This window comes from Streptomyces tamarix (genome assembly GCF_032423885.1).
Lineage (GTDB): Bacteria > Actinomycetota > Actinomycetes > Streptomycetales > Streptomycetaceae > Streptomyces > Streptomyces tamarix.
Genome location: NZ_JAWCTQ010000027.1, coordinates 1 through 57,671, shown reverse-complemented (window position 1 = coordinate 57,671; position 57,671 = coordinate 1). Strand labels below are relative to the sequence as shown.

Sequence of the window (57,671 nt, the reverse complement as noted above, 5' to 3'; positions counted from 1 at the left end):
GGTGTTCGCCTACCTGGTCGCGGCCTGGGGGGCCCTGCTGCACCGGCTGACGGGGCAGGACGACGTCGTCGTACCGGTCGCGTCGACCCGGCGCCCGCAGGAGCTGGACCAGGTGGTCGGGTACTGCTCGAACGTGCTGCCGCTGCGCCTGCGCCTGCCGGCGGACGTCCTGGCCGTGGACTATGTGGCCGAGGTCCTGACGCACCTGGTGACCGGGCTCGAAAGCCAGGACTACCCGTTCGCGGACCTGCTCACGGAATGCGCACCGCCCGGAGCGGGCCTGCGCGGCGACCTGTTCACCACGTCCATCTCGTTCTACCGCCAGGTGGCGGTACCTCCCATGGACGGGCTCGCGGTGTCGGAGGCCGGGCCGCTGCCGATCACGCACACCGGCCACCCCCTGGCGCTGTACGTCATGGACGGCACCGAGGGGTTCCGGTGTGACTTCGAGCTCGCGACCGACGTCCTCGCCCCCGACCTCATCGAGCGCATCCCGCGGTACTACCGGAATCTGCTCGGCGCCATGGTCGCCGATGGCGAGCGGCCGCTGGCCGAACTGGACCACGAGGTCCACGGAAACCGGATCGGGAGCTAGCGGCTCCGGCCGCTCACCCGGCACCGGGCTGGAATTCCCCCTTCACACGGCACGACCCCCTATGAGTCCTCGGACATACGGAGACATGAATCCATGATTACGGCCGGCCTCAAGCTCACCCAGAGCGGCGGTATCGCGCTGCTCAACGACGACCGCCTCGAGTTCAACATCGAGATGCAGAAGCTCGCCAACGGTTCCCGCTACAGCAACGTGGACGAACTCGACGACCTGGTCACGATCACCTCCACCTTCGGATACCAGCTCGGAGACATCGACACGTGGGCGGTGGACGGCTGGGACGGCGCCACGGAAGGACGTGTCTCGCTGCTCAGCGGCGGCAAGCCGACCGAACTCGTCGTGGCGTCGTACCGGGAGACGGAAAGGGTGCCCGACCCGGGGCTGCCCGGCCACCGGGGCGACCTGGTCATCGGCGGCCGGACCATGGACTACGTGAGTTACGTTCACGTGGCCGGCCACCTCGCGTCGGCCTACTGCACGAGCCCGTTCGCCCGGCGCGGCGAGCCGTCGATGGTTCTGGTGTGGGACGGCGGCTGCTTCCCCCGCCTCTACTGCGTCGACGCGGACGGCCGCATCGAGCCGGGTGGCGAGGCTTTTCCGCTCATCGGGCACACGTACTCGATGGCCTCCCAGTACTGGGGGCCGTTCAAGCGCCCGAACAAGTCGACCCACGTCGACGACCTCGCCGTCGCCGGAAAGATGATGGCGTACATCGCCCTCGGCACGCCGCGGGACGACATCAAGAAGGTCTTCCGGGAGAGTTTCCACGAGCACTTCGAAGCGGACTCGCCGCGTGTGCGGGCCTACCGCCAGAAGATCATCGGGTGCGGCAGCACCGGAGAGAACTCGCACGCCTACGTCCATGAATTCCTCACGGCGGTGCAGAAGGTCACCAGTGGACTCGGCGCAACCGACGTGGACGTGCTGGCGACGGTCCACGTCTTCCTCGAGGAACTGCTGATCGAAGGCGTCACCTCGAAGATCCGGGCGTGGAAGGGCAGCACCCCCTGGAACCTCTGTTTCGCCGGCGGGTGCGCGCTGAACATCAAGTGGAACAGCGCTCTGCGCGCCCACCCGATGATCAAGGCCATGTGGGTTCCCCCGTTCCCCGACGACTCGGGCGTCGCCATCGGCACGGCCTGCCTCGCCGCGGCCGACGGCCAGGGCCTGCGGCCGATCGAATGGGGCACGCGGCTCGGGCCCGGCCTCGAGCCGACGCGAGACGTGCCGCGGGGGTGGACCGTGTCGCAGTGCGGACCGGAGGAACTCGCCCGGATCCTCCACACCACGGGCCAGGCCGCGGTCGTGCTCAACGGCCGCGCGGAGCTGGGGCCGCGGGCGCTCGGCGGGCGGAGCATCATCGCCCCCGCCACGGAGGAGTCGATGAAGAAGCTCCTGAACGACGCGAAGGACAGGGAGCACTACCGGCCGGTCGCGCCGATCTGCCTGGAAGAGCACGCTCCCACCGTCTTCGATCCGGGTACCCCCGACCCCTACATGCTGTTCGAGCACTGGGTCCGCCCCGAATGGATCGACCGCGTTCCGGCGATCATGCACCTGGACGGCACCGCTCGGCTGCAGACGGTCAACGAAGGCGACGACCCGAACCTGCACGCCATTCTCCGCGAGTACCACCGGATCAGCGGAATTCCGGTCCTGTGCAACACGAGCGCGAACTACAACGGCCACAGCTTCTTCCCGGACGCCGCGTCGGCGATGGAGTGGGGCCGCCTCGACCTGGTGTGGAGCGAAGGCGTCCTCTACCGTAGGGAAGATTCCACTCGTTAGGCCCTGGCCGCATTGACGGGTGTGACCGCCGCCTGACGCCCGGCGTCAGGCGGCGGCAGCCACGACCTCCCCTGTGTCTCGCCGGCGAGACACATTCCTGTGCTCCGTCGAGTGCTGCCCGGCGTTTATTAAGGCTTGCGGATCTCGCGTGCTAATCTCGCAAAGTCAATTGATTATTGGAAATTCGCGAAGTGGGTCCGGAGAAATGCAGTCGGAGGAGAGCCCTTTCATGTCCAGACCCGATGTTCCGATGCTTCTCGCGAAAAACGCCGCAGAGCGGGCCAAGCGACTGCGGCCGGACGGCAACGACCAGTACGTGCAGCTCAGTGGCGAGCACGCGCACATGAACGAGGACCCGTTCACCGATCGCACGGAACGCGAACCGCACCGCGACCACGTCACGTTCGCGTTCATCGGCGGCGGTTTCGCCGGCCTGATGACCGGCGCGCACCTGAAGACGGCAGGGGTCACCGACATCAGGATCGTCGAGAGCGGAGGCGACTTCGGCGGAACGTGGTACTGGAACAGGTACCCGGGTGTTCAGTGCGACGTCGCTTCCCTGGTCTACCTGCCGTTGCTGGAGGAGACCGGGTACGTGCCCTCGGAGTGGTACGCGCACGGCCCGGAGATATTCGAGCACTGCCAGCGCATCGGCAAGCAGTACGGGCTGTACGAGAACGCGCTCTTCCACACCCGGGTGACCGGCCTGGAGTGGGACGAGACCACTCGGCTGTGGACGGTGCGGACCGACCGCGGCGACGAGTTCACCGCGCAGTTCGTGAGCTGGGGCCTCGGCCACCTGTCCGTACCGAAGCTGCCCGGCATACCCGGCATCGAGACCTTCGCGGGCCACGCCTTCCACGCCAGCAGGTGGGACTACGCCTACACCGGCGACCCGGACGGCGGACCGCTGGACAAGCTGCGCGACAAGCGCGTGGCGATCATCGGTACCGGCGCCACCGCGGTGCAGTCCGTTCCCCACCTGGCGACCGCCTGCCAGGAGCTGTTCGTCTTCCAGCGCACCCCCTCCGTGGTCGACGTGCGGGACAACCGGCCGATCGACCCGGAGTGGTTCGCCGGGATGGCCACGCCGGGCTGGCAGCAGCGCTGGCTGGACAACTACGCGGCCAACATGGCCTCGGCCGAGCAGCCGGCCGAGGATTTGATCAATGACGGCTGGACCGCCCTGGCCAGGATGTGGCGCGAGGCGGAAGGCGCGTCGAGCCCGGCACCGGACGCGTCCGAGGAGATCAGCGCCGAGGTGTACGCCGATCTCGAGAAGATGAGGACGATCCACGCCCGGGTGGACGACACGGTCAAGGACCCCCGGACCGCCGCGCTCCTCAAGCCCTGGTACCACCTTCCGTGCAAGCGCATCACCTTTCACGATGAGTACCTGGACGCCTTCAACGTGCCGACGGTTCACCTGGTCGACACGGACGGGAAGGGAGTCGAGCGGATCACGCCGCGAGGTGTCGTGGTCGACGGCACCGAGTACCCGGTGGACTGCATCGTCTACGCGTCGGGCTTCGAGGTCGGCACGGCGCCCACCCGGCGTGCCGGGTTCGACCCCGCCGGCCGGGGCGGCAAGCGGCTGTCGGAGCACTGGGCCGATGGCATGCGCACGATGCACGGCATCCATGTGCACGGGTTTCCGAACGCGTTCCTCGTTCAGCAATTCACGGGCGGGGTGCGGTTCTCCAACCTGTCGCACAACTTGTCCGAGGCGGCCAAGACCGTGGCAGCCGTCGTGGCGCACGCGGTCAGCGAAGGCGTCGACGTCGTCGAGGTCACCCGGGAGGCGGAGGACTCCTGGATGGAGCAGGTGGGCGTCGATCCGGAATGGCGTGACTTCCTGGCCACCGGATGCACCCCCGGCTATATCAACAACGAAGGAACGGACCTCGGCGCACATCACCTTTTCGATGAGTTCGCGGGCGCCGATGGGCCGGGGTTCTTCCGGCTCCTTCAGCAGTGGCGTGCGGCCCGGGATTTCGACGGCCTGAAATTCGACCGGGCCGAGTGAGGCTGTCCCGCCGGCCCCGTCCGTAGACGTGTCCGTGCGTTCGTCCGTGCATCCGTCCGTGTAATCGTCCGTGTATGAGTTCTGGGAGCCCGCATGATTCCGTTGTCGTTCGCGCAGCAGCGGCTGTGGATCGTCGGCCAGTTGGAAGGGCCGAGCGCGACGTACAACATGCCGTTGGCGTTGCGTTTGTCAGGGGCGTTGGACCGGGACGCGCTGACGGCGGCACTGGGCGATGTGGTGGGACGGCACGAGAGTTTGCGGACGGTTTTCCCGGTGGTGGGCGGCGAGCCGGCCCAGCGGGTAGTGCCTGCCGACGAGGTGGTGCTGCCGTTGGTGTGGGCCGACGCGGGCGGTCGCCGGATCGCGGATGTGGTGGCTGAGGCCGCGGGGTACGTGTTCGACCTCGCGGTTGAGGTGCCGGTGCGGGTGTGGGTCTTCTCGGCGGGACCCGATGAGCACGTGCTGGTGCTGGTGCTGCACCACATCGCCTGCGACGGCTGGTCGGTGGGGCCGTTGGGCCGGGACGTGGGACTCGCCTACGCGGCGCGTGTGAAGGGAGCGGCGCCGGAGTGGGACGAGTTGCCGGTTCAGTATGCGGATTACACGTTGTGGCAGCGCGAGTTGTTGGGGACGGAGAGCGATCCGGGCAGTGTGATGGCCCGGCAGTCGGATTTCTGGCGCGGGGCGTTGGCGGGGTTGCCGGAGGAGCTGGGGCTGCCGTACGACCGGCCGCGTCCTGTGGTGGCCGGTCACCGTGGTGGTGAGGTGCCCGTGGTGGTCGGCGCGGGTGCGCACGCGCGGGTCGAGGAAGTGGCGCGGTCGGCGGGTGTGACGCCGTTCATGGTGGTGCAGGCGGCGCTGGCGGTGTTGTTGTCGCGGCTGGGGGCCGGGACGGACGTTCCGTTGGGCACGCCGGTGGCGGGGCGTGCTGACGAGGCGCTGCACGACCTGGTCGGGTTCTTCGTGAACACGTTGGTGCTGCGCACCGACGTCTCGGGGGACCCGACGTTCCGGGAGCTGCTGGCGCGGGTCCGGGAGACGGACCTGGCGGCGTTCGAGCACCAGGACCTGCCCTTCGAGCGGCTGGTGGAGATCCTCGCCCCGTCCCGCGCGGTGGCCCGCCACCCGCTGTTCCAGGTGATGCTGGCCTTCGAGACCGGTGCCGGGAGCTCCTTCGAACTGCCGGGGCTGCGGGTCGACGAACTGGAGGTGTCGGGGGGAAGGACGGCCAAGTTCGACCTGAACTTCGAGTTGCGAGGACAGTACGGTGCGGACGGGCGGCCGGCGGGGATCGAGGGGGTCGTCGAGTACGCCACCGACCTGTTCGACCACGACACGGTCCGGGAACTGGCCGGGCGCTTCAACCGGCTGCTCGAGCGGCTGGTGACCGACCCCGACCGGCCCATCGGGCGCGTGGACGTCCTGACCGACCGGGAAGGCCGGTTGCTGATCGAGGAGTGGAACGACACCGCGCACGCGGTGCCGCAGGACACCCTGCCCGCGCTCTACCGGGCCCAGGTCGCCAAGACGCCGGACGCGGTCGCGGTGGTCTGCGGTGACACGAGCCTGACCTACACCGAGCTCAACGAACGGGCCAACCGGCTGGCGCACCGGCTGGTCGCGTGGGGGGTGGGCGTCGAGGGACCGGTGGCGCTGATGCTGCGGCGGTCGGCGGACGTGATCGTGGCGGTGCTGGCCGTGGTCAAAGCCGGTGGGTTCTACGTGCCGATCCACGCCGGTTTCCCGCCGGAGCGTGCGGCGTGGGCGGTGGACGACTGCGGCGCACGCGTCGTGCTGACCGATGATGCCACGCTGCTCGCGGGGACGAGGTGCGGTGCGCGGGTGATGGTGCTGGGGGACGTGGACCTCTCCGGCGAACCGGCCAGTGACCCGGACCGGGTCGTGAGCGCCGATCAGTTGGCGTACGTCATGTTCACCTCCGGGTCCACCGGGGTTCCCAAGGGGGTGGCGGCCCGGCACCGGGACGTCACGGCGCTGGCGTTCGACCGGCGTTGGCGCGGCGGGGCGCACGGGCGCGTCCTGGTGCACTCGCCGCACGCTTTCGACGCCTCGACGTACGAGATGTGGGTGCCGCTGCTCTCCGGGGGTCGCCTGGTGATCGCACCGCCGGGGGACCTGGACGCCCGGGTTCTGCGCCGGCTGATCGCCGAGGAGCGGATCACGGCGCTGTGGCTCACCGCGGGTGTGTTCGCGCTCATGGCGGAACAGGCCCCGGAGTGTTTCGCGGGCGTGCGCGAGGTGTGGGCCGGCGGCGACGTCCTCTCGCCGGTCGCCGTACGGCGGGTGCTGCGGGCATGCCCCGGTCTCGACGTGGTCAACGGGTACGGCCCCACCGAGACCACCACGTTCGCCACCAGCCGCCGGCTGCGTTCGGCCGATGACGTCGCCGACCGGGTGCCCATCGGCCGACCGCTGGACAACATGCGGGTGTACGTGCTCGACGGCGGGTTGCGGCCGGTGCCGGTGGGCGTGGCCGGTGAGCTGTACGTGTCCGGTGCGGGGCTGGCCCGGGGGTACCTCGGCCGTCCGGGGTTGACCGCGGAGCGGTTCGTGGCCTGTCCGTTCGGCGTGCCCGGGGAGCGGATGTACCGGACCGGGGACCTGGTGCGGTGGCGGGCGGACGGGAACCTCGAGTACCTCGGCCGGGCCGACGACCAGGTGAAGATCCGGGGGTTCCGGGTCGAGTTGGGCGAGATCGAGGCGGTGCTGGGCCGGCATCCGGAGGTCGGGCAGGTCGCGGTCGTCGCCCGGGAGGACCGGCCCGGGGACAAGCGTCTGGTGGCCTACGTGGTCCCGGCCGGTGCGGGTGCGCCGGACGCGGCGCAGGTGCGGCGGTTCGCCGGGGAGGGGCTGCCGCGGTTCATGGTGCCGACCGCGGTCATGGTGCTGGACCGGCTGCCGCTGACGCCCAACGGGAAGCTGGACCGCAGGGCCCTGCCCGCCCCGGACTACGCGTCGGCCTCGACGCGCCGCGCCCCGACCACGGTGCGGGAAGAGCGGCTGTGTGCGGCGTTCGCCGAGGTGCTGGGGCTGCCCGCCGTGGGCGTCGACGACAACTTCTTCGACCTCGGCGGCCACTCCCTGCTCGCCATCAGCCTGGTCGCCCGCATCCGGTCCCTGCTCGGCGTCGAACTCACCCTCCGCACCCTGTTCGAAGCCCCCACCGTCGCCGCCCTGGCCGGTGCGCTGGACGGGGCCGAGTCCTCGCGTCCGGCGCTGGTGGCCGCGGCCCGTCCGGAGCCGCTGCCGCTGTCGTTCGCGCAGCAGCGGCTCTGGTTCCTCGGCGAGCTGGAGGGGCCCAGCGCGACGTACAACGTTCCGGCCGTCATCAGGTTGTCCGGGGCGCTCGACACGCGTGCGCTGGCCGCGGCGCTGCGGGATGTGCTCGGACGCCACGAGGTGCTGCGTACGCGCTTCCCGGTGTTCGACGGACAGCCGTATCAGCAGGTGGTGCCGGTCGAGGAGCTCGGCGAGGTGCTCACGGTGGTGCCGGCCGATCAGGCCGGGCCGTCCGGCGTGCCCGCGCGGGTGATCGAGGCCGTGAGGTACGGCTTCGACCTGTCCGCCGACGTGCCCTTCCGCGCCTGGCTGTTCGACGCCGACGCGGGCGAGCAGGTGCTGGTGCTGCTCGTGCACCACATCGCCGGCGACGGCTGGTCGATGGCACCCCTGGCGCGGGACCTGTCGGTGGCGTACACGGCGCGCCGTGCCGGCCGGGCTCCGGACTGGGTGCCGCTGCCGGTGCAGTACGCGGACTACACGCGCTGGCAGCGCGAGCTGCTCGGCTCGGCGCAGGACCCGGAGAGCCTGCTGAGCAAGCAGTTGGCCCATTGGCGCCGGGCACTGGCCGGGTTGCCGGAGGAACTGTCGCTGCCGGTCGACCGCGCCCGCCCGGCGGTGGCCACGCACCGGGGCGCGAGCGTGCCGCTGGACGTTCCCGCCTCGATCCACGCGCGGGCCGCCGAGCTGGCCCGGGCCGAGGGCGTGACCGTGTTCATGGTGCTCCAGGCCGCGCTGGGCGTGGTGCTCTCCCGGCTCGGCGCCGGCCCGGACATCCCGATCGGAACCCCGACGGCCGGACGCACCGACACCGCGCTCGACGACCTCGTCGGGTTCTTCGTCAACACTCTGGTGCTGCGCACGGACCTCTCCGGCGGCCCGTCCTTCCGCGAGCTGCTGGCCCGCGTGCGCGAGCAGGCGCTCGACGCGTTCGCGCACCAGGACGTGCCCTTCGAGCGCCTGGTCGAGGAGCTGGCCCCGGCCCGCTCGATGGCCCGCCACCCGCTGTTCCAGGTGATGCTCTCCCTGCAGAACAACACCGATCCCGTGCTCGACCTGCCGGGCCTGCGCACGAGCATCCTGCCCGACGGCGACACCCCGGCGAAGTTCGACCTGAACGTCGACCTGAGTGAGCGCTTCGACGACCGCGGCCGGCCCGCCGGGATGACCGGCGAGCTCACCTACGCCGTCGACCTGTTCGACCACGCGACCGTCGAGCGGATCGCCGAGCGCTTCAGCCGCGTCCTCGGCACCCTGACCGCCGAACCCGCGCAGCGGGTCGACCGGGTCTCGCTGCTGTCGGCCGCGGAACGGCAGGAGGTGCTGCACGTCTGGAACGACACCGCCCGCCCGGTCCCGCCCACGACGCTGCCCGCGCTCTTCCAGGCCCAGGCGGCCCGTACCCCCGAGGCCACCGCGGTCGTCTTCGACGACACCTCCCTGACCTACCGCGAGCTCAATGCCCGCGCCAACCGACTCGCCCACCACCTGATCGACGACGGAGTCGGCCCCGAAGACGTGGTGGCCCTGGCGCTGCCGCGGTCGACCGAACTCATCGTGGCGATGCTCGGCGTGGTCAAGGCGGGCGCGGCGTATCTGCCGATCGACGTCGACTACCCGGTGGACCGGGTGCGGTTCATGATCGAGGACTCGAAGCCGTCGTGCGTGGTGACGCTTCGGCGCACCGCGGCACGCCTGCCGGCCGACGCGCCCCTGCTGGTCCTCGACGACCCGGCCACTGAGCAGAGGCTGACCGCGGACCCGGCGTCGGACCACGACCCGACGGATGCGGACCGCACCACCCCGCTGGACCCCGCGCACCCCGCCTACGTCATCTACACCTCCGGTTCCACCGGAACCCCCAAGGGCGTGGTCATGCCGCACCGCGGCATCACCAACTTCATCACCGTCCATCGCGAATCGGTCTTCGCCGCCGCCGCCGTGTCGCCGCACGGCCGGCCCCTGCGCGTCGCCCTGACCAACTCCATATCCTTCGACGCCTGCTGGGACCAGCTCTCGGGCCTGATGGAGGGGCACGAGCTGCACGTCGTCAGCACGGAGGTGCTCTCCGACAACGGCCTGCTCGCGACGTGGCTGGACGAGCACGACGTCGACTTCCTCGAGCTGACCCCCTCCCACATGGCCTCCGCCGTGGCGGGCGGCCTGTTCGACGGCCGGCGCCGCCCCGCGCTGCTCGTGGTCGGCGGCGAGGCCGTCCCCGACGCGCTCTGGGAATGGCTCGGGTCACTGGGCGACGGCACCCGCAGCTTCAGCTTCTACGGGCCCACGGAGTGCACGGTCTACCAGGTCTTCGCCGAGCCCCGGTCCGCACCGAGGCCGATCCTCGGGCGACCCACGTTCAACATGCGGGCGTTCGTCCTCGACGACGGCCTGCAGCCGGTCGCGCCCGGCGTGACGGGGGAGCTGTACGTGGCCGGTGCCGGCCTGGCACGGGGGTACCTCGGCCGTGCGGGACTGACCGCGGAGCGGTTCGTCGCGTGCCCGTTCGGCGAGCCCGGGGAACGGATGTACCGGACCGGGGACCTGGCCCGCCGACACGCCGACGGCAGCCTGGAGTTCGCCGGCCGGGCCGACGACCAGGTCAAGATCCGAGGATTCCGGATCGAGATCGGCGAGGTCGAGGCGGCACTGGGCGGGCACCCCGGCGTCGCCCGGGCCGCCGTCGTGGTCCACGAGGCCGTCCCCGGCGACAAGCGTCTGGTCGGTTACGTGGTACCCGGCCCGGGCCAGGGCCCGGAACGGCTCGCCCAGTTGCCCGGCCTGCTCAGGCGGCACGTCGCCGGGATCCTGCCGGAGTACCTGGTGCCGGCGGCGGTCGTGGTCCTGGACCGGTTGCCGTCGACGCCCAACGGGAAGCTGGACCGCAGGGCCCTGCCGGCGCCGGACTACGCCGCCGTCTCCACCCACCGCGCCCCGGCCACGGCGCGGGAGGAGATCCTGTGCACCGCCTTCGCCGAGGTGCTGGGCCTGCCCGCGGTCGGCGTCGACGACGACTTCTTCGCTCTCGGCGGTCACTCGCTGCTGGCGACGCGGCTGGTCGCCCGCGTCCGGGCGCTGCTCGGGGCCGAGCTCGCCATTCGCACCCTGTTCGAGAACCCCACCGTCGCCGCCCTCGCCGGTGCGCTGACCGGGGCCGAGGCCGGGCCTTCGCGCCCGGCGATGAAGGCCGCGGTTCGCCCGGATCCGATGCCGCTCTCGTTCGCGCAGCAACGGCTGTGGATCGTCAACCAACTGGAGGGGCCGAGCGCGACGTACAACATGCCGTTGGTGCTGCGCCTGTCCGGGACACTGGACCGGGGCGCACTGGAGGCGGGGCTCCGTGACGTGGTGGGGCGGCACGAGAGCCTGCGGACGGTCTTTCCGGCACCCGACGGCGAGCCGTTCCAGCGGATCGTGCCCGCCGGCGAGGTCGTGCTGCCCCTCGTGTGGTCCGACACCGGTGCCGACCGCGTCGCGGATCTGGTGGCCGAGGCGGAGGGGCACGTGTTCGATCTGGCCGCCGAGATTCCCGTGCACGCCCGGGGGTTCTCGGTGGGCCCGGACGAGCACGTGCTGGTCCTCGTGCTGCACCACATCGCCTGTGACGGCTGGTCGGCGGGCCCCCTGGGCCGGGACCTCGCGGCTGCCTACGCCGCGCGGGTCGGCGGCACGGCGCCGAAGTGGGACGAACTGCCCGTCCAGTACGCCGACTACGCCTTGTGGCAGCGCGAACTGCTGGGCGACGCGGGCGACCCCGACAGCCTGGCGGCCCGGCAGGCGGTGTTCTGGCGCGGCGCGCTGGCGGGGCTGCCGGACGTGCTGCCCCTGCCCTTCGACCGGCCGCGTCCTGCGGTGGCCAGCCACCGTGGTGCCGAAGTACCCGTGGCGATCGACGCGGACGCGCACGCACGGGGCGACGACCTGGCCCGCCGGACGGGCGTGACGCCGTTCATGGTGGTGCAGGCGGCGCTGTCGGTGCTGCTGTCGCGGTGGGGCGCCGGGACGGACGTCCCGCTCGGCACGCCGCTGGCCGGGCGCGGTGACGAGGCGCTGCACGACCTGGTCGGGTTCTTCGTCAACACCGTGGTCCTGCGCACCGACCTGTCGGGGGAGCCGACGTTCCGCGAGGTGCTGGAACGGGTCCGGGAGACGGACCTGGCGGTGTTCGATCACCAGGACCTGCCCTTCGAGCGGCTGGTGGAGGTCCTGGACCCGCCCCGGTCCCTGGCCCGCCACCCCCTGTTCCAGGTGAACCTGTCCTTCGACAGCGCTGCCGGCGTCTCCTTCGGCCTGCCGGGGCTGCGCGTCGACGAAGAGGTGGTCCCGGGGCGGACGTCGGCCAAGTTCGACCTGAACTTCCTGCTGCGAGGGGTGTACGGGGCGGACGGGCGGCCGGCGGGGATCGAGGGGGTCGTCGAGTACGCCACCGACCTGTTCGACCACGACACGATCCAGGCGCTGGCCGGGCGCTTCGCCCGGCTGTTCCAGGAACTGATCACCCACCCCGACCGGTCCATCGGCACCACCGAAGCCCAGGAACCGCCGCCCCTGAGAGGGCCCGGCCCCGGAAAGCGGCGGGTGCTGGTCGGCTCCCGCCCTTCGCGGGAGCAGCCCACCGGCGGAACCGCACGGGCCTGAGATTGCCCCGCACATGGTCTTCGGCGGCTGCCGAAGGAACGTACTTCGAAGGTTTCCGCTTCTCCGGAAAGTTGGGCGAACGCATGCCAGAAATCCTTGGTCATCCGGATGGAGAACCCGGCTCGACAGGAAGACGCCGATGACGCGACGCGCCGGGGCGAAGCCGCGCTCACTCTTGCGCCACCGGCACTTCGTCCTGCTGTGGACCGGCCAGTCGGCCTCGCTCCTCGGTACCCAGATCACCTACGTCGCGATGCCGCTGACCGCCGTCCTGCTGCTCGACGCGACGCCGCTGGAGGCGGGGGCGCTCGTCGCCCTCGAAACGCTGCCGTTCCTGCTGTTCGGCCTCTTCGTCGGTGTGCTGCTGGACCGCCGGGCACGCCGTTCCGTGATGATCGTCGCCGACGTCGTACGGGCCGCGGCCCTCGCCTGGATCCCCGTCGGGCACGCGCTCGGCGTGCTGAACATCGGCCAGCTCTTCGTCGTGGTCTTCGTCCTCGGCGTGATGACCGTGTTCTTCGACCTCGCGTACCAGTCCTACGTGCCCGGTCTGGTCGGCCGGGACCGGCTCCCCGAGGCGAACGGGAAGCTGGAGCTCTCGGGCTCGATGGGGCAGGTCGCCGGGCCGGGCGCGGCGGGGCTGCTGGTCTCCGCGCTCGGCGCGCCGGTGGCGATCGCGGTGGACGCCGTGAGCTACGTCCTGTCCTTCTTCACGACGGCGGGACTTCCGGCCGACGAGGCACCGAAGCCGCAGCCCGGTGCGTCGGCCCTCTCGGTCCGCGCCGCGATCCGTGAGGGATTCGCCGTGATCTGGAGGCAGCCACTGCTGCGCTGGTTCACCACCGCCGCGGTGATCATCAACCTGTTCTCCGGCGCGCTGATGTCGGTGTTCTTCCTCTACTTGATCCGGGTGCTCGGGATGGGCTCGACGCAGGTCGGCCTGATCGTCGCGGTCGGCAGCGTGGGCGCGCTGACCGGCGCCCTCCTGGTCGGCCGGCTGACCGGACGGTTCGGCGTCGGACCGACACTGATCCTGACGATGGCGTTGCCCGGCCTCGGCTACCTCGTCCTCGCGGCCGTGCATGGCCACTCGCCGGCGGTGATCGCCGTCGTGGCGGCGGCCTCCTTCGCCGTCCAGTTCAGCGTGCCCGTCTTCAACGTGACGGTGATCAGTTTCCGGCAGGTCACCACCCCGGACGAACTGCTCGGGCGGGTGAACGCCACGGCGCGTACCTGTGCCCTGGGCGCGTACTCGCTCGGCTCGCTGCTCGGCGGCGCGCTCGCGTCCGGGGCCGGGCTGCGGACGACCGTCCTGCTGGGCGCCAGCGGGACGTTCCTGGCCGCCCTCGCCCTGCTGTGCTCGCCCGTGCGCGCGGTACGCCGCCTCGACGCGCCGCCCGCCGACACCGCTTCGACCCCCGCGCCGGTGTCCGGCGTACCCATTCAGGAGCAAACATCATGACAACGACGTCGACGTCCCCGGACGTCCCGGTGCAGGAGGAGGGCTACCAGCTCTCTCCGCAGCAGCTCGCCCGGTCGGGCCAGGCCGGGAGCACGGCGGTCCGCACGGTCCGCACCGCCGCACGCGTCCCGGTGCCGGTCCTGGAGGCCCGGATCGCGGCGGCGGTCGCCGCGCACGAGATCCTGCGCACGCGGTACACCGAGTTCGCGGGGCTTCCCACCCTCGTCCAGGTCGTGGATCCGGTCGGCCCGGTCACGGTCGAGCAGGCGGTCGCAGAACGCACGGTGCTCCGGGCCGGCGCGCTGACCGTCGAGCACGCACTCGGTCCGGACGGCACGCTGCTGGTTCTCACCCTGCCGCGGCTGAGCGTCGACGACGCCTCCTGGCAGCAGCTCGTCGGCCTTCTGCTCCAGGACCCCGAGGACCTTCGGGGCACGGCCGCCGACGGCGCCGCAACCGATGACGAGACGCTCCAGTACGCCGATGTCGCCGCCTGGCTCGGCGAAGTCCTGGAGCAGTCGGCGCGGCCGCAGGAGACCGGCGACACCGGGCGGCAGCCGTCGACGCCGTCCTCCGCGCCGCCCTTCCTCCTGCCCGCCGACCTCGGGGACGGGGCCGCCGAGCCGGTGCGCGTCTCGACCGTCGTCCAGGGGCCGGCGCTGGAACGGCTGGACGCGCTCGCCGGACGGTGCGGCGTGAGCGAGTCGGCGGTGCTGCTGGCCCTGTGGCGCTCGCTGTACGACCGGTACTGCCGCGACGCCGACGACCACGTGGTCGTGCTGGCCGACGGCCGGTCCACGGACGGCCTGGAGAACGTGCTCGGCCTGCTGGAGCGCCCGGTACCGGTGCGGTTGGAGATCGCCGCGGACACCCCGGTCGCCGACGCGCTGCGGACCGCGCAGGACGCGCTCCGTTCCGTCGCGGCGATCGAGAACCAGGTCGACCCCGGGACCGTGGCGTCCCCGCACCGCGCACCGGGCGGCGCCTCGCTCTCGTACCGCCACCGCCAGGACCAGTGGGCCGATGCGATCTCGGCCGAGACATCCGCGTACGACGTGCCCGGTCCGCTCCACCTCGACTGCGTCCGCGGACCGCGAAGCGTGCACCTGACCTTCGTCGGTACCGGCGGTCGCGTCGCACGGGCCGATCTGGACCTCGTCGCGGCGGCCTTCGAGCACCAGCTCGCTGATGCGCTGTCCGGCGGCACGGACCGCGCCGTCGGCGGCCTTCGGCTCACCGCGCCGAACGCGTCGACCGCGGGCGCCGAGCCGCGCGCGCGGTACGCCCCGGTGCTCGACCGCTTCCTCCGGCAGGCGGACCGCACGCCCGCGCGACCGGCGCTGCGCTGCGGCGAGACCGTCGTGTCCTACCGGGACGCGGCGCTGCGCGCCGACGCGGTGGCACACCTGCTGCGCGAGCACGGCGTGCGGGCCGGACAGCGGGTCGCGCTGTTCGCGCCGGCCTCGGCGGAGACGGTCGTCGCGATGCTCGGGGTCTGGCTCGCCGGCGCGGCGTTCGTCCCCCTCGACCCTTCGTGGCCGCGACAGCGGATCGAGATGATCCTGGGGGAGGCCGACCCCGCGCTGCTGCTCACGCCCCTTCCGAAGGCCGATCACCCGGTCTCCGTCCGCACCGTGACCACGGCCGACGCGGCCGTGGACCCACAGCGCGCGGCGCCGTCCGGCGCACCGGCCGCGGGCGCCGCCTACGTGATCTTCACGTCCGGCACCTCGGGCCTTCCCAAGGGCGTCGTCATCGGGCACGAGCAGCTGGCGCACTACGCCGCCGCCATGGGTGAGACGCTCATGCTGTCCGAGGGCGCCGAATGCGCAGCGGTCTCCACGCTCGCCGCGGACCTTGCCTATACGGCCGTCTTCCCGACCCTGGCGAGCGGCGGATGCGTCCAACTCGTCCCCGCCGAGACCGCCACGAGCCCCGCCGCTCTCACCGAGTGGTTCCGGACGCACCCCGCGGCCGCGCTGAAGCTGGTCCCCTCGCACCTCTCGGCGCTCCTGGCGGAGGCCGACGATCCGGCGGCGTTGCTGCCGAGCGAGGCGCTCGTGCTCGGCGGCGAGCTGCTGCCGCGTCCGCTGTACGAGAGGGTGCGGGAGCTCGCGCCGTCGCTGCGGGTGTACAACCACTACGGCCCGACCGAGACGACGGTGGGCGCCTCGTGCCTCGCGCCGGACGAGCCGGTCGACGCACGCTGCTCCTCGATCACGGTGGGCGGCGGCCTGGGGGAGAACGCCCTGACGGTGGTCGACGAAGCGGGCGTCCCGCTGCCGCCCTGGTGCCCCGGCGAGGTGGTGGTCAGCGGTCCCGGCGTGGGCCTCGGGTATCTCGCGCGGTTGCGCGAAGGGCTGCCGGGCTTCGGCACCGCCGAAGCCTCGGACGGCTACCGGACCGGCGACCTCGGCCGCCTCGTGCCCGGCGCGGGCGTCGAGATCCTCGGCCGGATCGACGACCAGGTGAAGCTGCGCGGATACCGCCTCCAGGTCGGTGAGATCGAGGCGCTGCTCACCGGGCGGTGCGGAGTCGGAGCCGCGGCCGTCGTGGCACGCGCCGACGACAGCGGTCTGGTGACGCACCTCGATGCCTACCTGGTCGCCACGGACGGTTCCGCGCCGCCGGTCGAGCAGGTGAGGAAGGCCGTCGGCGACTGGCTGCCGGCCGCCCTGGTGCCGACCGGCTGGCAGGTGCTGGACCGGCTTCCGCTGACCCGCAACGGCAAGCTGGACCGTCGCGCCCTCGCTCCGGTCGAGCCGCCGAAGGCCAGGGCCGGCCGACCGCGCGACTCGGTGGAACAGCGCCTGCTGGCCATCTGGTCCTCCACTCTCGACCAGGACATCTCGTCCCCGGACGCCGACTTCTTCGAGTTCGGCGGGCAGTCCCTGCGGGCGATCAAACTCATGGCCCAGATCAACAGCGCCTTCGGCTGCCGTTTGCCGATGTCCGCGGTGTTCACCGCGCCGACCGTCGCGGCGATGGCGGTCCTGGTGCGCGGCAGCGAAGCCCAGGACTCGAACCTGGTCCCGCTGCGTGCCGCTTCCGGAGCGGACGTCGGGGCCCCGATCTTCTGCGTCCACCCGGGCGGTGGCAACACGCTGAGCTACTGGGAGCTGGCCCGTGCGCTGCCGGCGGACCGGCCGGTCTTTGGCATCGAAGCCTGGGGTCTGCACGGCAGGCCGCCGCAGGAGGACTTCACCGCCATGGCCGAGGGGTACGCGGCGACCGTCGCGGCCGCCGGCGACGCCCCGCCGGTGATCATCGGCTGGTGCTTCGGCGGCCTGATGGCCTACGCCACGGCCAAGGCCCTGCGCCGCTCCGGGCACGAGGTGGCGCAGCTGATCATCGTCAACTGCGGTGTCCCCGCCGCCGACGACGGCGCACTGGCGCAGAAGCCCGCCGACTACCTCGTCCGCCGCTTCGCCTTTCACTACCAGTTGGACCTGCCGGCGGGGGAGTTCGGTGAGCGGGAACTGCTCGCGGCCATGCAGGACGTCGGGCGGCTGCCCCCGGACGCGGGCGAGGCGGAGCTGCGGAGCCTGCTGGACGTCTACACGACCAACATGACCGCCTTGGACCGCTACTTCGTACAGCAGCGCAACAGTTTCGACCGCCCCGACTTCCCGGTGCTGTTGGTGCGGGCGGAGCCGACCGGCGAGCCGCACGACCCGGACCGCACCTGGGGCTGGGGATCGGTGGTCGGCCCGGAGCTCGGCTTCGCTTCGGTGCCCACCACCCACCACGGCATCATGCGGCAGCCCCACGTCGCCCGACTCGCCGAGCTGATCGGACGGGAGCTCGAATCGTGACCCGCGCAGGGATCCACCGCAGAGGAAATGAGGACGCAGGACATGCATGAAGCAACTCCCAAGGCGCCGGGACCCCGCTCCCTCCAGCGCGCGACGCGGCGGCCGGTGCACGTCCCGGCCGGGGACGCGGTCACCGTCGGTTTCCTGCCGGAAGCACCGTCGACGCCCGTCCTCGTCACACCGGACGGCCCCGGTGCCGACCTGCCCGGCTGGCTGCGCGCGAACCGGGACGCCGTCGAAGCGAAGCTGCTGCGGCACGGCGCGGTCCTGTTCCGCGGGTTCCACGGTGGTTCGGTGGAGAAGTTCGAGCAGGCCGCCTCGGCCGTGTGCGGCACCCTCTTCCGTGAGTACGGGGACCTCCCGCAGGAGGGCGAATCGGACCGCGTGTACAAATCGACGCCGTATCCCGAAGACCTCTCGATCCTCTTCCACAACGAGAGTTCGCATCTGCCGCAGTGGCCGATGCGCCAGTTCTTCTCCTGCATCGTGGCCCCGCACACCGGAGGCCAGACGCCGATCGTCGACTGCCGTACGGTCCTCGACCGTATGCGTCCGGAGCTGGTCGAGCTGTTCGCCACCAAGAAGCTCCGTTACGTCCGCAACTTCATCGAAGGCGTCGACGTCAGCTGGTCGCGCTTCTTCCGTACCGACGATCCGGCCGAGGTCGAGCGCAAGTGCGCGGAGGAGGGGACCGGCTTCGAGTGGACGCCGGACGGCGGCCTGCGGACCTCGCGCCAGGCCGAGGCGGTGCTGCGCCACCCGGTGACCGGCGAGGCCGTGTTCTTCAACCAGCTCGCCCTGCACCACCCGTCGTCGCTCGACCCGGAAACGCGCTCCTCGCTGCTCGCGATCTGCGGCGATCAGGGCATGCCGCGCAACGTCTTCTGGGGCGACGGCACGGTCATCGACGACGCCGTCGTGGCCGAGGTCCGCGACCTGATGGACCGTGAGTCGGTCGCCTTCTCCTGGCAGGAGGGCGACGTCCTGGTCCTCGACAACATGCTGGTCGCGCACTCGCGCAGCCCCTTCACGGGGCCGCGGAAGATCGTGGTGGCGCTCGGCGACATGACCGGCGGGCCCGTACCTTCCCCGAGTCCGGTGAGCCCGGTCTGACGGGTCACGGGACACACCACTGGGGGCGCCCCACCGATGCTCCATCGGTGGGGCGCCCCCAGTGTGAAACCGGCGAGCGGCTCCGGACCTAGACCGTGTTCGCCACGGGGACCGGAGCGGGCAGCGCCTTGCGGTCGTGCTTGCCGTTCGCGTTCAGCGGCATCCGCTGGAGCAGGGTGATGGTGGACGGCACCATGTAGTACGGCAGTTGGGTGCGCAGGTACTTCCGCAGAGCGACCGGGTCGGGGTTGAACCCCGGCCGCGGCTCGACGTAGCCGGCCAGACGCCGGTCGCCCGGGGTGTCCTCCCGGACGATCACGGCGGCGGCCTGGACGTCCGGGTGCTGGCCGAGTACCGACTCGACCTCCTCCAGCTCGATCCGGAACCCGCGCAGCTTGACCTGCCGGTCCACCCGGCCCAGCACCTCCACGTCGCCCGTGGGCAGCATCCGCGCCAGGTCGCCGGTGTTGTACAGGCGGGCGCCCGGCCGGTCCGAGAAGGGGTGGGCGAGGAACCGCTCGGCGGTGAGCGCGGGGCGCCCCACGTAGCCGCGGGCCAGGGCAAGGCCGCCGATGTAGAGGGTGCCGTTCACTCCGACGGGCACGGGCTGGAGCCTGCTGTCGAGGACGTAGAACTCGGTGTTGGGCAGCGGGCGGCCGATCGGGACCGGCTCCTCGTCGCCGCGCTCGGGCATCGGAGTCTCGAACAGGCCGCTGTCCACGGTCGATTCGGTGATGCCGTACGAGTTGACCAGACGGGTGCCGGGAGGACACAGCTTCGCCAGGTCCCAGTAGTCCCGCATGAACCAGATGTCCGCGCCGACGGCCAGCACCTTGAAGTTGTCCAGCAGCCGCCCCTGGTCGGCCACGTAGGCGCTGAGCCGGCGGACGACGACCGGGACGAGGTCGGCGAAGTCGATCCGCTCCCGCTGGAGCAGCGCGTACAGCCGTGCCGGATCGAGCAGCGTCTCACGGTCGCACAGCACGAGCGTGCCACCGGAGCACAGCGCGCGGACCATGTCACCGGTGAACACGTCGAAGCCGATGTTCGCGGCCTGGAGGTGCCGGTGCACCACCGTGCCCAGGTGGTAGACCCGCTCCCAGGAGCGGAAGGCGCTCATCAGGGCGCCGTGGGTGAGCATCGCACCCTTGGCGCGGCCGGTCGATCCCGAGGTGTACACGAGGAAGGCCAGGTTGTCCGCGTTCGGTTCGGCGTACGGGGCCCGCGCGGCGGCGGACGGCCCGGCCTCCGCCGCGTCGACGCCCTCGGCGAGCCAGTCGTCGAAGTGGCCGACGCTCAGCCCGTCGGTGAGCCCCGGTATCGCGGCCGCCACGTCGTGGCGCGTCAGGAGCAGGCGTACGGAGGCGTCCGAGAGCACGTACCGCAGGCGGTCCACCGGGTGGTCCGGATCGAGCGGCACGTACGCGCCGCCCGCCCTGAGGATGCCGAGCAGAGCCGCCACCGAGTCGGGGCAGCGCGGCGCGCACAGCCCCACCCGGGACTCCGGGCCGACGCCGAGTGCGCGCAGCCGGGCGGCGATGATCCCGGCCCGCCGGTCGAGCTCCCGGTAGCTGATCCGGTCCTCCCCGTCCACCACCGCCACGGCGTCGGGAGTGGCGCGGGCGTGCTCCTCGAACAGGTGGTGCACACACAGGTCGGGGGAGACCTCGACGGAGATCAGGTTGTCCCGGGTCAGCACCTCGGTCCGCTCCGGTTCCGAGAGCAGCGGCAGCCGGGACAGCGGCAGATCGGGGTCGGCCACGGCGCCGGCCAGCAGCCGTTCGAAGTGACCCGCCATCCGCTCGACGGTGGCGTCGACGAACAGGTCGACGTCGAACCCCCAGTCACAGCGCAGCAGTCGCCCCTCGTCGACGACACGCAGGCACAGGTCGTACATCGCCGTGGCCCGGTTCTCGCCGTTGAACGGGCCGGTGCGCGGCCCCGGTGCGGTCCGCGCGGCGGTGTGCAGCGACAGCATCGTCCGGAACAGCGGGGCACGGCCGGGATCGCGCTCCTGCCGCACCTCCTCGACCACGCGCTCGAACGGAACGTCCTGGTGGGCGAAGTCCGCACGGCACACCTGCCGGGTGCGCGAGAGCAGCTCCCGGAACGTCGGGTCACCGGTCAGGTCCACGCGCAGGGCCAGGGCGTTCGCCAGGCGGCCGATGAGCGATGCGGTCTCCGGCCGGTCGCGGCCCGCCACCGGCGTGCCCACCACGATGTCGTCCTGGCCCGAGTAGCGGTGCAGCAGGGCCGAGTATCCGGCGAGCAGCGTGACGAACAGGGAGGCGTCCGCGTGCTCGGCCACCTGCTTCAGTCCGGCGGTCAGGTCGGCGGACAGGGTGAAGGAGCGGGTCCCTGCCGCGTACGTCCGGACGGGCGGCCGCGAGCGGTTGCGGTCGGTCGGCACCCGCAGGGTGGGCAGCTCGCCGCGGAGCCGCTCGCGCCAGTGCGCCAGCCCCTGCCGTGCCTCCCGGTCCGCCGTGCCCTCCGTGAACCGCACGCGCTGCCAGTGGGCGTAGTCGGCGTACTGGACGGCGAGCGGCGGCAGTGGATCGACACCGCCCGCGAGGAAGGCTTCGTACAAACGGCCGACCTCGTCCGTCAGTACCGTCATCGACCCGTCGTCGCCGAGCGTCGGGTGCAGGTTGATCAACGCGACGGTCTCCTGCTCGGCGAGCGCCACCAGCGTCACCCGGAGCAGCGGGCCCCGGGCGAGGTCGAACGGCGCCTGCGCCTGCTGCGCCGCGAGCTGCCGCACCTGCTCCTCGGCGTCGTCCGCGGCGCGCAGGTCGACCCTGCGGGGCTCCCAGGCGTAGCCGTCCGCCGAGGCGATCGTCTGCACCGGCCCGCCGTCGGCGGACGTGAAGGTGGTCCGCAGGGTCTCGTGCCGTCGCACCAGGGCCTGGAAGGCCCGGGTCGCCACATCGAGGTCCACCGGGCCCGGCAGTCGCAGCGCGTACGGCGGGTGGTACGCCGTGCCGTCGAGGCCGAGCTGGTCCAGGAACCACAGGCGCTGCTGGGCGAAGGACAAAGGGGCGCCCGCGCCCGCCGGACGCTGGGTGATCCCGGTCGGCGTCGCCACGGGCTCAGAGGTGTCGTTCATGCCGTCCTGCCTTCTTGAATGCGTGGAGAGGGGTGCTATTCGGCACGGGCGCCGGCCCGTGCACGGGCCGTACGGCGGTTGGCGGCGGCCTCCTGGGCGATGGCGCGGAAGAACTGCGGATAGCTGGGGCAGGTGTGCTTCGCGTGCGCCAGCGTCAGATCGTGGCGCTGGCGCAGCCGGTTGATCGGGACGACCATGGCCGCGTGGTGCTCGATGTGCAGGTTGTTGCCGTTGGTGTACCAGGTGCTGAACCAGCTGCCGGTGATGGAACGGGTGTTGCGCAGCACGTCGGTGCTGGTGTTGTCGCACATGATGTGCTCGGGCAGTTCGACGAGGAAGTGCAGGGGCACCGCGACCAGCAGGGGGAGCAGCCACACCCACAGCACCAGTGCGCCCTGGTCGAGCGCGACCAGCGCGGCGGCCGTGAGGATCGGCAGCGCGAACAGCCGGTATTCGGCGACGACTTCGCGCTCGCGGGCCGGTGCGATCTGACCGGCCTCGTACGTCCAGGAGCCGGTCCAGGCACGCACGATGTCCGCGACCGCACCGCCCAGCCTGCCGAAGGCCAGGGCCTCGCGGACCAGGCCCGCCCAGGTGACGGGCTGACGGGAGTCGAAGCCGAAGAACTCCGAGTCCTGGTCGGTGCCCAGGTAGCGGTGGTGCTGCAGGTGCCGGACGCGGTAGTGACTGTAGGAGACCAGCAGGGGGATGCCCAGCGGGAAGCCGGCGATCCGGTGCCAGCGGGCACGCCGGAATGCCGAGTGGTGCAGGCACTGGTGTTGCAGTTCCAGCCAGTGTGCGTACATCGCGCCGATCAATATGACACCCAGCACCCGCAGTGGCCACAGCACGGGCAGCAGTGCGAGCGCCACACCGAGCGCCCAGATGAGACATGCGACAAGAAGTTTGAAGAGGAACGTCCGCTCGTCGGCGGCATTGACCTTGGTCCGTCTGAACAGGTCTTGTGGTGGCGCTGTGCTTGCGTCGGTAGTCATGTGACACCTTCCCCTGTGGCAGCTTTCTGCGAGATCGCTGCGGCGGCCGGGCGGCCGGGCAGCCGGGCAGGCGTCAGCGACTTCGGCGTGGAAGCGTTGAATGCGTGCGGAAACGGCGAGAGGGCCCCACCGGATGATCCGGGAGCCGGTGTCGCCGCGCTCCGGGTGCTGCCCGGAGCGCGACGACCAGGGTGCGGTCAGGCCGCGTCGTCGACCAGGGCGCTGAGCTTGTCGCTGAGGTCCCTGAGCACGGGGTTCTTGAAAATGATGCGGGCGGTGCGAGATATGCCGAGTTCTTCGCTCAGGACCTGCCCGAGGCGGACGGCGATGATGGAATTGCCGCCGATGTCCATGAAGTTGTCGTCGATGCCGATGCTTGTGTCGCCCAAGAGGCGCCGCACGCTGTCGACCACCAACGCGTCCATGGGGTTGCGGAACTCGCTGCCGATCACCATGTAAGCGGTACCTCTCTAACGCGGTTCATCGCCCATCTCTCTGATCAGGCTGGTCGGCCTCATGTCCGTCCAGTGCGTCGACACGTAATCAAGGCAGTTCTTGCGGGTGTCCTCGCCGTGCGCCACCGTCCAGCCGGCCGGTACGTCACTGAACGCAGGCCACAGCGAATGCTGATTCTCGTCGTTGACCAGGACCAGGAACATGCCATCTTCGTCGTCGAACGGATTTGTCACGGATTCTCCTGAGGGATCGATCAAACGGCCGGAATCGTAACAGCGGTTTTGGGGCTCGCACGGGGCGTGTCTCGCTGGCGAGACACGTGGGTTGAAACCTAGTGCACGTCCCCATCCAGGTCAGCGACTTGAACGCCGCCCCGGAACCGGCTCGATGAGAGGGTGTATGTCGGGGCGGCCTGCGTTATCTTCTGTGGCCTGTCGTCAAGAGTGACTCCCCCATAGGACCAACGTGTTCATGAGGTGAGTGGCGTAAAGCCTGGTTGTGTTGTCAGGGCGGGGATGCGGCAGGATGGAGAATGCCATTCCTCCGGCGAACGAAAGGGCAGGCGGCGATGAGCAATCAGACCGTGCGGGCCGACGTGTGGCTCCGCCGCTACCGCGAGGCCCGGCCCGGGGCGGTCAGGCTGCTGTGCTTTCCGCACGCGGGAGGCGCGGCCAACTTCTACCTCCCCTTCTCCCGGAAGCTCTCGCCCACGGTCGAGACGCTTGCCGTCCAGTACCCGGGCCGCCACGACAGGCTGGCCGAACCGCCGGCCCGCTCGATCGCCGAACTGGCCGACGGGGTGGTCGGGGCGCTGGCCGACCGGGAGGAGGGCCGGTCCGGTCCGCTGGTGCTGTTCGGACACAGCCTGGGTGCCGTGGTCGCCTTTGAGGTCGCCCGGCGCCTGGAGCGCGGACCGCTCGGCGGGCCGGCCGCGCTGATCGTCTCCGCGTGCCGCGCACCGTCCCGACTGCGGCCCGGCTCCGTCCACCTGCGCGACGACGCCGGGGTGCTGGCGGAGCTGCGGCGGCTGGGCGGCACCGCGGGAGACCTGCTGGGCGACGAGGAACTGGTGCGGATGCTCCTGCCCACCGTGCGTGCGGACTACGCGGCCCTGGCCGCCTACACGGAGCCGCGACCGGCGGTGCAGCCCCTCGCCTGCCCGATCGTGGTGATGGCCGGCGACGACGATCCCGTCGTGCCGGTCGACGACGCCTTGGCCTGGGCCCAGTTCACCACCGGCGGCTTTGCGTCCGAGCTGTTCCCCGGCGGCCACTTCTACCTGACCTCATGCGCGGACCAGGTCACCGAGTCCATCCTCCGGACGGCGAAGACGCACGCCTGAACCCACCGGACGGAGGACGGGGGCGGATCACTTCACCGGGAGGGCCCGATGGAGGCGGATCCCGCACGGTGCCGGGGAGGCGACCGCGACGGCGGCCGCCTGGCCGGGACCCACCGGGAGGTCGGTGAGGTGCCATCCCGCGACCGCGCCCCGGACGTCGTCCGCCGCGAGGTCACGGCCGAGGCCGGTCCCCAGGCCCTTGAGGTAAGCCTCCTTGCGCACCCACAGGCGGGCGAAGACCGCCGCCCGGTGCTCCGGAAGCGCAGCCGCCACCTCCTCGCGTTCCGCCGGGTGGAGCATCCTCGCGAGCTGCTCCGCGGTCCCGGGCTTCGGCACGGGTTCCGTGTCCACGCCGATCGGGGTCGGCGCGACGCCGATCAGGACCAGGTCCCGACTGTGGGACAGCGAGAACTCCAGCCGCGCAGGGCTGAGTACGGGCCGTCCGTGCGGCTCGTCGCAGCACGGGCAGGGGGCTCGGGCGAAGCGGAGGGCGGCGGGCGCCTCGCCGGTCAGTGCGGACAGGACCGTGCGGAGCGCGCCGTGGGCGAAGCCGTAGAGGACGCGGTCCCCGTCCCGGACGAAGGCGTTCATGCGCTGCCGCTCCCGCTCGTCCAGCGCTGTCAGGTCCAGCGTGGTGCGCGAGGCCGCCGTCGGGGCCGGCAGCACCCACACCTGCACCTCGCCCCGGCCCTGAGCCCTGGCGTCACTGCGGAAAGTCGCTGCCGTCCCCATGGCGGTCATGTTCCCAGACGCCGAGCCGCATCCGATGGCGCGGCCCCGCGTTCGGTCCGACCGGGCGTCCTGGATCCGGGCTCACCCAGTCCGGGTCCGGCGGGACCGGGCCGACTCCGGGCAACGCCCGGGGATGACCAGCGAGGAGCCCGCGCCGCTGCCGCCCTGACTCCGTCTGCCCGCGGGCCAACGGGCAGCCGGGAGGTATCGAGCCGGGTGGTCCGGTGTTCGCACGGCCGGGCGGAACGGTCGATGCGGACCCTCTGGACGCCGACGGCCCCGGACGGGAGACTCATCGTCGAGGCCCCTTCCCGACCGCGCTGCCGCACCGGGAAACTCCGAGATCTCCGACAGGGCCGAGCGTGACGGCCGTCGGCGGTGATGTCGACGGACGTGATGGCGCGGTCGAGGTGTACGGTCCCGCGCTCCTTCTTCCTCGGTTTGCCGGGATCGGACACGTCCCAGGACTCGATCGTGCCCTCGGCGACCGCGGTCGCGAGTTCGTCCTTCCCGGCGGGGAAGTAGCTCCCGGGAGCGGCTGGGATCCGCTTCCCCTTGACCGGACGCGCCGGTCGGGAGAGGTCGTACAGCCGGATCGTGCCGCCGCTCTCCTCGGTGGTCAGCAACTTCGACACACCGTCGTACACCGCGTCCTGGCGCAGCGCCGCCTCCTCGATCACGTCGCCCATGCGTGGACGGTCGGGGTCGGAGACGTCCCACAACCGCAGGTGCCGTTCGTTCTCGACGGCCACGACGGTGTGCGGGCCCGCGAGCCAGAGGCTTCCCGTGTCGAAGAGCCCGCCCTTCGCCTGCGCGGGGATGTCGGCCCGGCGCACCGGCTCCGCGGGGTCGCTGATGTCCCACAGGGCGATGGTCCGTTCCTCCCTCGAACCCGCTGTCAGTGGGCGGCCGTGGGGGCTGTGGGCGACCGACTGGACCGGCTGCCCCGCGGACAGCACCCCGAGTTCCGGCTTGATCTCCGCCGGCTCGGCCGCCTCGGCCGTCGCCTGAGCCGCCGTACGCCGTCCTTGCGGTCCGCCCCGGCGAGGAACCTGCGGTCCGGGCTGAGGGCGAGCTGCGGCACGCCGTCGTAGCTGCCCCACCTGTCCTCGTATTCCTCGGCGGCCACCCGCCGCAGTTCCCGCCCGTCCACCACCTGCCACCAGGCCGTCACCCCCGGCCGCCGTTCGAGACGACCAGATCGCGACGCGGGCGGGCGGCGACGGACATGACCGAGGCGGCCCGCTCGGTGTCGCGCAGGACGGGCCGGCCGGGGTCGGTCGTCCCACAGCCGCACCTGGGCGGGGTGCCCGTCCGCGCCCGGCCCGTTGCCGTTGCCGGTGATCAGGGAGTGCCCGTCGCGGGTGAACGCCGGGGGAACCAGGTCCGCGTCGGCCACCGTGTGCTGCGCGCGCAGCATCGGGTGCGCCGGGTCGGAGACGTCCCACAGCCGCGGCCGGCCCCTGTCGGCGCCGGACGCCAGGGTCCGGCCGTCCCCGCCGACTCAGGCTGCGGCTTCGCTGGGGCCCTCGTCACCCGGGCTCAGGTAGAACCACCGGCGAACCAAGGTGTAACCGGGAGGGAGGTCGTTGCTCGTCAGTTCCCTGTACCTCGCCTTGGCTGCCTCGCTAGCCTGCTGACCTGCGGGGAGCCTCCGTAGGAAGGGGTCGCGGTCAGGGTCAAGGGAGGATCGACGAGGCTCGTCCGTGGCTGCACGGCCGGAGACCGGATCGGAATCCCCGATGTCCTCGACGCTGTGCCTCTCGCCGTCCTGTTTCATGGCGAGATGGGCAACCACGGCCAGGCCCAGGGTCAGAGTCACGGCGCCGACGATGTGAATCTTCGGCTTGTGCCTCTCATACCAGTTCTTCGTCCTCTCGACGAAGGATGTGGGCTCGCCGTCCTCGGGCGTGGAGTCATTCACGCGCCCACATCTACCGGACTCGTCCCTCACCTGTCAGGCAATCACCCGACATCGCCCGATCAAGTTCAGTGACCTGACGAGCTCGTGCACGACAGCAGTGAGGCGTCGACCTTCCGAGGGAGCCCGCCGCAAGAAGGGGCAGGCCGTCGAATTCGACGTCGGCACGCTCTTCCGGCCGGAAGGCACCACGTTCTGACTGGGCCCGTCGTACGATTCTCAACCCCACCCGTCCAGGACCCGACAGGAGCAGGAGATGTCCGAGACCGCACCGGGCCTCACGACACAGCCCACCGCCACCACCTACGAACTCGGTGAGCTCGTGCCGTGGGCCTGGCAGGGCCGGATCAGAGTGCCGCACTTCCAGCGCGGCTTCCGCTGGCAGGCCAAGGACGTGCTGAGGCTCTTCGACAGCATCGTGCGCGGTTACCCGGTGGGCAACCTACTACTGTGGGTGCGGAAGTCACCTACGGAGAAGATCAAGCTGGGGCAGCTGGTCATCGAGGCGCCGGCGCACGACGAGGTGTTGTGGGTGGTCGACGGCCAGCAGCGCCTGACCAGCCTCGCCAACGCGTTGCACCCCGAGGGCAACAAGCACGAGCCGTTCAACGTGGTCTACGACCTGGCGGAGGACGAGTTCATCGAAACGCCCCGATACGGCCTGGAGCCGCATCACATCGACGTTCCCACACTCTTCGACGGTCGCCGCTTGCTGAGCTGGTTCCGCACCCAGGGGCCGAATGTGGAGGACTACTACGACAAGGCGGAGGAGGTTTCCACCAAACTCCGCCAGTACAAGGTCCCCGCTTACCTGGTGCGTCAGGATGACCTGCGCGTTTTGACGGACATCTTCGACCGGATGAACAACTATGGTCGGCGGCTGAATCGGGCGGAAATTTTCACGGCCTTGAACTCCGGTACCGAGGAGGGATTTGAAGGCCGGCTGAACTTCTCCCGCATCGCGGACAATGTGGCCGCCCGTACGCTGTTCGGAACCATCGATGTCAACACCATCCTCGCGGCGTTCCTGGCACGGCGGGGCCCGGATCCCATGCGGGACATCCGGACCGAGTTCAGTACGGGGTCCCGCCGCTCGCAGCTTGAGTTCGTGGAGGACGAGCAGACGGCCTACCGGGAGGCGGAGGAGGCGCTGGTGCGCGCCGTCATGTTCCTGATCGAGACCGCAGGGGTACCGCACATCGCCCTGCTTCCCTACCGGGCCCAGCTCGTCGTCCTCACGCGGTTCTTCGCGCACTTCCCGGAGCCGACGCCCAACAGCCTGCGGTTGTTGAGGCGTCTTTTCTGGCGTCTGTCGATCGCGGGTCCGTCGGTCTTCAGGGGAAGCTTCACTCAGTTCAGCCGCATTCTGAGCAACAAGATCAAGCCCGGTAACGAAGAGGGGTCCCTGCAAGCGCTCCTGGAAACGATGAAGGGCGCTGTATACGCCCGTCCCAACCCGGACCGCTTCCGTACGAACGAGGCCACCACGAAGATCGTGCTCAGCGCATGGTGGTCCTTGCGGCCCCGTTCCCTCGCCACGGGGATTCCTGCGGACGTTCAGAGCCTGTCCAGTGTTCTCGGCGACGAGCAGACACCCGTCGGCGCCACCCCGTATGTCTTTCCCCGCCTCAACGAGCCGGGTGAAAAGGACAAGCGACTGTGGGCGGCCAACCGGATCTTCCTGCCGTTCGGCGAGGACCTGCCCTCCGAGACCTTCCGTATGCTCGCGGAGCCCCGCATCGACTTCGACGAGACCACTTGGCGAGAGGTTATCGACTCACACCTCATCGATGACGATGCTCTCGGCGCGTTGGCACGCGGGGACCGGATCGGTTTCCTCGAAGCGCGCCAGATGCGCGTTCGTGCTCACCTCGACGCCTTCCTCGCCCGTATGACCGAATGGAACTACGAGGACACGCCGTCCCTCGACGGACTGGACTTCGATGACGAGGAGGAGAACGAACCGGAGATCGACTTCTCCGACGATCAGCTTCGTTAGCCCTGCAGCGTTCACGTCATCGGAAGGGATGGCCATGACCGGTCGTCTGCCGGAGGTCTTTCACGCCGTGCTTCTCCACGGCGTACGGGTGGGCACGCTCTGCCAGCGGGGCGACCACACGCGCTTCGTCCTCAACCAGTCCTACGTGGAGAATCCCTCCAGGCCGGTACTCGGCCTGCGCTTCGAGGAAGACTTGACCGGGTCGTACGCCGCCGCCCTGCGGTTGCCCCGTTGGTTCTCCAATCTCCTTCCGGAGGGACCTCTGCGGGAGTGGATCGCCCAAGACCGGGGGGTCTCCCTGGACCGCGAGATGGAGCTGCTCGCCCAGGTAGGGCACGACCTGCCGGGCGCGGTACAGGTGCTTCCTGCGGACGGTCCCGACGACGGCTGGGAATGGAGCGAGGCGGGCATCGTGCGGAAGACCGGCGGATCCGCACACGCTGCCAGCGGCGAGTCGCCCTGGAGGTTTTCCCTGGCGGGTGTCGCGCTGAAGTTCTCCCTGCTGGCCCGAGGTGATCGCCTGACGGTGCCGGTGGGCGGGGAACTGGGGGACTGGTTGGTCAAGTTCCCCGACTACCGTCATCCGCACGTACCGCGCAACGAGTTCGCGATGATGTCGCTCGCCAAGCAGGTGGGCCTGGATGTACCCGACGTCCGGTTGGTACACCGGGACGAGTTGGACGGCATCCCCGACCGCATGTGGCCCAACCGGGAGGAGTGGGCCTACGCGGTACGGCGGTTCGATCGCTCTCCGCAGCCGGGCCGTGCGCGCATCCACATCGAGGACTTCGCCCAGGTGAAGGACGTCTACCCGATCGACAAGTACAACTCCTCCTTCGAGACGGTCGCCTCCTTCGCCTACCGCGGCCATGACCTGGAAGCGTTGCGGGAGGCGGTTCGACGGATCGCCTTCTCCGTCGTCGTCGGCAACGGGGACGCGCATCTGAAGAACTGGTCACTGATCTACCGTGACCAGTTCACTCCGAGCCTGTCACCCGTCTACGACCTGGTGTCCACCATCCCCTACACCCCCTCTGACGAGGTCGAGGACCTCGGTCTCAAACTGGACGGCAGTAAGCGGTTCGAAGCGGTGAGCGCGGCTTCCTTCACACGCCTCGAACGACGCCTCGACCATCGTTTCGGCACCACGGGCGCCGAGCTCGGGGAGATCGCCGTGCGAATGGCGGAGCACGTACTGGAGGAATGGATGGCACACGAGCACCTGCTGAGCGAGGTTCCAGATCTCCGGCGGTCGGTCACCACCTGGATCCAGGAGTCCGCCGCCCGGCTCCGCAAGGGTTCGCCCACGTCTTGAGAGAGCCGTGTCCCCTGAGCGCTTCCGTCCCGTACGTCCACTCCGACCACCCGGTGATCGTGCTGATGGACGCCGCGGAACGGAACGCTTGCGCCGACGCCATCCGCACTACGCCAGCTGGTGCGGAAACGAGCTGGGCGACTGCGGTGGCAAGCTGACGGACCGGCTCCACCACGACGAGGGCTGCCACTTCGTCCACGTGGCCGGCATGTGCTTGCTACGCCGTCAGGTAAAAGAGCGTTTTATCCCGGCAGGGTTGTTTGGTTCGGGCTTCAGGTGTCGTGCCAGTTCGGGGTGGATTCGCGGGTGAGTCTGCGGCTTATGAGGTCGATCATGACGATGTGCATCATGGCTTCGGAGCGGTGAGGACGGGTTTCGTAGTAGCGGGCGAGTCGGCGGTGGTGTATCAGACAGCCGAAGGTCCGCTCGACCACCCAGCGTCGCGGGATCACCTTGAAGCCTTTGGTTCCGGGTTCGCGTTGGACGACTTCGACATTGATGCCGAGGCGGGCGCCGTGCTCGATGGCTTTGGCGCGGTAGCCGGTGTCGGCCCATGCCTTGGTCACACGCGGGTGGGTGGCGGCGATGTGGGACATCAGGTGTATGCCGCCGACGTTGTCGGAAACGCTCGCCGCGGTGACCTGGACGGCCAGGAGCGGGCCGAGGGTGTCTACCCCGATATGGCGCTTGCGGCCTGCGATTTTCTTGCCGGCGTCGATGCCCTGGCCTGCCGCCGGCACATTACTGGAGGTCTTCACGCTCTGCGCGTCCAGCACGCAGGCACTCGGCTCGCCGTGGCGGCCCTCGGTCTCCCGGACCAGGCGCCGCAGGAGACCGTTGAGCTGGTCGAAGACGCCTTCCTTCTGCCATGCGGCGAAGTAGCCGTAGACGGTTTCCCAGGGGGCGAAGTCGTGCGGCAGGTAGCGCCAGGGGATGCCGGTGCGGTCGACGTAGAGGATGGCGTTCATGATGCTGCGCAGGTCGTGCTCGGGCGGGCGGCCGATGTCCAGACCCTTGCCTCTCCGGCTGGCCCGCCAGGCGGTGAGTGTGGGGCCGATCAGTTCCCAGCGCGCATCGGACAGGTCGCTGGGATACGGGCGGTGTCGCGTCATGTTTCGGTAGTACCGTCGTCGAGCAGACCGTCTCCCCAGGGCGCAAACGAGGCCAACCGGGGGCGTGTTGGGATCAGACAGGAGCGGACGGAACGAAACGGGTTGTCGACTGTCGACACGAATCCCACACCTCCCATCAGACACGTCTGCCCTAAAGGTCCCGTACTGGGCCGGATCGCGAAACACCATCAATCAACCCTTCCGGGATAAAACGCTCCTTAAGGCCGCGTCTGATCAGCTTCGATCCCGCCCATTCCCGATACGGCTGTCCGAACAGACACTTGGTCGGCGGCGTCATGACGGCCTCGTTCGCGCGGAAATACAGGTAGATGGCTCTTTCCCCGGAGTGAACCGATGTTCTTCAGTGTCTTCGAGGCCGGCGCGTGCCGGTGTACAGTAAGCAACGCCCTTGACCTGCGCAAAGCAGGCAGGGAGCCGTCTTTCAGGAGTCCGACATGCTGCGCACCATGTTCAAGTCCAAGATCCACCGGGCCACGGTGACCCAGGCCGATCTCCACTATGTGGGATCCGTCACCGTCGACGCCGATCTGATGGACGCCGCCGACCTCCTGCCCGGTGAGCTGGTCCACATCGTCGACATCGACAACGGCGCCCGTCTGGAGACGTACGTCATCGAGGGCGAGCGCGGCTCCGGGGTCATCGGCATCAACGGCGCCGCCGCGCACCTGGTCCACCCCGGTGACCTGGTCATCCTCATCAGCTACGCCCAGGTCGACGACGCCGAGGCCCGTGCCCTCGTGCCGCGCGTCGTCCACGTCGACGCCGCCAACCGGATCGTGGAGCTGGGTTCCGACGCCTCCGCCCCGGTGCCGGGCAGCGACACCGCGCGCAGCCCGCACGCCGTACCGGCCGCCCGCTGACGCGGAGGGCGGAAGGGGGCGCGAGGAGGGCGGGGGAGCGGTCGCCTGCGGGTGGGCGTGAGGACGGCCGCCCCGCCGGGCGGATCCCGTACGCCACCCGGACCGCGGGCCCTGCGGACGCGGACGCCGCCAAGGGGCGGTCCCCCCGACGCCGGACACGGGCCCCGCGGTCGGGAGCGCCGCGGATACGGGTCCTGCGCCGGGAGCGCCGCGGACGTGGACCCCGCGGTCGGGAGCGCTGCGGCCCGGCGGTGGCTCCGTGCCGTCTCCGGTGCCCTTCACGGAGGGAGCGGCATGGTTCCGGCGTGCGGGGGAACGCGCGGTACGAGAATCTCGACAGGGAGTGAAGAGATCCCGAGGGAGAGGTCATGACCGAGCCCCGACCCGACCCCGTGCCGCCCATGCCCGACCCGGCGCCCGTGCCGGAGCCGCCCGCCCCGGGGCCCGGGCCCGTCCCCGCGCCGCCGCACCCCGGGCCCGCGCCGACGCCGCCGCACCCGGCGCCCGGGCCGGTGCCCACCCCGGACCCCGTTCCGAGGCCGCCCGGCCCGGATCCGGTGCCCGACCCCGACCCGGCACCGGGCCCCGCCGGCCCCGTCTGAGAGCCCGCCGCGCCGGACCGGGACCGCGCGCCCGCGCGGGCGCCCGCGTGCGGATGCAGCGGGCTCCCCCCGCCCGCGCGCCGCCCCGGTGCCACGGCTTCCGGCCATTCGAGGGGCGGTCCGCGCCCCTGTGCTCTGTGCGCCCCCTTGTCACGCCTCGGCCCCGCCTCTAGCTTGGGCGGCTGCTGACCTGTGCACAGGGGGGAACCGCCATGGCCGTACGGGGACGACACCGCCGGCAGCAGCCGAGCCGTCTCAACCGCGCGTCGTTAACCGTCACGATCGGCAGCGCCCTGCCGCTGATCGGCGCCGGGACGGCCCACGCGGCGTCCGTCGACGTCTGGGAGAAGGTCGCGGCCTGCGAGTCCACCAGCCGCTGGCAGACCAACACGGGCAACGGCCACTACGGCGGGCTCCAGTTCACCCAGTCCACCTGGGAGGCGTACGGCGGCACCCGTTACGCGCCCCGCGCCGACCTGGCCACCAAGGACCAGCAGATCGCCGTCGCCGAGAAGGTGCTCGACCGCCAGGGCCCGCGTGCCTGGCCCACCTGCTCCGAACGGGCCGGGCTCACCCGCGGCGGCGAGGCGCCCGCCGTGCGGACGGAGACCCGCGGCGACCGCACCGACCGGCCCGCCACGCCGACCACCATCCCGAACCAGCGCCGCGAGAGCTACACCGTCGCCCGCGGCGACACGCTGTCCCGGATCGCCGCCGACGAGCGCGTCCCCGGCGGCTGGCAGCGGCTGTACGCGCAGAACCGCACGGTCATCGGGGAGGACCCGGACCTCATCCTCCCCGGCCAGAGACTGGCGCTCCGCGCGACGGCGCCCGCGAAGACCGAGCCCCGCACCGGACCGGGTACGAAGGCCCCGGACAAGCCCACGGCGGCCCCCACGTCCAAGGACCGGGCCCAGCCCAAGCCCGGGACCCAGCGGAAGCCGCAGTCCGCGCCGAAGCCCACGGCCCCCCAGGCCAAGCCGAAGCCCGCGACGCAGTCCCCGCCCAAGGCCAAGCCGAGGACGCAGCCCGCCGCCAAGCCGAGGACGCAGCCCGCCGCCAAGCCCGCCGTCGCCAAGGCCCGCATCGGGGTTCTCAGTGCGCCCGTCGACTCCGCGCCCGGCACCGCGTACGGCAAGGCCGGCTCCTCCTGGTCCTCCGGTTACCACACGGGCGTCGACTTCCCGGTGCCCACCGGCACCCCCGTGAAGGCCGTCGCCTCCGGTCGGGTCGTCTCCGCCGGGTGGGCCGGGGCGTACGGCTACCAGATCGTCATCCGGCACCACGACGGCAAGTACAGCCAGTACGCGCACCTGTCCGCGCTCACCGTCCGCGAGGGACAGACCGTCAGCAGCGGCCAGCGCATCGCCCGGTCCGGTTCGACCGGCAACAGCACCGGCCCGCACCTGCACTTCGAGGTGCGCACCGGACCCGGTTACGGCTCCGACATCGACCCCCTCGCCTACCTGAGGAGGGGCGGCGTCGGCCTCTGACCGCCGAGCCGGGCACCGGCCCGGCGGGAGCGGCGCGACCCGGCCGCGCGCACCGTTACGGTGGTGCCGGGCCGAATGCCGGCGGGCGGGGGAGGGACGAGCGGGATGGAAGCGGAGGCACGGGGGCTCACCCCCGCCGAACTGCGGGCCGTGGGCGACGTCGGCGGTTTCTTCGTGCTTCCCGCCGAGCCACCGGGCCCCGGCGCGTACGCCCCGCTCGCCCGGGCGTACGCCCCCCGGCCGGCGGCCGGTGCCCCGGACCCGGGTTCGCCCCTCGCGGTACGGGTCGCCCGGGTCGCCGAGGGCCTGCGCACCCCCGAGTACCGGGTCGCCGCGTCCATGGTGCAGCTCGGGCTCGCCGCGCGCCTCTGGTCGGTGACGCTCGGCGCCGCCGCCCTGCACGGCGTCTTCCCGGACGTGTCGCCCGCGACGTTGCACTGGGACCCGACGCGCTCCACGCCCGACGAGCTGTGGTGGTCGGGCACCGCCACCCGCCCCGGCACCGCGCGGGAGCTGCGGCGGGTCGTCCAGGACGGCCACCTCGCCCCGCTCGGCGACGCCCTGCGGGCCGCCGGGCCCGTGTCGCCGCGGCTGCTGTGGGGCAACGCGGGCTCGGCGCTCGGCGGCGCCGTACGCGAGCTCACCCGCTGGGCGCGCCGCCACGGCCGCGTCGACGCGGCCGAGCGGGCCGCCGCGCTCGCCGCCGCGCTGCTCGACCATCCGGACCTGGCCGGAACCCTCCAGGGGCCCGCGCTCCGGCGCCGCACCTGCTGCCTGTACTACCGCTGCCCGGGCGGCGGACTGTGCGGCGACTGCGTCTTCGACGCACCGCCGCGGAGCACCGCGGCCGGCCCGGGTTTGGCGGGTGGGGCGTCGGCTCCGTAAAGTGCCACTTTTGGAACGTGGCAAACGAGTGATCGAGGAACGGCAGCGGCCATGACGGTGACAGAAGACAACCAGGCGTACGGGCCGGGCATCGATCCCGAGCGTCTGGCCGTCTGCCTGAGCGTGCTCGAGGAGCTCGACAAGCTGGAGATCGACCACCCGGACGCGATCGCCGTCCGGCGCGCGACGGCCGGTGTCTACCGGACCGTCAAGCAGCGCCGCCGGCAGGAGCGCCGGGCCGCGAAGACGGCGCACGACCGGGCGGTCACCGAGGCCACCGCGACGGGCTCCGCCGAGCGCATCGACGACGAGACGCAGGGCCTGCTGCCCAGCTCCTCCGCCGCGGGCGAGATCGCGGGCGTCCTGCAGCGCCCCCGGTCCTGCTACATCTGCAAGGACCGGTACGTGCGGGTCGACGCGTTCTACCACCAGCTGTGCCCGTCGTGCGCGGTGGAGAACCGCGCCCGCCGCGACGCCCGCACCGACCTCACGGGTCGCCGGGCGCTGCTCACCGGCGGCCGTGCCAAGATCGGCATGTACATCGCTCTGAGGCTCCTGCGCGACGGCGCGCACACCACGGTGACGACGCGCTTCCCCAACGACGCGATCCGCCGCTTCAAGGCGCAGCCGGACAGCGACGAGTGGATCCACCGGCTGAAGATCGTCGGGATCGACCTGCGCGACCCGGCGCAGGTCGTCGCCCTCGCGGACTCCGTCGCCGCGGCCGGTCCGCTCGACATCCTGATCAACAACGCGGCGCAGACCGTGCGCCGGTCCCGCCGGGCGTACAGCGAGCTGGTCGCCGCCGAGTCGGCCCCGCTGCCCGCCGGAGAGCTGCCCGCCGCGGAGGTCATCGGCACGTTCGGCAGCGGCGCCGTCGAGAGCGTGGCCGCCCTGCCCTCCGCGCGGAGCGGCGACGGGCTCACCGCGCAGGACGTCACGGACCTGGCGCTGGTGAGCGGCTCGGCGACCCCGGCGAGGATCGCCGCCGGCACGGCCATCGACGCGGGCGGCCTGGTGCCCGACCTGGCGCCGGTGAACAGCTGGATCCAGACCGTCGAGCAGGTCGACCCGGTCGAGCTGCTGGAGGTCCAGCTCTGCAACTCGACGGCGCCGTTCATCCTGATCAGCCGTCTGCGCCCGGCGATGGCCGCCTCCACGGCCCGGCGCAAGTACGTGGTGAACGTCTCCGCCATGGAGGGCGTCTTCAGCCGCGGCTACAAGGGCGCGGGGCACCCGCACACCAACATGGCGAAGGCCGCGCTCAACATGCTGACGCGCACCAGCGCCCAGGAGATGTTCGAGGCGGACGGCATCCTCATGACGGCCGTCGACACGGGCTGGATCACCGACGAGCGGCCGCACCCGGACAAGATGCGGCTGGCGGAGGCCGGCTTCCACGCGCCGCTCGACCTGGTCGACGGCGCGGCGCGGGTCTACGACCCGATCGTCCGCGGCGAGGCCGGCGAGGACCTGTACGGCTGCTTCCTGAAGGACTACGCGCCCGGCAAGTGGTAGGGGCCGGCGCTCCGCACACCCGATGTGATGACACGGAGTGCCCCGGATGGGGCACTCCGGGCCATTGTGTCCGGATGTCGACAGTGTGATGCGTTCCATCGAGCGGCACCGTGCTCATTTGGTTACTCTGAGGCGAACGGTCGGCCGACCGGGATCCACGAACTCCCTGGCGCCGACCGCGGGACCGGCCTGCCACCGAGGGGCCGCGGCCCCGCCCGGAGACCGGCGCCACCGCGACCGAACGGCAACACACGTCCCATAGGTTCGCGACACGAAGGAGTGCGCGGTGACACCAGAAGCGACCACGCAGGAGCAGCCGGCGGAACCCCCTGCCCGGTCCACCCGTCCGGGCGAGCTCGGCAGCCTGGAGGTGTGGGCCCGCTCGGCCCCGATCCGTCTCGCCGGGTACGAGGACGACCTCGCGGAGCCGCACATCCTGCGCGGCATCGACTGAGCCGGACCGGCCGGTCCGCAGGGCCCCGCCCCGTGTCCCCGCCGCGACGGCGGCGGGGACACGGGGTCCGTCCGCCCGGTGCCGACACGGGAGAGCACACCGGACGGGGCTGCCTCGACGGGCAGGCCGCCGGGCCGAACGTCATCGGCATCCGCTCGGCCCGGCTCACTGTCGCTGAAACGTAGCGGAGAGCCCCCGGGCCCACCAGCTTTGACCAAGGATTCACCCGGCGCGTCAGTGCCGGGTCCGGCGGGGCGCCCCTTCCAGCCGCGTCGGCGGCAGGAAGTCCCGCACGAGGGTCCGGTGCCACCACGCGCCCGTGGACCGCAGTTCCCGCCAGGTCGTGAAGCGGTACCGGTACAGCCGTGCCCTGACCAGCGCCGGGGGCGCGTCGGGGAACGGGTTGTGGCGCAGCAGCCGCAGCGTGTCCCGGTCCCCTTCGAGGAGCCGCTCCACGAACGGCCCGAACCACCCCGCCGCGTACGCCGGGGAGAGCGCCGCGAACCACATCAGCCAGTCGAGCCGCAGGTGGTACGGGGCGAACTGGCGCGGCATCCGCCGCACGTCGCCGGGCTTGCCCTTGAACTCGTAGGCGCGCCACACGGTCCCGGCGTGCGCCACCGGCTCGTCGGTGCCCTCGACGACGATCTCGTACCGGACCCGGCCCACCGTGCCGAAGGCGCCGTACGTGTTGACCAGGTGCAGCGGGTCGAAGGAGCGGTTCATCGCCTGGTGCCGGGAGAGCAGGTTGCGCACGGGGCGCGCGCTCAGCGCCAGGACCAGGACGGTCAGGGCGACGACCAGGACGGCGTACCACAGCGGTGGCCGCGGCAGGTCGGGCGGGGCGGCGACGAGGGTGCCGTCGACGGCGGACAGGGCGAGGACGATGGTGAGCCAGTTCAGCCAGGAGAAGTTCCCGGACAGGACCAGCCACAGCTGGGTCAGCGCGATCAGCCCGGCCGCGGCGGTCGCCACGGGCTGCGGGGTGAACAGCAGGAAGGGGACGACCAACTGCGCCACGTGGTTGGCGGCCGTCTCCACGCGGTGGAGGGGGCGCGGCAGGTGGTGGAAGAACCAGCTCAGCGGGGACGGCATCGGCTGGGTCTCGTGGTGGTAGTACAGGCAGGTCAGGTCGCGCCAGCACCGGTCGCCGCGCAGTTTGATCAGCCCCGCGCCGAACTCGACGCGGAACAGCAGCCACCGCAGCAGCCACATCACCAGCACGGGCGGCGCGGTCTCGTCGTTGCCGAGGAAGACCGCGAGGAAGCCGGCCTCCAGCAGCAGCGACTCCCAGCCGAAGCCGTACCAGGTCTGACCGACGTTCACGATCGACAGGTACAGCCCCCACAGCACCGCCCACATCAGCATCGACACGGCCAGGGGCACGGCGTCCCCCGCGCCGGCGGCCAGCGCCAGGGCGAGGGCAGCGCCCGTCCAGGCGCAGAGCGCGAAGAACCGGTCGGAGTAGTGCAGGCGGAACAGGCTCGGCGCCCGGCGCGCGGGCACCCGCCGGAGGTACTCCGGCACGGGGGTCATGCCCCGCTCGCCGATCAGCGCCCGGAACTGGAGCGCGGCGCACAGGAACGCGACCAGGTAGAGGCCGGCGAGGCCCCGCTGGAAGAGCAGGCGGCCCAGCCAGTGGTCGGACGAGGCGAACCAGGCGAACGACTCCATCCCCTCCAGTATCAGCCGCGCGCGATCCGGCGCACCGTCCGGCCGAGGCGGCGCGCGTACCACCGCTGGGCGACGGGGACGAGCGGCCCGGCCATCCGCGCGTACCAGCGGGCGGGGCGGCTGAAGGCGGTGACCGTGAACCAGACCGAGCCGTCGGGCAGCTGCTCGACGACGAACGCCTCCTCGCCGCTCTCGGGGTGCCCGGTGAGGGTGCCGTACGCGAAACCGGTGCGCCCCTCCTCGTACGCCGTCCACACGACCTCGCACGGCACGCCGTACTCCAGCGGCCCGACGCCCACGCAGACCCGTACGCGCGCGCCGGGTGCCGCCCGGACCGCTTCGGACCGCAGGCGGGCGCCGGAGGCGCGGTGCATCCGCCAGGTGGTGACGGCGGCGCCCGCCGCCTCGAAGACGTCCCGGCCGTGGCCGATCGGGGTGCGGTGGCGCAGGTGGTGGTAACCGTCCGGGAGGGCGGGGGAGCGGGTCGCGCCGACGTCCGGGTAGGTGAAGCGGAGCGGGGGCGCGGCGGTGGTGCGGCCGGGGCCGCGGACGAACCGGGTCATGCGGGGACCTCCTCGTGGTCCGGAGCGGTGGTGGGGGGTCGGGGGACCGCCAGGCGGCGCCAGGCCAGGAGCGAGCAGAGCGCGAAGCCCAGGGCGTTGGCGAGGCCGTGGGTGGCGGCCATCCACGCCAGGCTCGGGTGGGGCAGCCCGGTCGCCTCGCCGACCGCCCAGCTCAGGGCCAGCAGCATGGTCGCCGCCAGCACGCCGGCGGAGACGGCCAGCAGCGCCCCGGTGAGCCGGTCGCCGGTGCCGGAGCGCACGTCCCGCCAGGTGAGCAGGGCGACGGCCCACATCCCGGCGGTCAGCACGACGGTCCCGGCCAGCTCGGTCCAGTCGTTGACGAAGTACCCCAGGAGTACCAGGAAGGTGCCGAGGGGGACGCTCAGGGCGGCGAACGGGCCCAGCGGACGGCCGGGGGCGGCGCGGTGCACCAGTCCCGCGACGAGCGCGGCGGCGAACCCGGCGAAGTGGAAGTGCGGCACGGTCAGGTCCAGGATCTCCGGATCGAACCCGAACAGCCGGTGCCCCCACCGCTCGGCGACCAGCGCGGTCGCGGCGACGGCGGGGCTCACCAGGGCGGTGCACAGGGCCACCTCGGCGGGCGCGAGGGAGCGCGTCGCGGCGAGGCGGCGCGGCGCGGCGAGCGCCGGCAGGAGGGTGCCCGCCGCGTAGCAGCAGGCGAGGGCGGTGGCGAGGGCGCCGCGCGGCAGCCACAGCGACACCGCACCCGGTACGGCGAACAGCGGCCAGAGCCGGGCGGCGGCGGCCGTCCCGGGTGCGGGCGCCAGCCGCAGCCCCATCGGGACGATCACGAGCATGCCGAGCATCACGACCAGATCCACCAGGACCGTCACCGCGACGCACCCCCTCCCGCGCTTTGAACGCGTTCAATAATGATGTGCGGAGCGTAGCGCTACGACTTGAACGTGTTCAAGTCGGCTGCCCGGGCCCTCGGGAGGCGGACTTCCGGTTGCGGTCCACCCCCGGGTCCGGCAGACATGGAAGGACTTGTCCGGTCAGATCGGTGGAGAGGCGGGAGGTTCGCGTGCGTCCACCCTCACGCCGCCCCTCGGCGCGTTCCCGGCGTCCCCTCGCCGCGGCCTCCCTCGCCGTCCTCGCCGGGCTGCTCGCCGTCGGCTGCGGCGACGGCCGCCCCGCCGCCCGCGCCACCGCCGCGGCCGACTCCGTACCCCTCCTCCAGCCGGCCGCCGAACTCGGACCGCACCCCTTCACCCCCTCCACCGCCCTCACCGCCGACCGCGCCGCCGCGCCCCGCCCGCCGTCCCCCGCCGCGCCCGGCGGCCCGTCCGGGGCCGCCGCCCGGCCGCCGCGGACCGTCGACGGCGCCACCCCCGGCCTGTACGGCGGCACGCACTCGCTGCCCAGTTGCGACGTGGACCAGCAGGCGCGGTTCCTCACCGCCGACGAGGACAAGGCCCGCGCCTTCGCCCAGGCCGCCGGGGTCACCCCGGGCGGGCTCGGCGCCTGGGTGCGCGGCCTCACGCCCGTGATGCTGCGCGCCGACACCCGCGTCACCGGCCACGGCTACCGCGACGGCACGGCGGCCCCGTACCAGGCCGTCCTCCAGGCGGGCACCGCGGTCCTCGTCGACCGGTACGGCGCGCCCCGCGTCCGCTGCGCCGCGGGCAACCCGCTGCGGGTTCCCGCGGACGTGCGGCCGACCGCCGGGTACCGGGGCGACCCCTGGCCCGGGTTCCGTCCCGAGCGGGTCGTGCTGGTGGGCCCCGCGCGGCGGGCCCTCGACAGCCTCCTCCTCGTGAACGTCCTCAACGGCACCTGGCTCGAACGCGGGGCCGGCACCCGGGGGGAGAAGGACCGCGAGCCCGCCGTGCCCCCGGCGTACGACCCCGGCGACCGGCACGTCGCGGACGGGCCCGTACCGGACGGCGACCGGGCGGGGGCGGGCGCGCCCGCCTCCCCGCGGGAGCCGTCCGCCGGCCGGATCCCGGCACCGCCGCCGGCCCTGACGCGGACGCCGCCGCCCGGCCGGCCGTCCGGGCCCCCCGCTCCCGACCCCGTGGCTCCCGACCCCGTGGTGCCCGACGCGCCGACCCGGGGCGGGGGCGTGCCCGACGGGCCGCCGTCCGACGGGCCCGCCGGGTCCGGCGAGCCCCCGTCCGACGAGTCCGCCGGGTTGGAGGGGCCCGTGCCGGACGAACCCCTGCCGGACGCGCCGCCCGAGGGTGACGCCCTGTACGGCCCGCTCCCGGACCCGGTGGCCGCCGAGGAGTGAGGGGAGGGGCGTCCCGTCCTCTCGTATGACTTCTCATCAGTCGATAAACCCGACAAATGATGGCAGAGTGGCTCCATGGTTGATCCGGCAGCGGATGCCCTGTCGCTTCCCGAGGACTGGCCCGCCCACCCGGATCTGAGTCTGTCCCTCAACCGCATGGGCAGCTTCGACTGGGACCTCGACACCGGGCTGATGCACATGGACGAGGTCGCCCTCGCCGTGTTCGAGATGGACCCGGACGAGTACGACGGGCGGCCCGGGAGCCTGGGGCGGAGGGTCCCGCCCAGCGAGTCCGTGCGCCTCGACGGCATGGTGGCGCAGGCCCTCAAGAACGGCAGCACGCACTACGGCGCGTACTTCCGCATCCGCACCCGCGACGGCGGCCTCCGCTGGACCCACACCCAGGGGTTCATCCGCCGCGACGAGAACGGTCGCCCCCACCGGATCATCGGCATCGTCCGCGACGCCACCCAGGAGCTGGCCGAGTCCACCAGCCGGCGGGAGGTCGACATCGAACGCCGCCGCCAGACCAGCGTCGTGGAGTCGACCACCGCCGCCCTCGCCCACGCCCGCACCGTCCAGGACGTCATCGACGTGCTGAGGGACTCCCACGGCCTGGAGCACCTCGGCGCGACCAGCGTCGTCATGGGCCTCCTGGAAGCCGGCCGCATCCACCTGGTCGCCGACGGCCCCGAGGGCTCCTTCGTCCCCGGCACCCGCTACACGCGCGTGGACGAGGAGTACCCCATGAGCGAAGTCGTCCGGACCCTCGCCCCCCGCTTCATCGAGTCGCCCGAGGACTTCGCCGACTCGTACCCGGTCCTCTGGCCGCACATCACCCACCTCGGGATCACCGCCGCCGCGTACCTGCCCCTCATCGCCCAGGCCCGGCCCATCGGCGCGATAGGGCTGCTGTACAGCCAGAAGAAGGGCTTCACGCCCGACGAGCGCAACGTCCTCATCGCCCTCGGCAGCAGCATCGCCCAGAGCCTCCAGCGCGCCATGCTGTTCGAGCAGGAGCACGACCTCGCCGAGGGCCTCCAGCAGGCCATGCTCCCGCGCCGCATCCCCGACGTCCCCGGCGCGCAGATCGCCGTCCGGTACCGGGCCGCCCGGCTCGGCCGGGACATCGGCGGCGACTGGTACGACGTGATCCCGCTCCCCGGTGGCCGCGTCGGCGCCGTCATCGGCGACGTCCAGGGCCACGACACCCACGCCGCCGCCGTCATGGGCCAGCTCCGGATCGTCCTGCGCGCGTACGCCGCCGAGGGCCACACCCCCGCCACCGTCATGGCCCGCGCGTCGGTCTTCCTCCGCGAACTGGACACGGACCGCTTCGCCACCTGTACCTACATGGAGGTCGACCTGGCGACCGGCGTCGTCCAGGCCGTCCGGGCCGGCCACGTCGACCCCCTGCTGCGCGACACGGACGGCGACTGCCGGCGGGTGCCCGTGCAGGGCGCTCTGCCCCTCGGGCTCTCCGCCGAGTTCGGCGCGCTCGACTACCCGGTCAGCGTCCTCGAACTCGACCCCGGGCAGACCCTCGTCCTGTACACCGACGGCCTCGTCGAGCAGCCCGGCGCCGACCTCGACGAGGGCATGCAGTGGCTCACCGCCTTCGTCCGCAACGGGCCCGCCGACCTCCAGACACTCGCCGACCAGCTCTGCGACGTGGTGGACGAGCGGGGCGGCGACGACGACGTGGCGGTCCTGCTGCTGCGCCGCCGGGGCGGCTACACCCCGCAGGCGGGCGGCAGGCTCCAGCAGCACGTCGCCCAGAACGACCCCGAGGCGCTGCGCTCCGCCCGCCACATGATCCGTGCGGCCGTCCGGGCCTGGGGCGGACGGGAGCGGTCCGACGAGATCGAGCTGGCCGCCGACGAAATGATCACCAACGCGCTGCTGCACACCGACGGCGGGGCCATCCTCACCCTGCGGATGCTCACCGGGCACGAACGGCGCCTCCGCGTCGAGGTGGAGGACCGCTCCAGCGTCCTGCCGCGCCGCCGCGACGCGGACACGAGCGGCGTGTCGGGGCGCGGCCTGCTGCTCGTGGACCGGCTGGCCGACGTCTGGGGCGTCGAGTCGCGTGGCAGCGGTAAGTGCGTGTGGTGCGAGTTCGCCCTGCCGGACCGGCTCGGGGACGCCCACGAGATCCGGCGAGACATCGGATCAGTCGGCCCGGGCCGTGAAGCCAGGAGCCCCATGTGACGGGAGTGGCGGGACAGGGGAGGTCTTGACGCCTGCCATCCCTCGGATGAATAGTGCGGTCGGCGGTCCTGCTGCGGACGCCGACCGACCGGTACGGGAGTGGGGGAGGGGCATGCGGCGCGGCACGCTCGGGCGGAGCGGGGTCACGGTCACCGAGCTGTCGTTCGGGGCGGCCGGGATCGGCAACCTCTACACGCCGGTCACCCCGGAGGGGGCCGCCGCCGCGGTCGACGCCGCCTGGGAGGCGGGCATCCGCCACTTCGACACGGCCCCGCACTACGGCCTCGGCCTCTCCGAGCGGCGCCTGGGCGAAGCCCTGCGCGACCGCCCCCGCGACGCGTACACCGTCGCCACCAAGGCCGGGCGGCTCCTCGTCCCGTACGACGGCGACCCCGCCGGCGACGACCTGGCGCACGGCTTCGCCGTCCCCGCCACGCACCGGCGCGTATGGGACTTCAGCGCCGACGGGGTGCGCCGCAGCATCGAGGAGAGCCTCGCACGGCTCGGCCTCGACCGGGTCGACGTCGTCCACCTCCACGACCCCGACGACCACGAGGAGGCCGCGTTCCGCGAGGCGTACCCGGCGCTGGAGCGACTGCGCGCGGAAGGCGTCGTCCGCGCCATCGGCGTCGGCATGAACAGCACGGCCATGCTCACCCGCTTCGTGCGGGACACCGACGTGGACGCCGTGCTGTGCGCCGGGCGCCTGACCCTGCTCGACCAGTCCGCCCTCGACGCGCTCCTCCCGGAGGCCGCCGCGCGCGGCCGGAGCGTCCTCGCCGCCGGGGTCTTCAACTCCGGCCTCCTCGCCGACCCCCGGCCGGGCGCCCGCTACGACTACCGCGCCGCGCCCCTCGCCCTCCTCGAACGGGCCCTGCACGCCGAGGCCGTCACCGGACGGCACGGGGTACCGCTCCGCGCCGCCGCCCTGCGCTACCCGCTGCGGCACCCCGCCGTCGCCTCCGTGCTCCTGGGCTGCCGGTCGGCCGACGAGGTCCGCGACGCGGTCGCCCACCACCGCCACCCCGTGCCCGACGCCGTCTGGGACGACCTGCGCGCCGAGGGGCTCCTGCCGTGACCGCCGGTCTCGTCGACGCCCACCACCACGTCTGGGACCTCGCCGTACGCGACCAGCCGTGGCTCGACGGGCCCGGCACGGCCCCGCTGCGGCGCACCTTCACCGCCGACGACCTGGCGCCCGCGGCCCGCGCGGCCGGCGTCCGCGCCACCGTCGTCGTCCAGACCGTCACCGTCCCCGGCGAGACGGGGGAGCTCCTCGCCCTCGCCGACCGCCACCCCCTCGTGGGCGCCGTCGTCGGCTGGATCGACCTCACCGCGCCCGACGTCGCCGACCGGCTCGCCGCGCTGCGCGCCCTGCCCGGCGGGCACCGCCTCGCCGGCATCCGCCACCAGGTCCAGGACGAGCCGGACCCGGACTGGTTGCTCCGCCCCGCCGTGCTGCGCGGCCTCGCCGCCCTCGCCGCCGCGGGACTCGTCTACGACCTGGTCGTCCGCCCCCCTCACCTGCCCGCCGCCACCCGCGCCGCCGCCCTGCTGCCCGGACTGACCTTCGTCCTCGACCACCTCGGCAAACCGCCCGTCGCGTCCGGCGCGCTCGAACCGTGGGCCGGGCACGTCCGCGCCCTCGCCGCGCTCCCCAACACCGTCTGCAAGCTCTCCGGCCTCGTCACCGAGGCCGACCACGCCACCTGGACCACCGCGGACCTCCGCCCGTACGCCGACACGGTCCTCGACGCCTTCGGCCCCGCCCGGCTGATGTTCGGCTCCGACTGGCCCGTGTGCCTCCTCGCCGCCCGGTACGACGAGGTCGTCACCGCCGCCCGCGACCTCACCGCCCGGCTCTCGCCCGCCGAGCGCGCCGCCGTGTTCGCCGACACCGCCACCCGCGTCTACGGCCTGCCGGCCCCGCCGGCCTGACCGCCCGGCGGCCGTTTCCCGCCCGACGGACGCCCGCCTACACTCCGCTGCATGCTGCGCGTACTGGCCGTCGACGACGAGAAGCCCGCCCTGGAGGAGCTGCTGTACCTGTTGCGCTCCGACCCCCGGGTCCGCAGCGCGGAGGGCGCCACCGACGCGACGGAGGCGCTGCGCCGCATCGGCCGGGCCCTGGAGGCGGGACCGGACGGCGAGGACGCCATCGACGTGGTCTTCCTCGACATCCACATGGCCGGGCTGACCGGACTGGACGTCGCACGGCTGCTCGCCGGGTTCGCCAGGCCGCCGCTCGTCGTGTTCGTCACCGCCCACGAGGGGTTCGCCGTGCAGGCGTTCGACCTGAAGGCGGTCGACTACGTCCTCAAGCCCGTCCGCAAGGAGCGCCTCGCGGAGGCCGTCCGCCGGGCCAGCGACCTGTCCGGGCCCGCCCCGGCCGCCCAGGCGGTGGCCGAGCAGATCCCCGTGGAGCTGGGCGGCGTCACCCGGTTCGTCCCGGTCGACGACATCGCGTACGTCGAGGCGCAGGGCGACTACGCGCGCCTGCACACCGACGGGGGCAGCCACCTCGTCCGCATCCCGCTCTCCACGCTGGAGGAGCGCTGGGCGGCACGCGGCTTCGTCCGCATCCACCGCAGCCACCTCGTCGCGCTCGGCCGCATCGACGAGCTGCGGCTGGACGGCGGTGCCACGACGGTGCGGGTGGGCAGCGCCGAGCTGTCCGTCAGCCGCCGCCACGCCCGTCAGTTGCGCGAGCTGCTGATGCGGCACGTCCGCGGCTAGCCCCGGGTCACCGGGTCATCGGGGCACCGGCCGCGGGGGCGCCGGCCGCCGGCCCCCGGGTCGCCGGCCTCCGGGCCGCACGCGCGGAGCCGACCGTTCGACGCGCGGATCGCGCCGTTCACCGACGCCCCACCGGTACGGCCCCACCGGCGGGCGGTACCGCGCCTACCCTTGATCATCCGGAGCTGGGAGGGGGCGGCGGAGTGCCGGAACTCGAAGCGGAGATCGACGCGCTGCGGCGCGAGCTGAGGGCCCTGCGCGCCCTGCCCGCGCCGGACCCGGCCCGCCCCGAGGAGCTCGCCGCGCTCCTCGCCGGGGCCAGGAGCGCCGCCGGGCGCTGGGCGGACGTGCTGGACGAACTCCGCGGGACGGCGCGGGGCCTGGTCGGCCCGCGCGCCGCCGCCGCCCTGGAACTGGCGTTCCGCAGGGCCGAGGAGTCGTACGTGGAGCTGGAGATCGCGCTCGGCGACATCACCCGGGCGGAGTAGGCGACCCGCAGGTCACGGGTAGGACAATCCGCCTACCCGTACGGGAGGGATCTGCGTAAACTCCACCCCCCGAGCCCCCGGGGACCTCCTGAAAAGTCCCCCGGGCCACCACCGCACCGCCGACCCCCGGACACCGATGCCCCCAGAGCCGCAGCCCGCGCCGCGCCGTCCCCGGCGCGAGACCGTCACCGGAGTGCCCCGCTCCGGCCGCCGGCCGCCGGGCCACGCGCCCGCCCGCTCCGAGATCAGCGAGCAGACCACCCTGGGCCACACCTACGTCCGGTCCCTGATGCGCAGCCAGCTCCGCGCCGCGCTCAGGGCCCTCGCCGCCCTCGCCCTGCTCGTCGGCTCCCTGCCGCTGCTCCTCACGCTTCCCGCCGCGCTCGCCCCCGGCGGCCCCGCCCCGTCCTCCGAGCCGTTCCTCTGGGCGGCGCTCGGCGTCGCCGTCCACCCGGTCCTGTGGCTCGTCGCCCGCTGGTACGTGCGCCGGGCCGAGCGCAACGAGCGCGACTTCACCGGCCTCGTCGAAGGCAGGTGAGCCGGGCCGGTGAACCAGAACTACGCGATGGCGGCGGTCGCCGTCGTCGTCGCCGCCACCGTCCTCATCGGCTCCCTCGGCCTGCGCATCTCCCGCACCACCTCCGACTTCTACGTCGCCTCGCGGACGGTCAAGCCGGCCCTCAACGCCGCCGCCATCAGCGGCGAGTACCTCTCGGCGGCCTCCTTCCTCGGCATCGCGGGTCTGGTCCTCCTCCAAGGCCCCGACATGCTCTGGTACCCGGTCGGCTACACCGCCGGTTACCTCGTCCTGCTGGTCCTCGTCGCCGCCCCGCTGCGCCGCTCCGGCGCGTACACGCTCTCCGACTTCGCCGAGGCCCGCCTGGAGTCGCCGTACGTCCGCCGCCTCGCCAGCCTCTTCGTCGTCGGCATCGGCTGGCTCTACCTGCTGCCGCAACTCCAGGGCGCGGGTCTCACCCTGGAGGTCCTCACCGGCGCGCCCGACTGGTTCGGCGGCCTCCTCGTCGCCCTCGTCGTCACCGGCGCCGTCGCCGCGGGCGGCATGCGCAGCATCACCTTCGTCCAGGCGTTCCAGTACGGGCTCAAGCTGACCGCGCTGCTCGTCCCCGCGCTCTTCCTGGTCACCGCCTGGGCCGCGGACGACGCGCCGCGCGCCCGGTTCGACGCGCCCGCCGTCTTCCGCGAGCACACCTCCGTCCGCGTCGACGACACGGTCCGCCTCTCCCTCGACGCCCCGCTGACCGTCACCGTCTCCGGCACGGTCGACACGACCGCGTACGACGGGCGGCGGACCACCCTCGGCGAGGGCCTGCACCGCGTCGAGGCCGGAACCGTCCTCGGCTTCCCGTCCGGCGCCCCCGTCCCCGAGCGCGTCCCCGACCCGGGCGACCCGCTCGGCTGGTCCGGCTCCCTGTCCGGCGAGCCCGACGGGCAGCGGCTCTACGCGACGTACGGGCTGATCCTCGCCACCTTCCTCGGCACCATGGGCCTGCCGCACGTCGCCGTGCGGTTCTACACCAGCCCCCACGGGCGCGCCGCGCGCCGCACCACCCTCGTCGTCCTCGGCCTGGTCGGCGCGTTCTACCTGCTGCCGCCCGTGTACGGGGCGCTCGGTCGGATCTACGCGCCCGAACTGGCCCTGACCGGCGACGCCGACGCGGCCGTGCTGGTCCTGCCGGACAGGCTCGTCGGCGGCCTGGCCGGGGAGCTGCTGGGGGCGCTGCTGGCGGGCGGCGCGTTCGCCGCGTTCCTGTCGACGGCGTCCGGGCTGACCATGTCGGTCGCCGGTGTCCTCAGCCAGGACGTGCTGCCGTCACGGGGCGTGCGCCACTTCCGGCTGGCGACCCCCATCGCCATGGCCGTGCCGCTCGGGCTGAGCCTCGTCGCGTCGAACGTGCCGGTCGCCGACGCGGTGGGCCTCGCCTTCGCGGTGTCCGCCTCCTCCTTCTGCCCGCTGCTCGTCCTGGGCATCTGGTGGCGGCGCCTCACCCCGCCGGGCGCCGTCGCCGGGCTCCTCGCGGGCGGGGGCGCCGCGCTCACGGCCGTCATGGCGACCCGTGCCGGACTCGCCCCGGACGGCTGGCCGCACACCCTGATGGCCTGGCCGGCCGTGTGGTCCGTACCGCTCGGCTTCCTCACCATGGTCTGCGTGTCGCTGGCCACCCCCCGCCACATCCCGCCCGGCACCCCGGCGACCCTCGCCCGGCTGCACCTGCCCGAAGGGTTGATCGGCCGCCCCCAGCCCGAGGGGGCCCAGCGGTGACCGGGACGCTCCTCGCCGCGCTCGCCACCGCCGGGACGCTGCTGCTCGCCGCCGGACTCGCCCTGGGTCGGCTCGCCGCCCGGCGCGAGGGGCGCGACGGCCTCGATCTGGGCACGCCCGTCGAACGCGCCACGTTCCACACCCTGCACACGGCGTCCCTCGCCGCCCCGCCCCTGCGCGCCGGCCTCACCGAGGACACCGCCCGCAAGGCCGCCCGCCGGCTGCGCCCCCTCCTCGGCACCGAGGCCCTCGCCCTCACCGACCGCACGGCCGTCCTCGCCTGGGACGGCACCGGCGGCCACCACGCCGAGCAGGTCATGGAGCACGTCGCGGGGGTCCTCGCGTCGGGCCGCGGGCAGAGCGTGCGAGCCGGGTGCGCCGACCCCGGCTGCCCCCTGCGCTGGGCCGTCATCGCCCCGCTCACCGGCGAGGAGGGCGTCGTCGGCGCGCTCGTCGCGTACGGGTCGCGCGAGTCCGCCGTCCTCGTGCGGGCCGCGACGGAGGTCGCCCGCTGGGTCTCCGTACAACTCGAACTGGCCGAACTCGACCTGTCCCGGACGCGGCTCATCGAGGCGGAGATCCGCGCCCTGCGCGCCCAGATATCCCCGCACTTCGTCTACAACTCGCTCGCCGCGATCGCGTCGTTCGTCCGCACCGACCCGGAGCGGGCGCGGGAGCTGCTGCTGGAGTTCGCGGACTTCACCCGGTACTCGTTCCGCCGGCACGGCGACTTCGCCCAGCTGGCCGACGAACTGCGCTCCATCGAGCAGTACCTGGCGCTCGCCGGGGCCCGCTTCGGCGACCGGCTCCAGGTGACGCTCCAGGTGGCGCCGGAGGTGCTGCCGGTGACGCTGCCGTTCCTGTGCCTCCAGCCGCTGGTGGAGAACGCCGTCAAGCACGGCCTGGAGGACTCCCGCAGGACGTGCCGGATCACCATCGCCGCCCGGGACGCGGGCGCCGAGGCCGTCGTGACCATCGAGGACGACGGCGTCGGCATGGACCCGGACGTGCTGCGCGCCATCCTCGCGGGCGAGCGCCCGCAGTCGTCCGGCATCGGCCTGCCCAACGTCGACGAGCGGCTGCGCCAGGTGTACGGCGACGCGTACGGCCTGGTGGTGGAGACGGGCATCGACGCGGGCATGAAGGTCACCGTCCGCGTCCCCAAGTACCGGGCGGGCGTCCACCGCGACGCGCCCTGACGGCCCGGCGCCCCTACAGCGCCGTCCACGGCGTGTCCGGGGACGCGCGGCGGCGCTGCCGGTCGGCGCCCGTGCCGTGGGCCAGCACCCGCTCCACCAGATCCCGCACCTCCGCCTCGTCGCCGCTCGCCTCCAGCGCCGGGCGCACCCGGTCGAGCAGGGCCCGCACCGCCTCGGCCGCCGGGACGAGGTCGCCGGTCACCGGGTGCAGGGCGGGGCCGCGCACCCCGTACCGGGCCGCCGTCCACAGGGCGGCGCCCGCCGCGTGGTCGGGCAGCCGCGGCGCGGGCCGGCCCCGTACGACGGCGTCGAGCGCGGTGGTCACCAGGGCGCGGGTCAGCCCGCCCTGGAGCACGGCCTCGTCCACGCTGGGCGTGACGTCCGCGACCCGCACCTCCACGGTCGGCAGGTGGTTCGAGGGGCGCGCGAACCAGTACGCGTTGGTGGCGCGGGACGGCAGCACGCCCGTGCGGCGCAGGGCGGCGACCGTCCGGTCGTACTGCTCGGCGGAGGCGAAGCGGGGCGGGATCTGGTGGGTGGGCCAGCGGGACAGGACGAGCGCGCGCCAGCTCGCGTGACCGGTGTCCGCGCCCTGGTGGTAGGGGGAGTTGGCGGAGAGCGCGAGCAGGACCGGCAGCCAGGGTCGCAGGTGGTTGAGGACGGCCACGGCGGACTCCCGGTCGGGCACGCCGACGTGGACGTGGCAGCCGCAGGTCTCCGTCTCGTCGGTGAGCCGCCCGTACAACCGGGCCATCTGCCGGTAGTGGCGGGTCGGGGTGACGGTGCGGGCCGGCGCGGCCATCGGCGCCGTGCCGCTGGCGAGCGGGCGGAGCCCCGTCTTGCGGGCCGCCCGGTCCAGCCGGTCCCGGGCCGCTGCCAGCTCGGCGCGCAGCCCCGCCAGGTCGGTGCATACGGCGGTCGCCGTCTCCACCATCGTCGTCAGCAGCTCGCGCTGGAGCGCCCGCCCCGGCCCGCCGTCCGGCCGGTGCCGCGCCCGGTCGGCGTCCAGGACGTCGCCGCCGCCGCCCACCGGATTGCCGCCGACCGCGTCGAGCAGGAGGAACTCCTCCTCGACGCCCAGGGTCACCTCGCCAGCCGCGGGCACCGCGACCATCAGGACCACCACCACTTCCGCCCCAGCCGTACGGACACGCGCTCGGTGCGGCGCCGGCGGGCACCGGCGGCCCCCCACAGGATGACCGGCGCGGTCGCCCTCGGCAACGGCGCGTTTCGGGCACTTCGGGACCCGCGCGGCCGCCCCGGTTCAGTACAGGTGGAGCGCCAGGTGGCAGAGCGGCAGGCCGAGCTGCCACGACGGCAGCCACGCCCGCGCCGACTCGTCCACCGCGACCCCGGCCGCCGAGGGCGCCGGCAGCGCTCCCAGGTCCGCCGCGAACAACTGGGTCTCCTCCAGCAGCCGCCAGGTCTCCAGCGCCAGGGCCACCCCCGGCTCGCCCCCGCCCTCGCGCTCCCGCCGCGCGGCCAGCCGCTCCCGCACCCACTCCGGCCAGGGGTGGTCGTACGAGGTGCGGTCCAGCCACTCCTCCACCTGCTCCTCCGGCCCCGCGCCGTCGCTGAGGTAGACCGTCAGCGCGAGCGTCCGGCGGCCCGCCACGTACTCCAGGGAGCCGGTCTCCACCAGCCCGCCCTTCCGCAGCAGCTCGTCGGCCAGGTACTCGGCACACAGCCAGTCCATCGGGACGGCCAGGCCGCCCCCGCCGGTGCCGTTCGTGCTCTCGGGCCGCAACGTTCCCACCTTCTCCCGGACGTTCTCGCGCGCGTCACTCGGCCACGCACCCCTAGACGACGAGCCTCCACCGAAAGGCCGGGCGAGAGGCCGCTCTTTGCACAACTTCACGGTGTGGTTTCGCATACGTTCCCGTCCGTGCCGTTACGCCTGGGAAGGAACGCATCCGATGGGCCCCCGGAGACGGGCGGGCTCAGGCGCCGGACCGCCCGGCGGACGGCAGCCGGCCCCTGTCGGCGCCCCTGCCGGCGCCCGGGAACGCCCGGCTGTACCCCGGCAGGCACCGTCCGAGCGCCCGCAGCGCGTAGTACGACCGCGACTTGACCGTCCCCGCCGGTATGCCGAGCTCCTCGGCCGCCTCGTTGACCGTCAGCCCGTCGAAGTAGATCCGCTCCAGCACGGCGCGGTGCGCGGGGCTCAGCCCGGCCACCGCCGCCCGGATGTCGAGCGCCGCGACCGCGGACTCGGTGGGGTCGGCCGGGTCGGGGGTGGTGGCGAGGACCCCGTCCCCGATCTCCGTCGGGCGTGCCATGCGGGAGCGCCGCGCGTCGATCGCCAACCGCCGACCGACCGTGAACAGCCAGGGCCGCATCGACTCGTACGGCGCCTCGAACGCCTCGGGGTGCTGCCACGCCCGGACCAGCGTCTCCTGCAGCAGGTCCTCGGCTCGCTGCTGGTCGCCGTAGGTGAGCCCGAGGAGGAAGCTCAGCAGCGCCGGTCCGTGTTCCCGCTGGAGCTCCTCCAAGGCCCGCTCGTCGGTGGTCGTCGTGGCCGTCGTCATCGTTCACATCCCTTCCCGCCGGCTCCAGGACCCACGAGCGGTATCCGAACGCATCCGGGCCCGTCCGGACAGGCGGCGCACCGAGGTCTGCGACGAGCGGTCGCACCGAGCGGCGAGTGGTGCGCCGAACGGTCGGCGCGAGGACATGAGGCCAATGAGGCGAATTTATCGTACTTATGCCACTGAATTATTGACTGTGCCTTATGTCCGGTTGTGGATTCGGAGAGGCCCCCTTCCCCTGACTTCCCCCGGCTTCCCTCTGTCTTCCCCCGCCCCGAACCCCAGGGAGCCCCCATGTCCCACCGGACGACGCGGCGCACGACCCGCCGGACGGCCCTCGCCGCCACCGCCCTGCTCGGCGCCGCCGCGGCGGCCTGCACGGCCGCCCCGCGGCTCCCGGCCCTCCCGCCCCCCGCGCCCCCGGCCCCCGGTGGCCGCGCCGCCCCCGCGGCCAGGCCCTTCACGCTCGCCGCCACCGGCGACGTCCTCCCGCACGCCTCGGTCATCCGGGCGGCCCGCGCCGACGCGAACGGCGCCGGATACGACTTCCGGCCCATGTTCGCCGGGGTCGCCCCCGTCATCTCCACGGCCGACCTCGCCCTCTGCCACATGGAGACCGTGTACGGCGAGGACGACGGCCCCTTCACCGGCTACCCGTCCTTCACGTCCCCGCCCCAGATCGCCGACGCCCTGCGCGCCACCGGCTACGACTCCTGCTCCACCGCCTCCAACCACACCCTCGACGACGGCCCCGAGGGCATCCGCCGTACCCTCGACCACCTCGACCGGGTCGGCGTCGCACACGCCGGCTCCGCCCGCACCGCCGAGGAGGCCACCCCCACCCTGCTGGAGGCCGGCGGCGCCCGGGTCGCCCACCTCGCCTACACGTACGGCACGAACGGCGCCCCCGTCCCCGCCGACCGGCCCTGGTCCGTCAACCTCATCGACGAGAGCCGCGTCCTGAGCGACGCCCGCGCCGCCCGCGAGGCCGGCGCGGACGTCGTCGTCGTCAGCCTCCACTGGGGCACCGAGTGGCAGACCGCGCCCGACCGCCTGCAGCTCACCCTCGGCCGCGCCCTCACCGCGGCCACCACCGACGGCCGCCCCGACGTCGACCTCGTCCTCGGCACCCACGCCCACGTCCCCCAGGCGTACGAGAAGGTCAACGGCACCTGGGTCGTCTACGGCATGGGCGACCAGGTCGCCGGGGCCATGGTCAACCACTCCGGCGCCCACGACCCGCGCGGCAACGAGGGGACCATCGCCCGCTTCACCTTCACCCCACCCCGCACCCCCGGCGGCCGCTGGGAGGTCACGCGGGCCGAGTTCGTCCCGCAGTGGTTCGACACCGCCGCCCACCGCGTCGTCGACCTGAACGCCGCCGTCGCGTCCGGGAACACCGCGCTCGCCCCCGTACGGGACCGCATCACCCGTGTCGTCCTCAGCCGCGGCGCGGGCGCCCAGGGCCTCGTCCGGGCCCCGTGACCGGCCGCCCGGCCGCTCGTCCCAACGGGTGCTTTCGCCCCGCGCGCCCGGTGTCGCGCACCTGTTCCGCGGGTCGCCCGTGCGGAGCATTGGTCATGAAAAAAGACCAGATGCCTTCCGGGCGGCGGATGGTGCTGCGCATCGCCGCCGCGCTCGGGGCCACCACCACCGTCGGTCTCTTCAGCCTGGACCGGGCGGGCGCGCCCGGCACCACCGCGCCGCCCGCGCGCCTCTCACCGCCGCGCGCGCCGCGGCCCCCGGCACCCGCCCCCGCCGGGGGACCCGCCGCGAGCCGACCCGTGGCGTCCTCCCCGTACCGGCTCCACCCCATGACCTCGTACGCCCCGCCCCGCTTCCGGCGCGCCCTGCCGCCGGTGCGGCAGCGGCCGTTCCTGCGGGTCTCCGGCGCCGGCAACACGATGGTCCTCACCTTCGACGACGGACCCGACCCCCGCTACACCCCGGACATCCTGAGCACCCTGCGCCACTACGGGGTGCGGGCCATGTTCTTCGTCTGCGGCGAGATGGCCGTCCACCACCCCGACCTGCTGCGGGAGATGGTCGACGACGGGCACGTCGTCGGCAACCACTCCTGGTCGCACCCCCTGGTCCCGAAGCTGCCGCCCTCCCGCATCCGCGACGAGCTGGGCTCGACGAGCGAGGTGATCGAGCAGTCGGCCGGCTCGGCCCCCCTGTGGTACCGCGCCCCGTACGGCGCCTGGAACCGCCTCTCCTTCGAGATCGGCGCCGAACTCGGCATGGAGCCGCTCGCCTGGACCGTCGACACCCTCGACTGGCAGGAGCCCGGCACGGCGACCATCGTGCGACGCGTCCTGGACGGGGCCGCGCCCGGCGTCGTCGTGCTCTCCCACGACGCGGGCGGCGACCGCTCGCAGACCGTGCGCGCCCTGCGGACGTACCTGCCGAGGCTGCTCGACGAGGGGTACCACCTCACCGTGCCGCGCCGGTGACGCGGGCCGCGAAGCCGCCGCCCCCGCCCGCCGCGGCGGGGGCGGCGGCGCTCAGCGGGTGGCGACCAGCCGGGCGAAGACCACCACGTTGCCGTCGTAGCCCCCGGCCCGCGAGTACTCCCCGCCGCAGGTGATGACCCGCAGCTCGGGATGGCCGGTGTCGCCGTAGACGCGTACGCCGGGGAAGTCCTCCTTCTCGTACACCTCGACGCCGTACACCTGGAACACGGCCACGCGGCCGTCGTACCGGGTCACCTCCACCCGGTCGCCCGGCTTCAGCGTGCCCAGCGAGTAGAAGACCGCGGGCCCCGACTCGTTGTCGACGTGCCCGACGATGACCGACGTGCCGGACTGTCCCGGCGAGATGCCGTTCTGGTACCAGCCCGCGAGGTTCGGGTCCTGCGGCGGGGGCGCGCTGATCCAGCCCTCGCCGTCCAGGCCCACGTCGATGATCGGCGCGTCCACCTTCAGCGCCTCGATCCGCACCCGGGACGCGGGCGCGTACTCCAGCGGGCGCAGCCCCGCCGACGGTTTCGGCGCCGCCACCGTGCGCCCCCGCTCCACCGACACCGCGCCGGCCGGCTGGGGCGGCCCCGACGACGCGTCGACCCCGTTCCGCATCATGGCGAGGCCGGTGAGCATGACGAGCGCCAGCGCGCCCCACGGTCGGCGTCCCCTGATCACGTCCCAGGCACTTCGGTCCCCGACGCCTCTGCGCTCCAGGCCCATGCTTCTCCCTTCGTGGCCTCTTCCCGCACGGTAAGCGCGGACCGCGGACCCGGCGATCACAGAGCGGCGAACGGGTGGCGGCGCGGCAGACGGGTGATGACCCCTCCGAGTCATCTACGGGATCCGCCTGACGGGGCGTGACCTGCGGATCCGTCAGACAAGGGCCCCGCTTTCCGGGCGTGTCGCCTCACCGGGGTGGCGCACCGCCGAAATGCGAGGTTCGAAATGTCCGGTGAGGGTTCGTCATGGGAGGCGCATCCGTCGATTTCCCGGAGCGCCGCTTCGGGGCGTCTTCCGCTGGAGGTTCAACGATGCGTGCTTCACGCGCCCTCGCGGTGGCCGCCACCGCCTGCGCGGTGATCGGGTTCGCGGCCCCGCTCGCCAACGCCACCAAAGGACCGACGAACGTCACGGTCTCCCCGACCCGGGTGCACCAGGGCGGCAGCCTGGCGGTCAGCGCCATGGGGTGCGGCCACGGCGGCACCGTCTCGTCCAACGCGTTCCCCAAGACGGCCCTCACGGTCAACGCCTCGGGCCACTCCGCCGCCACGCCGCGGATCTATGACCACGCCACGCCGGGCAGGTACAACCTCGCGGTCAGGTGCAGCGACAGCCCACGGGTCGCCACCGCGTCCTTCACCGTCATCCGTGGCCGCGGTACGGACGGCGGCCTGGGCGGCTCCCTGGCCCCCAGTTCCACCGAGGTGGCCGTCGGGGCGTCGCTCGTCGGCACCGCGGCCCTCGGCGGCGCCGTGTTCGTCAACCGTCGCCGCCGCCCGAGCAGCGGAAAGGCCTGACCGGCCGAACCTCCCGGTCGGCCGACTACGCCCGTCGCCCCCCCTGCCCGCCCGGGCACCGGGGGCCCGGGGCACCCCCCCGGCGGGGGGGGGGGTGAGTGGGGGGGGCCCGCCCCCCCCCGCCCCCCCGGGCCGGGGGGGGCGGGGGGGCCCCCGGGCGCAGCCGCGCGGCGCGAGGGGGCGTCAGTG

The 57,671-nt window shown here is 72.8% G+C and carries 41 protein-coding genes and 1 pseudogene (1 of these 42 running past the window's edge); 27 read left to right on the top strand and 15 right to left on the bottom strand.

Features of this window, described 5'->3' with window-relative positions:
* From RND61_RS20855 to RND61_RS20825, 7 genes and pseudogenes are all read left to right on the top strand, one after another.
* On the top strand, window positions 1–595 hold the final stretch of the coding sequence (locus tag RND61_RS20855) for an aminotransferase class III-fold pyridoxal phosphate-dependent enzyme (RefSeq protein WP_315879542.1). 2,735 nt of this gene lie to the left of the window's left edge; the window shows 595 of its 3,330 coding nt (coding positions 2,736–3,330); its start codon lies beyond the left edge, outside the window; it ends in the stop codon at window positions 593–595.
* A gap of 93 nt (window positions 596–688) precedes the next feature.
* Window positions 689–2,401, top strand: a complete 1,713-nt coding sequence (locus RND61_RS20850; protein WP_315879541.1) for a carbamoyltransferase N-terminal domain-containing protein — start codon at window positions 689–691, stop codon at window positions 2,399–2,401.
* Between the two features lie 229 nt (window positions 2,402–2,630).
* A complete protein-coding gene (locus tag RND61_RS20845) occupies window positions 2,631–4,427 on the top strand; it encodes a flavin-containing monooxygenase (RefSeq protein WP_391653826.1) in 1,797 nt (598 codons plus the stop codon).
* A 96-nt stretch (window positions 4,428–4,523) separates the two neighbouring features.
* A pseudogene (locus RND61_RS20840) lies at window positions 4,524–12,365 on the top strand (amino acid adenylation domain-containing protein); the annotation flags it as partial.
* Between the two features lie 139 nt (window positions 12,366–12,504).
* Window positions 12,505–13,827 carry an MFS transporter gene (locus RND61_RS20835; RefSeq protein WP_315879538.1) on the top strand — a complete coding sequence of 441 codons (1,323 nt, stop codon included), beginning with the start codon at window positions 12,505–12,507 and terminating at the stop codon, window positions 13,825–13,827.
* Window positions 13,824–17,642, top strand: coding sequence for an amino acid adenylation domain-containing protein (locus tag RND61_RS20830; RefSeq protein ID WP_315879537.1), 3,819 nt, complete (start codon window positions 13,824–13,826; stop codon window positions 17,640–17,642). The genes RND61_RS20835 and RND61_RS20830 overlap by 4 nt, the downstream gene beginning before the upstream one ends.
* 42 nt (window positions 17,643–17,684) lie before the next feature.
* Window positions 17,685–18,755 (top strand): TauD/TfdA family dioxygenase, encoded by a 1,071-nt coding sequence (locus RND61_RS20825; RefSeq protein ID WP_315879536.1) that lies wholly within the window; start codon window positions 17,685–17,687, stop codon window positions 18,753–18,755.
* 88 nt (window positions 18,756–18,843) lie between these two features.
* Here RND61_RS20825 and RND61_RS20820 read toward each other — a convergent pair whose 3' ends face one another.
* The 4 genes from RND61_RS20820 to RND61_RS20805 form a co-directional block, all read right to left on the bottom strand.
* Window positions 18,844–21,861 (bottom strand): non-ribosomal peptide synthetase, encoded by a 3,018-nt coding sequence (locus tag RND61_RS20820; RefSeq protein WP_315879535.1) that lies wholly within the window; start codon window positions 21,859–21,861, stop codon window positions 18,844–18,846.
* 35 nt (window positions 21,862–21,896) lie between these two features.
* Entirely contained in the window at window positions 21,897–22,856 is a 960-nt protein-coding gene (locus tag RND61_RS20815; RefSeq protein WP_315879534.1) for a fatty acid desaturase family protein, read from the bottom strand.
* Between the two features lie 197 nt (window positions 22,857–23,053).
* Window positions 23,054–23,311, bottom strand: coding sequence for a phosphopantetheine-binding protein (locus RND61_RS20810; RefSeq protein WP_315879533.1), 258 nt, complete (start codon window positions 23,309–23,311; stop codon window positions 23,054–23,056).
* A gap of 15 nt (window positions 23,312–23,326) precedes the next feature.
* Window positions 23,327–23,545, bottom strand: a complete 219-nt coding sequence (locus RND61_RS20805) for an MbtH family protein (protein WP_315879532.1) — start codon at window positions 23,543–23,545, stop codon at window positions 23,327–23,329.
* 335 nt (window positions 23,546–23,880) lie between these two features.
* On the opposite strand from RND61_RS20805, the gene RND61_RS20800 reads away from it, so the two are divergent.
* The gene (locus RND61_RS20800) at window positions 23,881–24,654 is read left to right on the top strand and encodes a thioesterase II family protein (protein WP_315879531.1); all 774 of its coding nucleotides are present in this window, start codon (window positions 23,881–23,883) and stop codon (window positions 24,652–24,654) included.
* 27 nt (window positions 24,655–24,681) lie between these two features.
* Here the strand turns inward: RND61_RS20800 and RND61_RS20795 are convergent, their stop codons facing one another.
* From RND61_RS20795 to RND61_RS20785, 3 genes are all read right to left on the bottom strand, one after another.
* Window positions 24,682–25,386: a 4'-phosphopantetheinyl transferase family protein gene (locus RND61_RS20795; protein WP_315879530.1), complete on the bottom strand. Its 705-nt coding sequence runs from the start codon at window positions 25,384–25,386 to the stop codon at window positions 24,682–24,684.
* A gap of 5 nt (window positions 25,387–25,391) precedes the next feature.
* Complete coding sequence (locus tag RND61_RS20790) at window positions 25,392–26,345, bottom strand: WD40 repeat domain-containing protein (protein ID WP_315879529.1); 954 nt, start codon at window positions 26,343–26,345, stop codon at window positions 25,392–25,394.
* A 545-nt stretch (window positions 26,346–26,890) separates the two neighbouring features.
* Window positions 26,891–27,310 carry a hypothetical protein gene (locus RND61_RS20785; protein WP_315879528.1) on the bottom strand — a complete coding sequence of 140 codons (420 nt, stop codon included), beginning with the start codon at window positions 27,308–27,310 and terminating at the stop codon, window positions 26,891–26,893.
* Between the two features lie 253 nt (window positions 27,311–27,563).
* Here RND61_RS20785 and RND61_RS20780 point away from each other — a divergent pair, with 253 nt between their 5' ends.
* On the top strand, window positions 27,564–29,306 hold the full coding sequence (locus tag RND61_RS20780) for a DUF262 domain-containing protein (RefSeq protein WP_315879527.1): 1,743 nt from the start codon (window positions 27,564–27,566) through the stop codon (window positions 29,304–29,306).
* Window positions 29,307–29,340: 34 nt separating this feature from the next.
* Complete coding sequence (locus RND61_RS20775) at window positions 29,341–30,621, top strand: type II toxin-antitoxin system HipA family toxin (RefSeq protein WP_315879526.1); 1,281 nt, start codon at window positions 29,341–29,343, stop codon at window positions 30,619–30,621.
* A gap of 272 nt (window positions 30,622–30,893) precedes the next feature.
* Here RND61_RS20775 and RND61_RS20770 read toward each other — a convergent pair whose 3' ends face one another.
* Window positions 30,894–31,733 carry an IS5 family transposase gene (locus RND61_RS20770; protein WP_315879525.1) on the bottom strand — a complete coding sequence of 280 codons (840 nt, stop codon included), beginning with the start codon at window positions 31,731–31,733 and terminating at the stop codon, window positions 30,894–30,896.
* A 455-nt stretch (window positions 31,734–32,188) separates the two neighbouring features.
* Here RND61_RS20770 and panD point away from each other — a divergent pair, with 455 nt between their 5' ends.
* The 5 genes from panD to RND61_RS20745 all read left to right on the top strand — a co-directional run bounded on the left by panD (window position 32,189) and on the right by RND61_RS20745 (window position 37,566).
* On the top strand, window positions 32,189–32,614 hold the full coding sequence (panD, locus tag RND61_RS20765) for an aspartate 1-decarboxylase (RefSeq protein ID WP_315879524.1): 426 nt from the start codon (window positions 32,189–32,191) through the stop codon (window positions 32,612–32,614).
* A gap of 814 nt (window positions 32,615–33,428) precedes the next feature.
* Window positions 33,429–34,709 (top strand): peptidoglycan DD-metalloendopeptidase family protein, encoded by a 1,281-nt coding sequence (locus tag RND61_RS20760; RefSeq protein WP_315879523.1) that lies wholly within the window; start codon window positions 33,429–33,431, stop codon window positions 34,707–34,709.
* A 105-nt stretch (window positions 34,710–34,814) separates the two neighbouring features.
* Window positions 34,815–35,594, top strand: a complete 780-nt coding sequence (locus tag RND61_RS20755; protein ID WP_315879522.1) for a (2Fe-2S)-binding protein — start codon at window positions 34,815–34,817, stop codon at window positions 35,592–35,594.
* Window positions 35,595–35,645: 51 nt separating this feature from the next.
* Window positions 35,646–37,112 (top strand): SDR family NAD(P)-dependent oxidoreductase, encoded by a 1,467-nt coding sequence (locus RND61_RS20750; RefSeq protein ID WP_315879521.1) that lies wholly within the window; start codon window positions 35,646–35,648, stop codon window positions 37,110–37,112.
* Window positions 37,113–37,398: 286 nt separating this feature from the next.
* Window positions 37,399–37,566 (top strand): hypothetical protein, encoded by a 168-nt coding sequence (locus RND61_RS20745; RefSeq protein WP_315879520.1) that lies wholly within the window; start codon window positions 37,399–37,401, stop codon window positions 37,564–37,566.
* Between the two features lie 234 nt (window positions 37,567–37,800).
* Here the strand turns inward: RND61_RS20745 and RND61_RS20740 are convergent, their stop codons facing one another.
* The 3 genes from RND61_RS20740 to RND61_RS20730 are packed head-to-tail and all read right to left on the bottom strand — an operon-like array spanning window position 37,801 to window position 40,657.
* A complete protein-coding gene (locus RND61_RS20740; protein ID WP_315879519.1) occupies window positions 37,801–39,240 on the bottom strand; it encodes a lipase maturation factor family protein in 1,440 nt (479 codons plus the stop codon).
* Between the two features lie 11 nt (window positions 39,241–39,251).
* Complete coding sequence (locus tag RND61_RS20735; protein ID WP_315879518.1) at window positions 39,252–39,803, bottom strand: DUF1990 family protein; 552 nt, start codon at window positions 39,801–39,803, stop codon at window positions 39,252–39,254.
* Window positions 39,800–40,657 carry a YndJ family protein gene (locus tag RND61_RS20730; protein WP_315879517.1) on the bottom strand — a complete coding sequence of 286 codons (858 nt, stop codon included), beginning with the start codon at window positions 40,655–40,657 and terminating at the stop codon, window positions 39,800–39,802. Before RND61_RS20730 ends, RND61_RS20735 begins: the two co-directional genes overlap by 4 nt.
* A 191-nt stretch (window positions 40,658–40,848) precedes the next feature.
* Here RND61_RS20730 and RND61_RS20725 point away from each other — a divergent pair, with 191 nt between their 5' ends.
* The 9 genes from RND61_RS20725 (at window position 40,849) to RND61_RS20685 (ending at window position 50,972) form a co-directional block, all read left to right on the top strand.
* Window positions 40,849–42,057: a DUF6777 domain-containing protein gene (locus tag RND61_RS20725; RefSeq protein ID WP_315879516.1), complete on the top strand. Its 1,209-nt coding sequence runs from the start codon at window positions 40,849–40,851 to the stop codon at window positions 42,055–42,057.
* Window positions 42,058–42,132: 75 nt separating this feature from the next.
* Entirely contained in the window at window positions 42,133–44,268 is a 2,136-nt protein-coding gene (locus tag RND61_RS20720; protein ID WP_315879515.1) for a SpoIIE family protein phosphatase, read from the top strand.
* Between the two features lie 112 nt (window positions 44,269–44,380).
* A complete protein-coding gene (locus RND61_RS20715) occupies window positions 44,381–45,346 on the top strand; it encodes an aldo/keto reductase (RefSeq protein ID WP_315879565.1) in 966 nt (321 codons plus the stop codon).
* On the top strand, window positions 45,343–46,206 hold the full coding sequence (locus RND61_RS20710) for an amidohydrolase family protein (RefSeq protein ID WP_315879514.1): 864 nt from the start codon (window positions 45,343–45,345) through the stop codon (window positions 46,204–46,206). Before RND61_RS20715 ends, RND61_RS20710 begins: the two co-directional genes overlap by 4 nt.
* Before the next feature lie 51 nt (window positions 46,207–46,257).
* Window positions 46,258–47,004 carry a LytR/AlgR family response regulator transcription factor gene (locus RND61_RS20705; RefSeq protein WP_315879513.1) on the top strand — a complete coding sequence of 249 codons (747 nt, stop codon included), beginning with the start codon at window positions 46,258–46,260 and terminating at the stop codon, window positions 47,002–47,004.
* A 203-nt stretch (window positions 47,005–47,207) separates the two neighbouring features.
* A complete protein-coding gene (locus tag RND61_RS20700; protein ID WP_315879512.1) occupies window positions 47,208–47,492 on the top strand; it encodes a hypothetical protein in 285 nt (94 codons plus the stop codon).
* Between the two features lie 136 nt (window positions 47,493–47,628).
* Entirely contained in the window at window positions 47,629–48,030 is a 402-nt protein-coding gene (locus tag RND61_RS20695) for a hypothetical protein (RefSeq protein WP_315879511.1), read from the top strand.
* A gap of 9 nt (window positions 48,031–48,039) precedes the next feature.
* Window positions 48,040–49,773 carry a sodium/solute symporter gene (locus RND61_RS20690; RefSeq protein ID WP_315879510.1) on the top strand — a complete coding sequence of 578 codons (1,734 nt, stop codon included), beginning with the start codon at window positions 48,040–48,042 and terminating at the stop codon, window positions 49,771–49,773.
* Window positions 49,770–50,972 carry a sensor histidine kinase gene (locus RND61_RS20685; protein ID WP_315879509.1) on the top strand — a complete coding sequence of 401 codons (1,203 nt, stop codon included), beginning with the start codon at window positions 49,770–49,772 and terminating at the stop codon, window positions 50,970–50,972. Before RND61_RS20690 ends, RND61_RS20685 begins: the two co-directional genes overlap by 4 nt.
* A 13-nt stretch (window positions 50,973–50,985) precedes the next feature.
* Here RND61_RS20685 and RND61_RS20680 read toward each other — a convergent pair whose 3' ends face one another.
* From RND61_RS20680 to RND61_RS20670, 3 genes are all read right to left on the bottom strand, one after another.
* Complete coding sequence (locus tag RND61_RS20680; protein ID WP_315879508.1) at window positions 50,986–52,086, bottom strand: carboxylate-amine ligase; 1,101 nt, start codon at window positions 52,084–52,086, stop codon at window positions 50,986–50,988.
* Between the two features lie 150 nt (window positions 52,087–52,236).
* The gene (locus RND61_RS20675; protein WP_391653813.1) at window positions 52,237–52,728 is read right to left on the bottom strand and encodes a hypothetical protein; all 492 of its coding nucleotides are present in this window, start codon (window positions 52,726–52,728) and stop codon (window positions 52,237–52,239) included.
* Window positions 52,729–52,912: 184 nt separating this feature from the next.
* A complete protein-coding gene (locus tag RND61_RS20670) occupies window positions 52,913–53,500 on the bottom strand; it encodes a sigma-70 family RNA polymerase sigma factor (protein ID WP_315879506.1) in 588 nt (195 codons plus the stop codon).
* Between the two features lie 294 nt (window positions 53,501–53,794).
* On the opposite strand from RND61_RS20670, the gene RND61_RS20665 reads away from it, so the two are divergent.
* Together RND61_RS20665 and RND61_RS20660 are read left to right on the top strand one after the other, a co-directional pair.
* Window positions 53,795–54,985 carry a CapA family protein gene (locus RND61_RS20665; RefSeq protein ID WP_315879505.1) on the top strand — a complete coding sequence of 397 codons (1,191 nt, stop codon included), beginning with the start codon at window positions 53,795–53,797 and terminating at the stop codon, window positions 54,983–54,985.
* Between the two features lie 95 nt (window positions 54,986–55,080).
* Window positions 55,081–55,956 (top strand): polysaccharide deacetylase family protein, encoded by an 876-nt coding sequence (locus RND61_RS20660; protein WP_315879504.1) that lies wholly within the window; start codon window positions 55,081–55,083, stop codon window positions 55,954–55,956.
* A 51-nt stretch (window positions 55,957–56,007) separates the two neighbouring features.
* Here RND61_RS20660 and RND61_RS20655 read toward each other — a convergent pair whose 3' ends face one another.
* Window positions 56,008–56,685, bottom strand: coding sequence for a class F sortase (locus tag RND61_RS20655; RefSeq protein ID WP_315879503.1), 678 nt, complete (start codon window positions 56,683–56,685; stop codon window positions 56,008–56,010).
* A 311-nt stretch (window positions 56,686–56,996) separates the two neighbouring features.
* Between RND61_RS20655 and RND61_RS20650 the strand changes: the two genes are divergently transcribed.
* Complete coding sequence (locus RND61_RS20650; RefSeq protein ID WP_315879502.1) at window positions 56,997–57,482, top strand: hypothetical protein; 486 nt, start codon at window positions 56,997–56,999, stop codon at window positions 57,480–57,482.
* The last annotated feature ends 189 nt before the right edge of the window (window positions 57,483–57,671 follow it).

Bases quoted from the DNA above. Each gene is read 5' to 3' on its own strand.
- RND61_RS20850 (WP_315879541.1), top strand. From the start codon at position 689: ATGATTACGGCCGGCCTCAAGCTCACCCAGAGCGGCGGTATCGCGCTG.
- RND61_RS20845 (WP_391653826.1), top strand. From the start codon at position 2,631: ATGTCCAGACCCGATGTTCCGATGCTTCTCGCGAAAAACGCCGCAGAG.
- RND61_RS20835 (WP_315879538.1), top strand. From the start codon at position 12,505: ATGACGCGACGCGCCGGGGCGAAGCCGCGCTCACTCTTGCGCCACCGG.
- RND61_RS20830 (WP_315879537.1), top strand. From the start codon at position 13,824: ATGACAACGACGTCGACGTCCCCGGACGTCCCGGTGCAGGAGGAGGGC.
- RND61_RS20825 (WP_315879536.1), top strand. From the start codon at position 17,685: ATGCATGAAGCAACTCCCAAGGCGCCGGGACCCCGCTCCCTCCAGCGC.
- RND61_RS20820 (WP_315879535.1), bottom strand. From the start codon at position 21,861: ATGAACGACACCTCTGAGCCCGTGGCGACGCCGACCGGGATCACCCAG.
- RND61_RS20815 (WP_315879534.1), bottom strand. From the start codon at position 22,856: ATGACTACCGACGCAAGCACAGCGCCACCACAAGACCTGTTCAGACGG.
- RND61_RS20810 (WP_315879533.1), bottom strand. From the start codon at position 23,311: ATGGTGATCGGCAGCGAGTTCCGCAACCCCATGGACGCGTTGGTGGTC.
- RND61_RS20800 (WP_315879531.1), top strand. From the start codon at position 23,881: ATGAGCAATCAGACCGTGCGGGCCGACGTGTGGCTCCGCCGCTACCGC.
- RND61_RS20795 (WP_315879530.1), bottom strand. From the start codon at position 25,386: ATGGGGACGGCAGCGACTTTCCGCAGTGACGCCAGGGCTCAGGGCCGG.
- RND61_RS20780 (WP_315879527.1), top strand. From the start codon at position 27,564: ATGTCCGAGACCGCACCGGGCCTCACGACACAGCCCACCGCCACCACC.
- RND61_RS20775 (WP_315879526.1), top strand. From the start codon at position 29,341: ATGACCGGTCGTCTGCCGGAGGTCTTTCACGCCGTGCTTCTCCACGGC.
- RND61_RS20770 (WP_315879525.1), bottom strand. From the start codon at position 31,733: ATGACGCGACACCGCCCGTATCCCAGCGACCTGTCCGATGCGCGCTGG.
- panD (WP_315879524.1), top strand. From the start codon at position 32,189: ATGCTGCGCACCATGTTCAAGTCCAAGATCCACCGGGCCACGGTGACC.
- RND61_RS20760 (WP_315879523.1), top strand. From the start codon at position 33,429: ATGGCCGTACGGGGACGACACCGCCGGCAGCAGCCGAGCCGTCTCAAC.
- RND61_RS20755 (WP_315879522.1), top strand. From the start codon at position 34,815: ATGGAAGCGGAGGCACGGGGGCTCACCCCCGCCGAACTGCGGGCCGTG.
- RND61_RS20750 (WP_315879521.1), top strand. From the start codon at position 35,646: ATGACGGTGACAGAAGACAACCAGGCGTACGGGCCGGGCATCGATCCC.
- RND61_RS20740 (WP_315879519.1), bottom strand. From the start codon at position 39,240: ATGGAGTCGTTCGCCTGGTTCGCCTCGTCCGACCACTGGCTGGGCCGC.
- RND61_RS20735 (WP_315879518.1), bottom strand. From the start codon at position 39,803: ATGACCCGGTTCGTCCGCGGCCCCGGCCGCACCACCGCCGCGCCCCCG.
- RND61_RS20720 (WP_315879515.1), top strand. From the start codon at position 42,133: ATGGTTGATCCGGCAGCGGATGCCCTGTCGCTTCCCGAGGACTGGCCC.
- RND61_RS20715 (WP_315879565.1), top strand. From the start codon at position 44,381: ATGCGGCGCGGCACGCTCGGGCGGAGCGGGGTCACGGTCACCGAGCTG.
- RND61_RS20705 (WP_315879513.1), top strand. From the start codon at position 46,258: ATGCTGCGCGTACTGGCCGTCGACGACGAGAAGCCCGCCCTGGAGGAG.
- RND61_RS20695 (WP_315879511.1), top strand. From the start codon at position 47,629: ATGCCCCCAGAGCCGCAGCCCGCGCCGCGCCGTCCCCGGCGCGAGACC.
- RND61_RS20680 (WP_315879508.1), bottom strand. From the start codon at position 52,086: ATGGTCGCGGTGCCCGCGGCTGGCGAGGTGACCCTGGGCGTCGAGGAG.
- RND61_RS20670 (WP_315879506.1), bottom strand. From the start codon at position 53,500: ATGACGACGGCCACGACGACCACCGACGAGCGGGCCTTGGAGGAGCTC.
- RND61_RS20665 (WP_315879505.1), top strand. From the start codon at position 53,795: ATGTCCCACCGGACGACGCGGCGCACGACCCGCCGGACGGCCCTCGCC.
- RND61_RS20660 (WP_315879504.1), top strand. From the start codon at position 55,081: ATGAAAAAAGACCAGATGCCTTCCGGGCGGCGGATGGTGCTGCGCATC.
- RND61_RS20655 (WP_315879503.1), bottom strand. From the start codon at position 56,685: ATGGGCCTGGAGCGCAGAGGCGTCGGGGACCGAAGTGCCTGGGACGTG.
- RND61_RS20650 (WP_315879502.1), top strand. From the start codon at position 56,997: ATGCGTGCTTCACGCGCCCTCGCGGTGGCCGCCACCGCCTGCGCGGTG.